General features: G+C 64.1%; 47 protein-coding genes and 1 riboswitch. Of the genes, 30 read left to right on the top strand and 17 right to left on the bottom strand.

Going from position 1 to position 57,671, the window contains the following annotated elements; genetic code table 11:
* Positions 1-34 precede the first annotated feature (34 nt).
* Positions 35-565, bottom strand: coding sequence for a putative ABC transporter permease (locus tag NE609_RS04585; RefSeq protein WP_256151887.1), 531 nt, complete (start codon positions 563-565; stop codon positions 35-37).
* 248 nt (positions 566-813) lie between these two features.
* A riboswitch (cyclic di-GMP riboswitch) is annotated at positions 814-896 on the top strand.
* A 111-nt stretch (positions 897-1,007) separates the two neighbouring features.
* On the opposite strand from NE609_RS04585, the gene NE609_RS04580 reads away from it, so the two are divergent.
* The 3 genes from NE609_RS04580 to NE609_RS04570 all read left to right on the top strand — a co-directional run bounded on the left by NE609_RS04580 (position 1,008) and on the right by NE609_RS04570 (position 8,138).
* Entirely contained in the window at positions 1,008-3,917 is a 2,910-nt protein-coding gene (locus NE609_RS04580) for a hypothetical protein (RefSeq protein WP_256151886.1), read from the top strand.
* Between the two features lie 184 nt (positions 3,918-4,101).
* Positions 4,102-4,689, top strand: coding sequence for a DapH/DapD/GlmU-related protein (locus NE609_RS04575; protein ID WP_256151885.1), 588 nt, complete (start codon positions 4,102-4,104; stop codon positions 4,687-4,689).
* A 119-nt stretch (positions 4,690-4,808) separates the two neighbouring features.
* Positions 4,809-8,138, top strand: coding sequence for an ATP-binding protein (locus NE609_RS04570; RefSeq protein WP_256151884.1), 3,330 nt, complete (start codon positions 4,809-4,811; stop codon positions 8,136-8,138).
* A gap of 69 nt (positions 8,139-8,207) precedes the next feature.
* On the opposite strand, the gene NE609_RS04565 is transcribed toward NE609_RS04570, so the two are convergent.
* The gene (locus NE609_RS04565) at positions 8,208-9,089 is read right to left on the bottom strand and encodes a hypothetical protein (protein WP_256151883.1); all 882 of its coding nucleotides are present in this window, start codon (positions 9,087-9,089) and stop codon (positions 8,208-8,210) included.
* Between the two features lie 137 nt (positions 9,090-9,226).
* Positions 9,227-13,459 carry a hypothetical protein gene (locus NE609_RS04560; protein WP_256151882.1) on the bottom strand — a complete coding sequence of 1,411 codons (4,233 nt, stop codon included), beginning with the start codon at positions 13,457-13,459 and terminating at the stop codon, positions 9,227-9,229.
* A gap of 230 nt (positions 13,460-13,689) precedes the next feature.
* On the opposite strand from NE609_RS04560, the gene NE609_RS04555 reads away from it, so the two are divergent.
* The 5 genes from NE609_RS04555 to NE609_RS04535 all read left to right on the top strand — a co-directional run bounded on the left by NE609_RS04555 (position 13,690) and on the right by NE609_RS04535 (position 20,245).
* Positions 13,690-15,423, top strand: a complete 1,734-nt coding sequence (locus NE609_RS04555) for a sensor histidine kinase (RefSeq protein ID WP_256151881.1) — start codon at positions 13,690-13,692, stop codon at positions 15,421-15,423.
* Positions 15,424-15,626: 203 nt separating this feature from the next.
* The gene (locus tag NE609_RS04550; protein ID WP_121586216.1) at positions 15,627-17,132 is read left to right on the top strand and encodes a sugar ABC transporter ATP-binding protein; all 1,506 of its coding nucleotides are present in this window, start codon (positions 15,627-15,629) and stop codon (positions 17,130-17,132) included.
* A complete protein-coding gene (locus tag NE609_RS04545; protein ID WP_101550340.1) occupies positions 17,129-18,088 on the top strand; it encodes an ABC transporter permease in 960 nt (319 codons plus the stop codon). The genes NE609_RS04550 and NE609_RS04545 overlap by 4 nt, the downstream gene beginning before the upstream one ends.
* Entirely contained in the window at positions 18,088-19,089 is a 1,002-nt protein-coding gene (locus NE609_RS04540) for an ABC transporter permease (RefSeq protein WP_256151880.1), read from the top strand. Before NE609_RS04545 ends, NE609_RS04540 begins: the two co-directional genes overlap by 1 nt.
* Positions 19,090-19,195: 106 nt before the next feature.
* Positions 19,196-20,245, top strand: a complete 1,050-nt coding sequence (locus NE609_RS04535; RefSeq protein WP_158595566.1) for a substrate-binding domain-containing protein — start codon at positions 19,196-19,198, stop codon at positions 20,243-20,245.
* A 109-nt stretch (positions 20,246-20,354) separates the two neighbouring features.
* Here the strand turns inward: NE609_RS04535 and NE609_RS04530 are convergent, their stop codons facing one another.
* Positions 20,355-21,389 (bottom strand): substrate-binding domain-containing protein, encoded by a 1,035-nt coding sequence (locus tag NE609_RS04530; protein ID WP_256151879.1) that lies wholly within the window; start codon positions 21,387-21,389, stop codon positions 20,355-20,357.
* 177 nt (positions 21,390-21,566) lie between these two features.
* Here NE609_RS04530 and NE609_RS04525 point away from each other — a divergent pair, with 177 nt between their 5' ends.
* Together NE609_RS04525 and NE609_RS04520 are read left to right on the top strand one after the other, a co-directional pair.
* On the top strand, positions 21,567-23,081 hold the full coding sequence (locus NE609_RS04525; RefSeq protein ID WP_256151878.1) for a response regulator: 1,515 nt from the start codon (positions 21,567-21,569) through the stop codon (positions 23,079-23,081).
* A 20-nt stretch (positions 23,082-23,101) separates the two neighbouring features.
* Positions 23,102-24,085 (top strand): AraC family transcriptional regulator, encoded by a 984-nt coding sequence (locus NE609_RS04520; protein ID WP_121586221.1) that lies wholly within the window; start codon positions 23,102-23,104, stop codon positions 24,083-24,085.
* Between the two features lie 95 nt (positions 24,086-24,180).
* Here the strand turns inward: NE609_RS04520 and NE609_RS04515 are convergent, their stop codons facing one another.
* Positions 24,181-25,431 (bottom strand): L-rhamnose isomerase, encoded by a 1,251-nt coding sequence (locus NE609_RS04515; protein ID WP_256151916.1) that lies wholly within the window; start codon positions 25,429-25,431, stop codon positions 24,181-24,183.
* Positions 25,418-26,830 (bottom strand): rhamnulokinase, encoded by a 1,413-nt coding sequence (gene rhaB / locus NE609_RS04510; protein ID WP_256151877.1) that lies wholly within the window; start codon positions 26,828-26,830, stop codon positions 25,418-25,420. Before rhaB ends, NE609_RS04515 begins: the two co-directional genes overlap by 14 nt.
* Positions 26,831-26,999: 169 nt before the next feature.
* On the opposite strand from rhaB, the gene NE609_RS04505 reads away from it, so the two are divergent.
* From NE609_RS04505 to asrC, 16 genes are all read left to right on the top strand, one after another.
* Entirely contained in the window at positions 27,000-27,695 is a 696-nt protein-coding gene (locus tag NE609_RS04505) for an ATP-binding protein (protein ID WP_101550355.1), read from the top strand.
* A 275-nt stretch (positions 27,696-27,970) separates the two neighbouring features.
* On the top strand, positions 27,971-29,089 hold the full coding sequence (locus NE609_RS04500) for a PfkB family carbohydrate kinase (protein ID WP_101550357.1): 1,119 nt from the start codon (positions 27,971-27,973) through the stop codon (positions 29,087-29,089).
* Between the two features lie 135 nt (positions 29,090-29,224).
* Positions 29,225-30,265 (top strand): sugar ABC transporter substrate-binding protein, encoded by a 1,041-nt coding sequence (locus NE609_RS04495; RefSeq protein ID WP_256151876.1) that lies wholly within the window; start codon positions 29,225-29,227, stop codon positions 30,263-30,265.
* 81 nt (positions 30,266-30,346) lie between these two features.
* Positions 30,347-31,852, top strand: coding sequence for a sugar ABC transporter ATP-binding protein (locus tag NE609_RS04490; protein ID WP_256151875.1), 1,506 nt, complete (start codon positions 30,347-30,349; stop codon positions 31,850-31,852).
* Positions 31,849-32,823 carry an ABC transporter permease gene (locus tag NE609_RS04485; RefSeq protein WP_242970826.1) on the top strand — a complete coding sequence of 325 codons (975 nt, stop codon included), beginning with the start codon at positions 31,849-31,851 and terminating at the stop codon, positions 32,821-32,823. The genes NE609_RS04490 and NE609_RS04485 overlap by 4 nt, the downstream gene beginning before the upstream one ends.
* Before the next feature lie 15 nt (positions 32,824-32,838).
* Positions 32,839-33,762 carry a pseudouridine-5'-phosphate glycosidase gene (locus tag NE609_RS04480; RefSeq protein WP_370867137.1) on the top strand — a complete coding sequence of 308 codons (924 nt, stop codon included), beginning with the start codon at positions 32,839-32,841 and terminating at the stop codon, positions 33,760-33,762.
* A gap of 27 nt (positions 33,763-33,789) precedes the next feature.
* Positions 33,790-34,638, top strand: a complete 849-nt coding sequence (locus NE609_RS04475; RefSeq protein ID WP_256151873.1) for a nucleoside phosphorylase — start codon at positions 33,790-33,792, stop codon at positions 34,636-34,638.
* A 32-nt stretch (positions 34,639-34,670) separates the two neighbouring features.
* Positions 34,671-35,642 (top strand): carbohydrate kinase family protein, encoded by a 972-nt coding sequence (locus NE609_RS04470; protein ID WP_256151872.1) that lies wholly within the window; start codon positions 34,671-34,673, stop codon positions 35,640-35,642.
* Positions 35,643-35,912: 270 nt separating this feature from the next.
* Positions 35,913-37,667, top strand: a complete 1,755-nt coding sequence (locus NE609_RS04465; RefSeq protein WP_256151871.1) for an NAD(P)-dependent oxidoreductase — start codon at positions 35,913-35,915, stop codon at positions 37,665-37,667.
* Entirely contained in the window at positions 37,654-38,538 is an 885-nt protein-coding gene (gene hemC, locus NE609_RS04460) for a hydroxymethylbilane synthase (RefSeq protein ID WP_256151870.1), read from the top strand. Before NE609_RS04465 ends, hemC begins: the two co-directional genes overlap by 14 nt.
* Complete coding sequence (gene cobA, locus NE609_RS04455; protein WP_256151869.1) at positions 38,535-40,055, top strand: uroporphyrinogen-III C-methyltransferase; 1,521 nt, start codon at positions 38,535-38,537, stop codon at positions 40,053-40,055. Before hemC ends, cobA begins: the two co-directional genes overlap by 4 nt.
* On the top strand, positions 40,042-41,025 hold the full coding sequence (gene hemB, locus NE609_RS04450; protein WP_121586234.1) for a porphobilinogen synthase: 984 nt from the start codon (positions 40,042-40,044) through the stop codon (positions 41,023-41,025). The genes cobA and hemB overlap by 14 nt, the downstream gene beginning before the upstream one ends.
* The gene (gene hemL / locus NE609_RS04445) at positions 41,025-42,299 is read left to right on the top strand and encodes a glutamate-1-semialdehyde 2,1-aminomutase (RefSeq protein ID WP_256151868.1); all 1,275 of its coding nucleotides are present in this window, start codon (positions 41,025-41,027) and stop codon (positions 42,297-42,299) included. The genes hemB and hemL overlap by 1 nt, the downstream gene beginning before the upstream one ends.
* A 178-nt stretch (positions 42,300-42,477) precedes the next feature.
* Positions 42,478-43,512 (top strand): anaerobic sulfite reductase subunit AsrA, encoded by a 1,035-nt coding sequence (asrA, locus tag NE609_RS04440; RefSeq protein ID WP_256151867.1) that lies wholly within the window; start codon positions 42,478-42,480, stop codon positions 43,510-43,512.
* Between the two features lie 16 nt (positions 43,513-43,528).
* A complete protein-coding gene (asrB, locus tag NE609_RS04435) occupies positions 43,529-44,320 on the top strand; it encodes an anaerobic sulfite reductase subunit AsrB (RefSeq protein ID WP_101550383.1) in 792 nt (263 codons plus the stop codon).
* A 15-nt stretch (positions 44,321-44,335) separates the two neighbouring features.
* Positions 44,336-45,370 carry a sulfite reductase subunit C gene (gene asrC / locus NE609_RS04430; RefSeq protein ID WP_121586238.1) on the top strand — a complete coding sequence of 345 codons (1,035 nt, stop codon included), beginning with the start codon at positions 44,336-44,338 and terminating at the stop codon, positions 45,368-45,370.
* Between the two features lie 60 nt (positions 45,371-45,430).
* Here asrC and NE609_RS04425 read toward each other — a convergent pair whose 3' ends face one another.
* On the bottom strand, positions 45,431-46,333 hold the full coding sequence (locus NE609_RS04425) for a LysR substrate-binding domain-containing protein (protein ID WP_256151866.1): 903 nt from the start codon (positions 46,331-46,333) through the stop codon (positions 45,431-45,433).
* A gap of 159 nt (positions 46,334-46,492) precedes the next feature.
* On the opposite strand from NE609_RS04425, the gene NE609_RS04420 reads away from it, so the two are divergent.
* The gene (locus NE609_RS04420) at positions 46,493-47,476 is read left to right on the top strand and encodes a Gfo/Idh/MocA family protein (RefSeq protein WP_256151865.1); all 984 of its coding nucleotides are present in this window, start codon (positions 46,493-46,495) and stop codon (positions 47,474-47,476) included.
* 50 nt (positions 47,477-47,526) lie between these two features.
* On the opposite strand, the gene NE609_RS04415 is transcribed toward NE609_RS04420, so the two are convergent.
* The 8 genes from NE609_RS04415 to NE609_RS04380 all read right to left on the bottom strand — a co-directional run bounded on the left by NE609_RS04415 (position 47,527) and on the right by NE609_RS04380 (position 52,333).
* Positions 47,527-47,700, bottom strand: a complete 174-nt coding sequence (locus NE609_RS04415) for a hypothetical protein (protein ID WP_158595568.1) — start codon at positions 47,698-47,700, stop codon at positions 47,527-47,529.
* Between the two features lie 19 nt (positions 47,701-47,719).
* Positions 47,720-47,911 (bottom strand): hypothetical protein, encoded by a 192-nt coding sequence (locus NE609_RS04410; RefSeq protein WP_121586242.1) that lies wholly within the window; start codon positions 47,909-47,911, stop codon positions 47,720-47,722.
* 61 nt (positions 47,912-47,972) lie between these two features.
* Positions 47,973-48,140, bottom strand: a complete 168-nt coding sequence (locus NE609_RS04405; protein WP_256151864.1) for a hypothetical protein — start codon at positions 48,138-48,140, stop codon at positions 47,973-47,975.
* A gap of 116 nt (positions 48,141-48,256) precedes the next feature.
* Positions 48,257-49,006 (bottom strand): copper homeostasis protein CutC, encoded by a 750-nt coding sequence (locus NE609_RS04400; protein ID WP_256151863.1) that lies wholly within the window; start codon positions 49,004-49,006, stop codon positions 48,257-48,259.
* A gap of 29 nt (positions 49,007-49,035) precedes the next feature.
* Positions 49,036-49,512, bottom strand: a complete 477-nt coding sequence (locus NE609_RS04395) for a PTS glucose transporter subunit IIA (RefSeq protein WP_101550395.1) — start codon at positions 49,510-49,512, stop codon at positions 49,036-49,038.
* 107 nt (positions 49,513-49,619) lie between these two features.
* On the bottom strand, positions 49,620-51,107 hold the full coding sequence (nagE, locus tag NE609_RS04390) for an N-acetylglucosamine-specific PTS transporter subunit IIBC (protein ID WP_121586245.1): 1,488 nt from the start codon (positions 51,105-51,107) through the stop codon (positions 49,620-49,622).
* Between the two features lie 69 nt (positions 51,108-51,176).
* Positions 51,177-52,004, bottom strand: coding sequence for a PRD domain-containing protein (locus tag NE609_RS04385; protein WP_121586246.1), 828 nt, complete (start codon positions 52,002-52,004; stop codon positions 51,177-51,179).
* Positions 52,005-52,075: 71 nt separating this feature from the next.
* Positions 52,076-52,333 carry an HPr family phosphocarrier protein gene (locus tag NE609_RS04380; protein ID WP_121586247.1) on the bottom strand — a complete coding sequence of 86 codons (258 nt, stop codon included), beginning with the start codon at positions 52,331-52,333 and terminating at the stop codon, positions 52,076-52,078.
* 349 nt (positions 52,334-52,682) lie between these two features.
* On the opposite strand from NE609_RS04380, the gene nagB reads away from it, so the two are divergent.
* The 3 genes from nagB to ptsP are packed head-to-tail and all read left to right on the top strand — an operon-like array spanning position 52,683 to position 56,245.
* A complete protein-coding gene (gene nagB, locus NE609_RS04375; RefSeq protein ID WP_121586248.1) occupies positions 52,683-53,414 on the top strand; it encodes a glucosamine-6-phosphate deaminase in 732 nt (243 codons plus the stop codon).
* A 31-nt stretch (positions 53,415-53,445) separates the two neighbouring features.
* Positions 53,446-54,549: an N-acetylglucosamine-6-phosphate deacetylase gene (nagA, locus tag NE609_RS04370; RefSeq protein ID WP_256151862.1), complete on the top strand. Its 1,104-nt coding sequence runs from the start codon at positions 53,446-53,448 to the stop codon at positions 54,547-54,549.
* Between the two features lie 31 nt (positions 54,550-54,580).
* The gene (gene ptsP, locus NE609_RS04365) at positions 54,581-56,245 is read left to right on the top strand and encodes a phosphoenolpyruvate--protein phosphotransferase (RefSeq protein ID WP_256151861.1); all 1,665 of its coding nucleotides are present in this window, start codon (positions 54,581-54,583) and stop codon (positions 56,243-56,245) included.
* Between the two features lie 120 nt (positions 56,246-56,365).
* Here ptsP and NE609_RS04360 read toward each other — a convergent pair whose 3' ends face one another.
* The gene (locus NE609_RS04360; protein WP_121586251.1) at positions 56,366-56,923 is read right to left on the bottom strand and encodes a hypothetical protein; all 558 of its coding nucleotides are present in this window, start codon (positions 56,921-56,923) and stop codon (positions 56,366-56,368) included.
* A 151-nt stretch (positions 56,924-57,074) separates the two neighbouring features.
* Positions 57,075-57,671 (bottom strand): hypothetical protein (locus NE609_RS04355; RefSeq protein WP_256151860.1); only part of this gene is annotated, 597 nt, incomplete at its 5' end.

The following is a 57,671-nucleotide window of genomic DNA, read 5'->3' as shown; positions in this document are numbered from 1 at the left end:
GCCGCGTCCCTCACTGCGCCTTCCGGAATCCGCCTCAAAAGAAGGTCACGGCGGCGTCCAAAAGCATCAGCCCCGCGAGGGAACCGCTCAGGAGGGCGAGGGCCCTGTCGGGCAGCCTGCGCGCCGCTCGCTCCAGCAACGGTTGGAGAAGGTAGAGGAAAACGAGGCCGCCGAGCCCAAACCGGACGCTCGGATTGAGCGCGATCCGCCCCTGAAAATTCAGCGGGTACGCGCGGTAGTCCCACATCCAGCCGCCCGTCGTGAATTCCATGACGTAGCTGCCGATGAGCTCGATCACCGTCGCGATGGCCCCGGCCGCCGCGAAGACGAGCAGGGGCGTGACCGGCAGCTTCCCGATGCGGATGTCGCGGTCCCGCAGCCTTCGCAGGGAGAGGACCAGCACCAGGGCGCCCACCCCGTAGATCGGGCAGTAGGGCCCGAAGAGGACGCCCCGGTTGGAGAAGCCCCACCGGTATACGACGACCTCGAGAAATACCTCGTACAGCCATCCGAGGACGGAATATGACAGGAAGCAGAGAAAATACCGTTCGGCTTTGACCAGCATCCCGGCCCTCCTTTTTTGCGTGCTCCCGCCCCTCCCGGCGGGCGGGGCGGAAGCACGGAAAGATAGTCCCATTATGACAGATTCCGGGCGGGAAGGGAAGCCGCGGAGGAAATTTTCCCAATTGGGGCCCGGCGGACGATTTGGGAGATCTTTCATAAAAAACCGCGTTGACATTCCGCAAAATAAGGTATATATTTATAAGTAACACAGAATTTATCATTTCGAAGCATCAAAAAAATTTGTGACAATTCCATATTGGGCAAACCTGCCTAAAGGCAGGGACGCAAAGCTATAGGGTCTAATGCGTAAGCGATGACAGCCAGTTGCAGCACATCTGCTCCCGGAGCCCGGGGGCGTTGCTTATGTATGACTACGCATTTCATCATTGAAAAATGAGGTGCGTATTTTTTTTTGCAGTATTTTATTAGAGAGGGTAGTTTGTATGAAAACCAAGATGAAAGGGATTCTGGCGCTTCTTACGGCAGTCGTTCTGCTGTGGGGAGGCAGCCTCCCCCTGTTCGCCGCGGACGGGCAGCCCGGGGAAGAGCCGCGTGAAACCGTGGAGGCGGACCCGGTCCCCGACCCGGAGCCCCCTTCCACGGAAGTCCCGGAGACGGGCGGCGCGGAAGAACCCGGCGAACCGGAAACGGATGAAGAGGACCCGCCCGCCGAACTCCCGGGAGATGCGGATTCCGGGGACGGCGGGGAAGAGACGCCGGGAGACGGCGGGCCCGCCGACTCGGTGACGGACCCGGAAGTCCCGGACGAAAGCGGGCGGACGGACCCGCCGGAGGAAACTCCCGGGGACGAGCTCCCCGAAGAGGAACAGCCGGGGGATGAGGACGGACTGGAGCCCGTGGAGGAGGAAGCCGCGGTCGCCGCGCTTTCCGAGGAGGCCGGTCCCGTCCCGGAAATTGACGGGAACCGCGTCTACGCCAACGGGGCCGCCATCACCATCCGCAAGGAGGACGGCGTGTGCTACATCTTCTACGGGACGGACGGGAAGCTGGAGCTTCCCTCTCCCGGAGGCAAAACCGTCTTCGGGGGCGGCAAGAACCGCGACGTCGACGGGGACACCAGCGTCATGCTGGACGGCGTTCCGGTGAGCGCCGTCTATGGCGGCGGTTATTCGGACGGCAGCCATTCCGCCGACGTGAGCGGCGACGCAAATATCGATACCTCCGGGAACATCATCGTGAAGACATGCGGCGGCGGCTACGCGGAGGCCAAAAACGGTGACGCCAGCGCCCGTGTCCTGGGGACGGCGCGCACCGAGAACCGGGCCCGCGGCCCCCTACCGGAGGAGGGCTTCACGAAAGACGGCCATAGCGTCTATGGAGGCGGCTACGCCTATTCCAACAGCAGGAACCGTGCGGACGCCTCGGTCGGCGCCGTCTCCCTGAAGGTCCTGGAGGGGGGCGCGACCCACTTCGTTCGCGGAGGCGGCTACGCGACCGCGACGTCGGGCGGGGCGGCGGTGGCCGACGTGAACGGCCCCATCAGCATGCACCTCACCGGCCTTGACGTGCGGGAGGTCTACAGCGGCGGTTACGCCGACGGAGCATTCGCCTCCGCGACGGCGGAAAGCATCGACTGCACGGTCGGGACCTCCGAGATGATGAACTACGAATGCGGGCAGGCCAGAGAGGGGGACGCCTCCGTATCGGGGACGGCCCGGACGCTGATCGAGGACTGCCCCAATCTTTATGCCTATGTGTTTGGCGGCGGCGACGCCAGCGGCGGGGGCAATGCCTCGATCGGCCGGGTGGAGCTGACCGTTTCGGGCTCGACAGCGCCGGTCGCGGACCAATGGGGAAGTCCCGTCGAAGGGTCGTTTTACGGCGGCGGAACGGCCTCGGGGACGGATTCCGACGCGTCGGTGGGAAGTGTGACCATGCTTCTGGAGGACTCCCTGATTTCAGGCGGCATCTTTGGCGGGGGCAATGCGGGCACCGGCGCGAACGCGGCCGTCGGTTCCGTCGATCTGACCCTGGACCGCGTGAAGGGGGATCATCATCCCGCGGTTTTCCCGGAGGATGAATTTTTCTGCACTGTGATCGGCGGGACCGGCAGCACGGGCGGCAACGCCTCGGTGACGGACCGCTGCGACATCACCGTTTCGGACAGCGAGGTCGAAATGATCCTCGGCGGAAACCTGCAGGGAAGCATGCCTGTCCCGTCGGGGACCGGAAGCGCGTCGCTGACCCTGTACGAAGGAAACAGCCAGATCGTCGGCGTGGCGCATTTCGATACGGTCCGCTTGACCGACCGGCTCGACCTGAAGGGCTTTTTCACAAAGACGGGAACCGACGACGACGCGGTCTCCCTCGAACTTCTCGGAAGCGGCTGGAACAATGGGGACGTCGCCGTCTCCTATGAGGCGGGCGACGAAGAAACGGTTCCCGCGGGGTGGTTTGCCGGCAGCGGATTCGACCTCGGCTTTTCCCGGGAGGGAAACCTGGCCGCCTGGACGATCGGGAACCTCGCCTCGGGGGATGTGATCATCGACTCGGAGATCGCCGACGGCGCGCCGAAGACGGAGCTGCCGCAGGAGCAGGCTTCCCACATCGCCTCGAGCGTCCTGACCGATAGGGAGCAGGAGCAGGTCCAGAACGGCACGACGGTGAAGATCTATCCCAAGGTGGAAAAGACCGCGCTGGACGCCGACGTGGAGGCTGAGCTCACGGGCAGCCTCCAGGGGGAGACGATCGGCGCGAGCCTCGACATCCAGCTCTTCAAAAAGGTCGGCAACGCGGCGCCGCAAGCCGTCCCGGAAACCACCGCGCCGATCCCGCTCGTTATCGAGCTTCCGGAGGACCTGCTCCCGCAGGCGGGCTATGAGCGTGCGTTCACGGTCATCCGCGCGCATGAGCAGCCGGACGGAAGCCTTTCCTACACGCGGCTTCCGGATACGGACAACGACCCGAAAACCGTAACCGTCCTGACCGACCGCTTTTCCCTCTATGTGCTGGCCTACACTGAATCGGAGGAGTCCCGCCCGTCCGGCGGCTCCGGGCATCATTCGTCCGGCTCCGGCTCGGCGGAATCCATCTGGCCGTCCGTCGAGCGGCTGATCCGGTCCGCGCCCGAGGGGCAGACGGTGCGGGTCAACGCGCGGTCGGAACAGACCGTGCCGGCGGGGATCATCCGTCTGCTGAAGGAGCACGGGGTGATCCTGGAGCTCCGCTATCCCGGCGGCGTCCTGGTTTTGGACGGCGCGTCGATGGGGGAGGTCGCGGGGAACAAGGTGTTCTATTCCTTTGACGAGCTGAAGGACGCGGCGGGAACCGCCGCCGCGTCCGCGGAACAGCCTGCCGGGCGGGAAAAGGCAATCCCGAATACCGGAAGATGACAGCGGCGTTTTCATAGAAGGCGCCCGCCATGGGTCTCCCATGGCGGGCGCTTTTTCTTTTTCACAAATAAAAAACACCGGCCAGACCGATGGACTTAAACTGAAGTTGCTTTTTGAAATGAATTGAAATGGGCGGATGTGATAAGCTGGAGAAAACGGGGAGGGGGCCCCTCCCGGAAGGAATGTGGAAGAGACGGATATTCTGGAGAGGGACCGCGCGGGACTTCCTGTCTCGCTGGAGGACCCCGATTACGGGGTCATCAATGAGATCATCCGGGAGGCCGACCGGCTCTCCGCGGAGCTGAATATGGGCTATCACACCCCGGAGCAGGTGCGCGCATGGTTCTCACGGCTCACCGGGACGCCGATCGACGAGACGCTGCGCCTCTGTCCGCCCTTTTACGCGGGGTTCGGGAGGAACATCCGGGTGGGCCGCCGCGTCTTCATCAACGCCGGCTGCACCTTCATGGACCGCGGCGGCATCGAAATCGGGGACGACGCGTTCATCGGGCCGAACGTCAGCCTCATCACGACCAACCACGCGGCCGGCCCGGCGATGCGCAGGTGCACGATTTCGCGGCCCATCCGCCTGCGCGGGAACGTCTGGATCGGTGCGGGCGCGATCGTGCTGCCCGGCGTCACCTTGGGGGAAAACGCGGTCGCCGGCGCGGGCGCGGTGGTGACGAGAGACGTGCCGCCCAACGCCGTGGTGGGCGGGAATCCGGCCCGGCTGATCAAGTTTCTAGGGAAGGCCGGGGAGGCCGACCGGTAGACCGTTCCCCGCGGAGCGCGGACGCGGTTCCCGCCCGGTTCCCTTGACGGGCGGGAAACAATCAAGTATCATGGGAAAGGATATCCGCTTTTCAGCCGCGGAGGAAAGGTCGGGAGGCATTGGAAAATCAGAGAGACGCGCATGTCCGGCGCCATGAGGAGGCCAAGGCCCTCGCCAGCCGCTTGATGCACATGCATTACTGCGACGGCGACGCCGGGGGCGTGGCCTCCTTTTTTGCGCCGCAGTTCACCTGGCTGGGCGCGGGGGAGGAGCAGTACCTCGCCGACCGCGGCGCGGCGGCGGAGATGTTCCGCCGGTTTGGCGGCGCCATCCCCCGCTGCGACATCCGGGACGAGGAATACGACGTGATCGAGCCGGCGCCGGGGGTCTATGTGGTGACGGGGCGGATGTGGATCGCCACCGCGCCCGGCGTGGAGATGTACCTGAAGGTGCACCAGCGGGTGACCTTTGTCTTCCAGGAGACGCCGGACGGCCTGCGCTGCGCGCACATCCACTGCTCCAACCCCTACCAGGAGATGGTGGAGGAGGAGCTCTTCCCCGAAAAGATCGGCCGCCAGTCCTACGACTTCGTACAGGAGCGGCTTGCCGCGCTGGAGGCGCAGACGGTCCAGCAGAACCGCCAGCTGGAAGTGGTCATGAGCTCGATCGCCGGCGGGATGAAGATCAGCCGGGACGACGAGACCTATTCCTTCGCCTTTGTCAGCCGGGAGGCGGCCGCGCTCTTCGGATACACGGTGGAGGAATTCATGGAGGCCAGCGGCGGAAGCGCCGTGGGCGCCGTCTATCCGCCCGACCTCGCGCACGCGCTCGCCGACTGCGCCGAGGCGTTCCGGGACGGCGGGCTCTCCTATTCCACCCGTTACCGGGTGCGCTGCAAGGACGGCAGCCTCAAATGGATCATCGACAGCGGGAAGAAGGCCCGGGACGCGGAAGGCAACTGGATGGTCAACAGCCTCTACCTCGACGTGACCCAGGCCGAGGAGGACTCCCAGCGCCTCCGGGAGCAGACCGCGCTGCTCACCAGCATCTACGACACCGTCCCCTGTGGGATCATCCGCTTCGTCCGCCGCAAAGGCGGGGCGTGCGATCTGATCTCCCTCAACCGGGCGGCGCTCTCCCTGCTGGGATACGAAAGCATGGAGGAGGGCCTGCGCGACTGGCACGGGGGCGTGCTCGGCACGGTGCTGGAGGAGGACCGCGTCATGCTGCGGAAGACCTACCTGCTGCTGCACGAGGTGGGGGACCGCCAGGACCGGGAATACCGCGCGCGCTGGCGCGACGGCTCGGTCCACTGGCTGGAGGGCACCAACATGATCGTCGGCCGCACGGAGGAGGGGGACGCGGTCATCCAGCGCACCGTGGTCGACATTACGCCGCGCAGGGCCCTCCAGCAGCAGCTCGAACAGGAGCAGGAGATGTACCGCGTGGCCATGGAGTCCAGCTCCGACACGCTGTTCGAGTACCTTGTGGATTCCGACACCTTCATCAGCTACGAGCCGCAGCACGGGCAGGGGATCATCCGCCGGGAGATCCGCGACTATTCGCGGAGGCTGCGGGACGAAACGTTCATCCACCCGGAGGACGTGCCGGCCGCGCTCGACAACATCTGCAACGGGCGGGGCGAAATGTTTGAGATGCGGGTCGTCACGCCCGGGGCCGCCCCCGGCGATTACCGCTGGCACCGGGTGAGCAGCCGTCCCATCCTGCGGGAGGGGCGGCTCAGCCGGGTCGTGGGCACGATCCGGGACATCCACAGCATGAAGGAGACGCTTTCGGAAAACAGCGAACGCCTGCACATGAGCCAGTCGGCCCTGCAGGCGATCAGCGGCATGTACGTGAGCATCTTTTACGTCAACCTGACCGCGGACGAGTACTACGCCGTTCGTCTGCCGCAGGCGAGCGACGCGATGGCCTTCCCGCGCACCGGCAGCTTCACCGGGGACCTGTGCGAACGGCTGCTCCCCCATGTGGCGGAGGGCGACCGCCCCCGCGTGGCGCGGCTGTGCGACCGGGAGAGGCTGCTCGGGGCATTTTCGAGTATCAGCGGCCACACGGAGGCGGAGTTCCACCGCACCGCGTCGGACGGCACCGCGTCGCCCTGGCTGCGGCTGGAGATCCACCCGGTTTCGATGGAGGGGGCGGAGACCAGGACCGCCATCGTCACCCTGCGCAACATCAGCGGGGAGAAGCGGCGGGAGCTGGAACGTCAGGCGGAGGACCAGGCGGCCAAGCGGGCGCTGGAGGAGGCGTATGAGGGCGCCCGGCGGGCGAATCACGCCAAGTCGGAGTTTCTCTCCCGGATGAGCCACGACATCCGCACGCCGATGAACGCCATCCTTGGCATGACCTCCATTGCGGAAAAGCAGCTGGGCGACCCGGACAAGCTCGCCGACTGCCTCGGGAAGATCCGCATATCGGGAAATCACCTGCTGGGACTCATCAACGAGGTTCTGGACATGTCCAAAATCGAGTCGGGCAGCGTCAGCCTCAGCGAGAACACCTTCCTGGTCAGCGACACGCTGAACACCGTCATGCAGATCATCCGCTCCGACGCGGAAAGCAAGGAGCAGCAGATCGTCCTGCGCTCCGACCTGCGCCATGACGCGGTCCACGGGGATTTCATGCGGGTCCAGCAGATCTTGCTGAACCTGCTGTCCAACGCGGTGAAATATACCGGGACGGGCGGCCATATCTCCCTGACGGCGGAGGAACGGGTGTCGGGCCGCAGCGGGGTCGGCTGCTTTGAATTCACCGTGGAGGACGACGGCATCGGTATGCCGCCCGAGTTCCTCGATAAGCTCTTCACCCCGTTCGAGCGGGCGAAGGACGCCCGCGTGAGCGGGGTCCAGGGGACGGGGCTGGGCCTTGCCATCACCCACAATCTGGTGCAGATGATGAACGGAACCATCCGGGTGGAGAGCCAGCCGGACAAGGGCAGCCGGTTCGTCGTGACCATCTTCCTCAAGCTGGCGGGGGAGGACGCGCGGGAGGCGGGATCCTGCGCCGGCTCTCCGGTGCGGCAGGGGGAGGCGTTCCCTCCCGGCACGCGGCTTCTTCTGGTGGAGGACAACGACCTCAACCGGGAGATCGCCCGGGAGCTTCTGGGCATGGCCGGGCTGGAGACCGCCTGTGCCGAAAACGGCAGGCAGGCGGTGGACCTCTTCGCCTCCCATCCGCCGGGCGCCTACGCCCTCATCCTGATGGACATCCAGATGCCCGTCATGGACGGCTACGAGGCCACGAAGGCGATCCGGAAGCTGGCCGGCGAGGGGAGGCCGGACGCCGCGGACATCCCCATCATCGCGCTCACGGCCAACGCCTTTGCCGACGACGTCTACCGCGCCCGGCAGGCGGGCATGAACGAGCATGTGACCAAGCCGCTGGAGATCGACCGGCTGCTCGAGACCCTGCACCGCTGGATTGGCTGAACAGGCCGTCCGGAGGATAAAAAAAGGGCCGCGTGAACTTTTGTTCACGCGGCCCTTTTGGGTTTGGGGTCAGAGCGTCTCCCGGTCGGAGAGGAGCAGCAGGCGCAGAAAGCTGCCGGTCAGATAGAGCGCAAAATCGACCTCCGCGGCGTTCGCTGAGTCGTCATGCTTGACGTGCTCGTTGTTGAATTTGGCGTAGTAGGCGAGCAGGGTCGTGAAGAGATTTCGCAGCTCGGCCGACAGCCCCCGGTCGGCCAGCTCGCTCCCGATCAGGGAGAACTGGTTTTCCAGCGACTTTTCGTTCTGGTAGCGCTGCTTGCAGAAGAGTTCGAGCGAGAGCCGCAGGCAGTCGATCGCCTTGCGGGTGCGGTCCCCGTGCAGCAGGAGCCTGAGGGCCTCCCGGTACTGCTCCCGCGCCTTCGGGTAGGCGTCCAGCCAGCCGAGCACGTCGAAGACGAGCGCCCGGTCGAGGAACGGCTCGGTCGCGGGATAGAAGGCGTAGCGGCCGCCTTCCAGCCGGCAGAGCGCCGCGCCGATTCCCGAGAGCTTGAGCGCCTCCGCAATTTTGAGGGCGAGGCGTTTTTTCTGCTTGTCGCCGCGTCCCGGGCTGTCCAGCAGGCGTTCGAGAATTTGCAGCCAGAGATAGAGGTCGGATTCCTCCCGCAGCTCAAACTCCGCTAGGAGGGTATACAGGTTGGAATTCTGGAAGCCGAGGTGGAACGCCTCCTCCCGGTAGCCCTGCCCGAGCATGTCGCAGATATCCATGTAATCCGCCAGGTAGTCTTCGGAGTTCCCGTAATACTCGATCAGCGCGGTGATGCAGCGCATCTGGAACTTCTCATGGCCATCCGTCCCGCCTGCGTCCGGAAAACGCAGCAGGAAGGATTCCCTGCGCTTCATCCGTTCGGAGTGCTCGCCGTCCGCCAAAACCTGCCGTACCTTTCCGCCCATGAAATGCACCCGCCTTTTTGGAAGTTCCTGGTACACAAATCATACCATGCGGGGCCCGCGAATGCAAGCTCCGGCGCGCCGGGATGCGAAGGGGCCCCGCGGGAATTCCGCGGGGCCCCCGGGCTTCAAAACGCCGGTTATTCGCTGAAGTGCCGGTAGAGGAAGTAACCGCCCGTCCCGGCCCCGGCCGCGATGAGCGCGATCACCAGTACGACCGCCCAGGGGGCGAAGCCCTTGCCCGCGGGCTTTTCCTCCGGTTCGTCGACCTCGGGGACCGCCTCGGGGACCGGCTTGGCGGTGACCTGACGGTTGCCCTCTTCCTCCTCGTCGTCCGGTTTGCTCTCCTCCGGCTCCGGCTCGGAGACGGCGCCGCCCGTCGAGCCGCCGGTGCTGCCGCCGCCGTAGTTGACGGGGAGGGTCACCGGCGTGTAATCCTGCGTGCCGCCGCCGGTGACCGGGTTGACCTTGTACTGCTCCTCGTAGGCGTCGTCGTCCCAGTCGTACTCCATCTCGTAGCCGGTGTCGAGGTCGAGCTCGGTGTCGGAGATGATGTAGGTGCCGAGCTGGCGGGTCCGGATGGTCCAGCCCTCGATGGCGTAGGCGTCGTCCGAGTAGGTGAACCGGTCGGTCACGTCCTCCAGGTCGCCGTATTTGTCCACCTGGTAGATGTAGACGTCGCGCGGGTCGGGATGGTAGTCGCTGTCCTCGTCCCACGGGATGCCCAGCGTCAGCCAGGCGCGGGAGGTGCTCGGGATTTCCGGGTTGCCGATGAAGTTGTAGAACCAGAGGTCCGCGTCCACCGGGTCGCCGTAATCGGTGTAGATATCGATGTCCGCCTTGGTGGAGAGGCGCGCGTAGAACGCCTTGGCGTTGTCGTCCGCGTGGTATTCCAGCGCGGCGCGGTCGTCGCCCCACACAAAGGTGTTGTACTCGTTGGATTCGGGGTCGATGTAGATGCGGTCGCCCACGTCCGCGTCCTCGTCCGAACCGCTCTTCTTGGTGTTCTCGATCCACATCGTCAGATCGAGGGTCGCGGTGTCGCCCGCCTGCCAGGGGCCGCCCTTCGAGGCGTCGAGCGTCTTGCGCGCCTTGAAGGTGATGGTTGCGCGGGCCTTTTTCTCCTCGGTGGCGGTCGAATCCTTGAGCACCACCTTGAGGTAGCTGCCGCGGACGCCGTCCTCCTTGAGCCGCTTTTCATCCACCTGGGTGATCGAGCTGATGAGGCTCTTGCCGTCCCCATCCTTGTCGATCGAGAGGCGGAAGAGATCGTCGTCCGCGAGCTGGCTGGCCAGCGCGACGGGGGCGGGGGAGAGGCGGCTGTCGAGCGTCGTGGGCAGGTCGTAGCCGTTTTCCCCGAGCTTGATGTAGAAGGTCTGGCCGGGCGTGACGCCGTCCAGCACCAGCCTGCCCTCGCTGGCGATTGCGCGGATGTGGAAAGCGTCGCCGTCCTTGTCCTCGAGCACCGCGCCCTCCTCGTCCTGCACGGCGATGGGCGCGTGGACCCTTCCGGCGCCGCTGGGCGTGGGCGGGACGGCCGAAACCGTACCGGACAGCGCGAGGTCCCCGTTCACGGAGATCGCCAGCGAGTCGCCCGAACGGAGCGGGGAACCGATGCCGTTGCCGTTATTCTTGACCTGGAGCTGGCTGCCCAGGCTCATGTCCCGTACAGAGAGCGTGACCGTGGGATCTTTGTCCAGCTCGGCGTAGACATAGCCGGCGCCCTTTTCCGAAAGGGCCGTGAAGGTGCTTCCCGTACCGTCGGAGTTCGGGTAGAAGGCGCCGCGCGCCGTGACGGTCGCGTTCTGGATGTCAGCGAGCGTCACCTTCCGGTACTGCGCGAAGACGGGGGTGATCGCGGTGATCGGGTGGTCCATCTTTACGTCCACACTGCTATTGCTGAACTGGTTGTAAGTGGTAACGCCCGTCGTCGCGTCGCCCGCGACCGCGAGGCTTTTGAGGAAGTAGCCGGCCGGCGGGTCCGCCTTGATCGTGACGGTGCTTCCGAGCGCGACCGTACTGCCGTTTGTGACCGCGCCGCCGCCCTCCTTGGCTGTGACGGTGATCGTCCCCTTACCCGAAGCGGGCGCGGTCCAGGTGACCGCCGGGTTGCCCGGGTCGTCCTGGTAGGCGACGGAAAGCGCGGTGATATCGGCTTTCACATGCTCGACCGTGACCTTGTTTTCCCCGGCTTTGGGTGTGTAGTCCTGCGGGGCCGTCTTGCCGTTTCCGGTGACGGTGACCTTTTCAAGCAGGCGTCCCGCTGGCGGCGTCACCTCGATGGTGATGGTACTGCCGTAGGGCACGTCGCCGCCGGTGGAAATGGCGTCGCCCGACTTCACAACGACCGTGCCCGCCGGGGGTTCGGTCCAGCTAATCCTGGGCCGGACCCCGTTCACGGTGGGGGTGATGGCGGTGACCGCCGCCCGGACGAAGGGAATTTTGAAGCTGCCGTCCGCGCCGGAGACGTAGTCCGCCGGAGCCGACCCGCCCTCCTGCGCGACGGTGACCTTCTCGACGGATTTTCCGTCGGGGGCGGAGACGCCGACGATCAGACTGGCGTTGTAGGGAACGGTGAGATCGCCGCTTTTATCAGCGGTCCCGTTTTCCGGTTTAACCTCGACGGTGACGCCGGTTTCCGGGGCGGGGTTCCATTTGACCTGCACGTCGGTCGAGACAAGCACGGCCTCCACCTTGAGGACGCCGCTGAGGATGTCCTCCGCCGTGACCGCGTAACCGAACGCGTTGTCGCCGCTCTTGGCGGCCGCCTTCCCATTGACGGTGACCGACTGGACCGCCTTCCCGGCGTCCGCGGGCATGACGGTGAAGGTGAGGGCGTCGCCCTCCGTCACAGCGTCGGTGTTCTGGAGGGGCGTGCCGCCCCTGCCGACCGCGACCGAAGCGCCCGTGGCGGCGGAGGAATCCACCGTCACCGGCGCGGAGGCGATGAAGGCGGGCTCGATGATGATGCCTTTCAAGTCGTCGGTCTGGACGGTGTAGCTGGCGGTATTGCCGCTGACCGCCGCCGCGCCGCCGTTGACCGTGACGGATTTGAGCTGGTATTTTTCACCGGGCGCGGCGGTGATTGTGAGGGTGTCGCCCTCCTTGAGCGTGAGCGCGCCCGAAAGGACCCCGGAGGCGTCGACTGCGATGCCGTTGACGGCCGTGACCGCACCGCCTGCGGTGGGCTGCTTGACCGTTACGGAGGTTTTGCTGTTATCCGGTGGAATCTTGTTGGAATTCCCGCCCTGCTTCGAGCCTTCGTCGAAATCGGAATCAGTCTTTTCAGCAAAGACGGCCTCGGCGGATACCGCCCCGTTCACCGTGAGGGTATAGGGGGTTTCAGCAATCTGCACGCCGCCGATCAGGAAGTGGCTGAAGGTGTGCGTTTCATCCGCCTGTGCGGTCAGAGTGACCCGCGTACCGGCCGCGACGGGGCCGGAGAGGGGGGTGCCCTCCGGATCGGTCGCGGCGGCGCTGCCGCCCGCGCCCGCCGTGACGGACACGGAATAGGTCTCGGGGGCCTTTTCCGGGAAGGTGGCTGAGACGGTCACGTCGCCGTGCACCTCCATCCCATGGGTGGCGCTCCCGACGTCTGTGCCGTTTATCAGGAGCGCGCCGAAGGTGTGGCTGCCATCGGGCTCGGCGGCGATCGTGATCTTCGCGCCGTCCGCGACGAGTCCGGCGTCGTCGATGCCGCTCACCTGGATGCGGCCGCCGACGGGGGGGGCGACCGTCACCGAATGGGTGACCGGGTTGGCGGTGAAGAGGGCGGAAACGACGGTGTCCTTCGTGACCGTGAAGGTGCAGGGGTTGGCGGTCACCTGCGCGCCGTCCACCAGGAAGTGGGAGAATTCGTAGTTATCATTCGCCGCGGCGGCGAGGGTGACGCTGCCGTTGGCCGCGGCCGTGCCGTTCGCGCCGAGCCCGGACGCGGAGATCGTGCCGCCCGGCGCCTGCCGGACGTCCACGGTGTAGGTCAGAATGTCAAAGCTCGCGTGGATCTGCAAGCCGTTGACGGCCTTGACCGTACCCATTCCGTTCGTGATGACGGGGGCGGGCGTGCCCACGGGCAGGCCGGTCACCGTCAGGGCGCCCAGCGTATGGGAAGCGTCGGGCACGGCGGAAAAAGCCACGTCTACGCCCTCCGGCAGGGTGACCGTGTGGGGCAGGGGCAGGCCGTCGGGTCCCGTCGTGACGGCCTCCGCCGCGGTGTGGGGGGTGCCGTTGATCGTCAGGGTGCCGCCCTCCGCCACGCTGTAGGTGATCGTGACCTTGGGCGTCTCGTCCTCACCTTCGGCGGCGAGCGCCGCGAGGGAGAGATAGCTGCACGAAATCGCAAGCGCGAGCAGCATGGATAGGAGCCGTTTCATAAGCGTTCCTCCCGGTCAGGTTTTGGGGTTGTTGTCAATCCTTGCCTTCTGATTTAATAGTAGCGGATTTGCGGCCGTTTTGTCGCGTCCGATTGTGAACATTTTGTGAATTTTGGGCGATTTCACCAAATTCGGGTCGCGGATGGAAATTTGGGGGTGCGGATTGCGGAATTTTAAATTTCTGCTACAATAAGGAAAACGGAAAAATTGGAACTGCGGGTGGCGAGCGGATGAAACATCGGAAAACAGGATTTCTGCGCAGGCTGGTGCTGACCTATTCGGCCTTCCTGCTGGTATTCATGCTGGTGCTGGTGGGCGCGGCCTACCAGTATGTGGTCAGCGTGAGCGAAAAGACCGCCGCGATCAACCAGACGCAGCTGCTCGACAAGATGGTTTCGCAGGTGGACGCCTACCTCTCGGAGATGGACCAGATGGCCCAGCAGGTCAAATCGGATCCCCGCATCATCAACATCTTCAACCGCCTCCAGCAGGACGCCAGCCGGGAGAACTACTTCGACGTGAACATCATGGACAGCATCGACATCGCCAGCGTGCTGACCTCCCACAACGGCCCGAGCATGCCGATCTGGCGGATCAGCGTCTACAACCAGCATGGGGATTTCATCAGCGCGGGCGCGAGCGTCAACCCCGAGAGCCGGGTCTCCGAGACGCTCTATGAGACCGACGTGGGCGCGCAGATGCGCGAGCTGATCGACGGCCGGGCCGGGTATCTGCTGCTCCCGCCCCAGGAGGACCGCTGGTCGGGCACCTATAAGGCCCGGTACACCTCCCTGCTGCGGCCGATCACCAACTTCTACTCCAAGGAGGTCTACGGCATCGTTGAAATCCAGCAGGGGGTCGACCAGCTCGAGAGCTATCTCGCGCTCGACGTGCTGACCGACACGGTCGTCTTCCTCTTCGACGGGGAGGGCAACCAGATCCTCCCGGCCGGCCGGGCGTACAGCGAGCTGGACGAGCGGGACTACTACGTGACCGCCAAGCTGTCCGACCAGTACGGCTGGCGGGTCGCGCTCGCGCAGGACCGGCGCTCGATGATGCAGCCCTACCGCTCGATGACCGTCTACCTCTTTATCGGCAGCCTCGTGACGATCATACTGCTCATTCTGGCTGTCTACCTCATCTCCAAGCGGATTTCCGCGCCGCTCATCCGGTTGAGCGACGAGGTGCGCAAGATCTCGATCGATTCCATCCAGGCCGACCTCGTCCCCGACGAGAGCATCGACGAGGTGCGGGAGCTCAACGCCGCCTTCCAGTCGATGCTCAAAAAAATGAACGATTCGGTCGCCTGCGAGCAGAAGGCCTACCTGCTCGCGCTCCAGTCGCAGATGAACCCGCATTTCCTCTATAACTCCCTCTCGACGATCAGCAGCATGGCGATCGAGGCGGGGGAGGACCGCATCGCCGACACCTGCGAGCGGATCTCCCAGATGCTGCGCTACAGCAGCTCCTACAGCAGCGGCGGCGCGACGCTCGGCAGCGAGATCGAAAACGTCCGCAACTACCTCGAGCTGATGAAGCTGCGCTATGAGGAGTATTTCGACTACGACCTCTCACTCGACGAGCGGCTCGAGGGGATGGCGATCCCCCGGCTGATCATCCAGCCCATCGTGGAGAACTGTTTCGAGCACGCCTTCAAGCAGGTGGAGCCCCCCTGGCGGGTGAGCATCACCTCGCGCATCGAGGGGGATCGCTGGTGTATCTCAGTGGCGGACAACGGCTCGGGCTTTGCCGACGGGGAGATCGACGAGCTCGAGCGCAAGGTCGCCCAGTACAGCGAGGATCTGCCCGCAAACTACAGCGAGCTCAAAATCGGCGGGCTCGGGCTGGTGAACACGATCATCCGCCTCAAGCTGTCGGCGGGGGAGAGCGTCGGATACCGCATCGCGCGCAATTTCCCGCAGGGCACGACCGTGACGCTCAGCGGCAGGTGGAGCGCGAAGTGACGGCGCGGGCTGTCTTTCCATAACGGACAAAAGGCCCGGTTTCCGGTAAACGGAAACCGGGCCTTTTTGTGTTGTTTTGTGTATCCAAACAGTTCTGAATTGTTCATTTACTAATAAACTGGTGAACATTACAATAAAAACAGAAACAGGTGGAGCAGATTGCAGGAATAGCCGCCAGACAGAAAAGCGAGGTGCGAAAACAATTGGCTATCATCGAGATACGCAATATCAGCAAGTCGTTTCCCGGCGTCAAGGCGCTGTCGGACGTGAGCCTCTCGATCGAAGAGGGAGAGGTCCACGCGATCGTCGGTGAAAACGGCGCGGGGAAATCCACGCTGATGAAGATTCTCGGCGGGATGTACCAGGCGGACAGCGGAGAAATTTTCATCCGCGGCGAGAAACAGGAGATCCATTCGATCCAGGACGCGATGAAGGCGGGGGTCAGCGTCATCTACCAGGAGCTGAACCTGATGCCGGAGCTCACCGTCGCGGAGAACATCTTCGCGTCCGGCCTGCCGGTGCACGGCGTGGTGCTGGACATCCGGACGATGAACGCGCGGGCGCAGGAGCTGATCGACAGCATGAACCTGTCCCTCAAGCCGACCGACATGGTCGGGATGCTCAGCGTCTCTCAGCAGCAGATGGTCGAGATCGCCAAGGCGATCTCCCACGAATCGGACATCATCATCATGGACGAACCGACCGGCGCGCTCAACAACCAGGAGGTCGACGTCCTCTACGCCCTCATCCGGCGGCTCAAGGAGAACGGGAAAACGATCCTCTACATCTCCCACCGCCTCAAGGAGATTTTCGATCTGACCGACCGGGTCTCGATCCTGCGGGACGGCCAGTATGTCGCCACCAAAAGAACCGAAGAGCTCACCCACAACGACCTGGTCAAGCTGATGGTCGGCCGCGAGGTGGACCAGTACTACAAATCCTCCGGGCACGAGCTCGGGGAGACGGTGCTTGAGGTCAAAAACCTCACCCGCGCCGGGATGTTCGAGGACGTGAGCTTCAGCGTGCGCAGCGGCGAGCTGCTCGGCGTGGCGGGACTCATGGGCTGCGGACGGGAGGAGATCGTCAAGGCGATCTACGGCCTCATCCGTCCGGACGGCGGCACGGTGACCCTCGGCGGGCGGCAGCTCCAGATGAAGGGGCCGCTGCAGGCGATCCGGGACGGCATCGGGTTCGTCACCGAGGACCGCAAGAGCGCGGGCATCTTCGCGCTGATGACGGTGCGGGAAAACCTCACGATGAACATCCTGCGGTCGATCTCCCGCTTCGGGCTCATCAGCGACGCGAAGGAGCAGGAGCTGCTTGAAAACTACAAGAAGCGCATGAACATGAAGTTTTCCTCCCCGGCGCAGCGGATCGTCAACCTCTCGGGCGGCAACCAGCAGAAGTTCCTCTTGGCGCGCGCGCTGGCGAGCGACTGCAAGGTGCTAATCATGCTCGAGCCGACGCGCGGCATCGACGTCGGCGCGAAGGCGGAGATCTACGAGCTGCTCGAGGAGCTCGCGAAGTCGGGACTGGCGATCATCGTGGTCTCCTCCGAGCTTCCGGAGATCATCAGCATCTGCCACCGCACGCTGGTCGTCTTCCAGGGCCGGATCACCGGCAACCTCTCAAAGACGGAGATGGACGAGGTCACGATCATGGAGTGCGCGACCGGAACCTCGGAAAGATTGGACGGTGACAGCATATGAACGACAGGACGAAAAGATTTTGGGCGTGGTGGGACCGTTTCGGCATCCTCGCAATCCTGCTGGCCGTGGGGCTGGTCTTCCTCGCCCTCAACCCGAGGATCGTATCGGTATCCAACCTGACCACCGTGCTCTCCCGCTCGGCCACGACGGGCATCGCGGCGGCGGGCATGACCTTCGCCATCTGCGCGGGCGGCTTCGACCTCTCGGTCGGCTCGATCCTCTCGCTGGTCACCTGCGTGGTGGCCATGAACATCGCCAACATCGGCATGTGGCCGAGCATCCTGCTGGCGCTGCTCGTCGGCGTGCTCTGCGGGGTGGTCAACGGGCTCATCATCACAAAATTACATATCCAGACCTTCGTGGCCACGCTGGCCACCCAGCTCGCCTTCAAGGGCGCGGCGCTCGTCTACAGCAACGGCAAGCGGGTGCTCATGTCGAAAAACAAGGAGATCAAGATCTTCTCCACCTCCAGCATCTTCGGCATCCCCGTGCAGGTGATCCTGGTGGTCGCGGTCTTTGTGATCGCCTACCTCGTCTACCGCCACACCCGCTTCGGCGTCAAGACCCGCGCGATCGGCTCCAATGAGGCGGCCGCCCGCGCGAGCGGCATCAACGTCGACCGCACCCTTATCGCGGTCTTCGTCGTCACCGGATTGACCGCGGCCTGCGCGGGCGTGCTCCAGTCGTCGCGGCTCGCCACCGGCAGCGCGATCATCGGGGACGGGTTCGAGCTCGACGCCATCACCTCGGTCATCCTCGGCGGCACGGCGCTCTCGGGCGGCAAGGGGAACATCTGGGGCTCCTTCATCGGGGCGCTGCTCCTCTCGCTCATCCGCAGCGGGCTGAACATTCTGGGCGTCGACGAGGCGTTCCAGAAGCTCGCGATCGCGGTCGTGTTGCTCTTCGCGCTGTCGATCAGCGGAATCAAAATCATTACCCAGGAGGCGGCGAAGTGATGAAAAAGAAATTACAGATCAATTTCGGCGAACTGGGTATCCTCTACGCGCTGCTCATCTTCTGGCTGATCCTCATCGTCTTCAGCCCCAACTTCCGGAACATCTCGGCCTTCCAGAACATCGTTCGCGAGGCCTCCTTCACCGGGATCTGCGGCGTGGGCATGACCTTCGTCATCATCAGCGGCGACCTCGACCTGTCGGTCGCCTCGCAGGTGGCGCTCTGCTCCTGCGTGCTGACCCTGCTGCTCCCGAAGATGGGGGTCTTTCCGTCGGTCATCCTCATCCTGCTGCTCGGCGCGGTGCTCGGGACCTTCAACGGCGTGCTCATCGCGAAGATGAAGATCCCCGCGTTCATCGCGACGCTCGCCATGATGTTCGGCTACCGCGCGCTCGCGCAGATCGTCAACGCCACGCCGGTCGTCGTCGAGAACAGGCTCTTCAAGCTGATGTCGACCAGCTACCTGGCGGGCATCCCGGTGCCCTTCATCGTCATGATCATCTGCGGCGTGATCGGGACCGTCATCCTGCGCAAGACCGCGCTCGGCCGCCACACGCTGGCGATCGGCAACTCCCACGAGGCGGCGCGCATCGCGGGCATCAGCATCCCCCGGACGCAGATCCTCATCTACCTGATGGTCGGCCTCTTCACGGCGGCCGCCTCGATCATGATCACCTCCTATCTCGGCTCCTCCAACTACGGCATGAAGGACGGGTTCGAGTTCACCGTCATCTCGGCGGTCGTGCTGGGCGGCACGGCGCTCGTCGGCGGCAAGGGGAGCATCTTCACCACCGCGGTCGCCGCCATCTTCCTGGCGACCATCAAAAGCGGAATGGACGCCTTCCAGATCCAGAGCTACATGCAGCGCATCATCGAGGGCGTCATCCTGATATTCGCATTTTCCATCAACGGCATCCGCGCCTATGTCAACGACTTTCTGGTCAAGTCCCGCTCCCGCAGGGAACTGGACGAACGGCGGCGCGGAAGCGCGGCGGGCGCCTGAAGCCGCGCAGTTCACCAAGAAGGAGGGATGCGTGCCCGGCGTGACCTGTTCATCCGCAGAAATCAACCGAGAAAACAAAATGAAAAGATTGGGAGATGGATTATTCATGTTAAAGAAGACCCGAATCCTCGCTCTGGTACTCTGTTTTGCGATGGCGATTTCCCTCGCGGCCTGCTCGTCCGACAGCGGCACGGCTCCGGCTCCGAGCACGGCGGCCCCCGCGGCTCCCGCGGCACCCGCCGACGAAGCGCCCGCCGAGACCCCGGCTGAAACCGCCGGCCTCAAATTCGGCTGGTCGGTCTACGACAACCAGCAGGAATTCTTCCAGAGCATGACCGCCGGCGTCGAGGAGAAGGCCGCGGAGATGGGCATCCAGGTCATCCTCCACGACCAGCAGAACGACGAGACCGAGATGGTCAGCGGCGCGACCCGCCTGATCAACGACGAAGGCGTCGACGCGCTCGTGATCTCCCCCTGCAAGCCCGAGGCGCTTAGCTCGATCGTCGAACTCGCCAAGCAGAAGAGCATCCCCGTCATCATCTGCGACATCGGCGACGGCGGCACCGATAAGGACGCCATCATCGTTTCCGATATGTACGGCGGCGGCCGGATGGCCGGCAAATACGCCCTCCAGCTGCTTGAAGCGGCGGGCACCGCCAGCAAGAACTACGCCGTCATCCGCTGCGAGGCTTCTGCGGTCTACGCCGCGCGCCGCCCCGAGGGCTTCAAGGACGTCATGAACGACGCGGGCTACACGATGGTCCAGGAGCTCACCGCCGACAGCGACCAGACCAAGGGCTATGAGGCGATGCAGGACATCCTCGCCGCCAACCCGGACATCGCCGCGGTCTTCGCCGCCAACGATCCGATGGCGCTGGGCGCGATGGAAGCGCTCCAGGAAGCGGGCCGTTCCGACGTGCTCCTCTTCGGCTTCAACGGTGACGCGGGCGCGCTGGAAGCGATCGCTGCCGGCACCATGCAGGGCACCGTCGCGCAGGACCCGAAGGGCATCGGCGCTCTGGGCGTCGAGCTGGCGAACACCCTGTGCACCGGCGGTTCCCTCTCCTATGACGACGCGACCAACAAGGAGATCTTCGCAGCCGTCCAGATGATCGGCAAGGACGGCGAGGTCCTCACCGACCTCACCGCCGACTGATTCTTCGCAGAACACAAAAAGGGATGGGGGCTTCACGCCCCCATCCCTGAACCTGTTTAAGCCCCCGGCCCCAGTGCCGCGATGCCCCTGCCGCCGTTCTTTCGGGCGGCTAGTAGACGGACTTCCATTCGCCGATGTTGTCCGGATCGAACTTGACCGGGTCCCCCAGCAGCAGCTCGGTGCCGCCGTCCTCCGCGTCGACCACCACCCGCAGCCCGAGCCGCCCGGCGGTGAGGTTGTCGCCCTCCCGGCCGGTGATCCGGCCGGTCGCGAGCCCGTCGGCGGCGTAGGCGCTGAGATAGCCGAGGTCGATGGGGTTCCACAGGTACATCCACGGGCAGCTTCCCGATTCGATGTAGGGGGCGATCTCGGAGGGCAGCCCCAGCCCGGTGAAGAGCACGGGGGACTCCTCCTCCTGGAGCGTCTGGCCCACGGCGAGCATCCCCACGACGCTCGGAGAGATGATCACCTTGAGATCGGGGTTTTCCTCGAGCAGCCGCAGCGTCTCCTCACGGGATTTTTCGGGCTCGTCGTCCCCGTAGGCCACGGGCAGCAGCTCAAACTTCGCGTAGACCGACGGATTCTGCTCGATCTCCCGCTGCATCCATTCGATCCACAGGTTCTGGTTGGTGGCCTGCCGCGTGGCCGACAGGACCGCCGCCTTGCCCTCGCCGTCCGCCATCTTGCAGGCGGCCTGGATGAGCACCCGGCCGATCTTTTCGGGGTCGGCCTGCTGGATGTGGAGCATGCGGCTCTCCCTGTTGACGGCCGAGTCGAGCGAGAGAACCGCGATCCCCTCGTCCATCGCGCGCTGGAGGGCGTCCTGCAGCTCGTCCGAGTCGTTGGCCGCGATGACGATCGCGTCCACCTTCCGGTCGATCAGCGCGTCGATGATGTCGATCTGGGCCTGCGCGGTATAGGAGTCGGGGCCCATGCAGAGCGCCTCGGCGCCGAGCTCCCGGCAGGCGGCGGAAAACCCGTCCGCCATGTTCTGCATATAGGGGTTGGATTTTTCCTTGGAGATGATGGCGTAGACGGGCGGCTCGGGGACGGGCAGGGGCGCTTCGGGCGCGGGCTGCGGCGGGGCGCCGCAGCCGCCGAGGAGCAGCGCCAGAAAAAGGGCGCCGAGAGCGCGGAGTTTCATTGGTAAATCCCCCTTAAGATGTCGATGGATAACAGGCTGTCTTTCATTTTCTGGTTATTATTATAGCTTTTGCGCAAGGCAGATGCAACAAGCGGGCGGAAGGTTGCTTTCCCGCGGCGGGAGCCATATAATGGGAAGCAGAGGACGTGCCCGGACAGCAGGGACGGAGGACTGGATATGATAAAGGTACTGATCGTCGAAGACGAGCCGCCGATCGCACGCGCGGTCAAACAGCTGATCTGCCGCTATTCGGACGCGTTTCAGGTGGTCGGGACCGAGATTAACGGCAGGGCGGCGCTCGAGCGCCTCGGGCGCGGGGAGGTGGACGTGGTGTTCACCGACATCCGCATGCCCGTCATGGACGGCCTCGAGCTGCTGGAAAACATCCAGAGGGACTATCCGGAGGTCGTCACCGTGCTGCTCAGCGGCTACCAGGAGTTCGAGTACGCGCAGAAGGCGGTGCGCTTCCAGGCGTTCGACTACCTGCTCAAGCCGGTCTCGTTTGAAAAGATGTCCGCCCTGCTGGGCAAGCTGGAGATCCTCTGCCGCAACAGGGCTTACCTCAAAAAGCGCGACCAGCTCTCCGGCCTGATCGAGGGCAACGGCGAGGCGTCCGCCGCGCAGGCCGACTGCGTGACGCTGCTCGTGAACGCGGGCGCGATGCCGCTGACCTCCGACGACCTCGAGGCGCCGGGGCGGAAGTTCTGGCGGGAGGTGCGGCTTGAGGAGCTGCTCCGCTCGATCGTGCCCGAACGGGACAGCGTGCTGCCCTTCTCCGGGAAGTCCAAGACCGAGCGGATCGTCGTGATTGAGACGCGCAGCCCCGATTCGGCGCGCGCGGCGATCGAAACGCTCTACCGCCGGCTGACGGAAATGACGCCGCTGCCGATCACCGTCGCGGCGCGTGTGGAACCGGTGCCGATCTCCGAGGTGGCGCAGACGATCAGCGACCTGCGCACCCTGCTCTACCGGGAGATCCGGCTGTGCGCCTCCCAGCTTCTGTGGGACGCGCCGGGCGGCGCCAGGCGTCCGGGGAAGGCGATCCCCCTTTCGAGCTTCCCGGTCAACCGGGTGGTGGAGGCGATCTGCGCGGGCAGCGCGGAGCAGCTTTCCGCCGCGGTTGCAGAAATGCTCGCCGTGTCCGAGCGGGAGGGGCAGACGCAGTTCGACTTCATGCGCCTGCTCGAGACGATCATCGGGGACAGCCGCATCGGGGACAACTCGGAGAGCTATCTTGACGTCAAGACGCGCCTCAGCGAGGCGGTGCTCGGGAGCATGGACTTTGCGTCCCTCGGCGGACGGGTGTCGGAGATCCTCCTCGGGATGCGCCAGAGCGGCGGCGAGGCCAAGAAGAGCCAGGAGGCGGTCGTCGCGGAGATGGAGCAGTACCTGATCGACAACTACGAAAAGCCGATCTCAAACGAGATGCTTGCGAATAAATTCGGCTTCGTGCCCAACTACATCAGTAAAATATTCCGCAGGCACCGGGGCGTGACCCCGTCGGAGTTTTTAACGAAGTACCGGGTGGAGATGGCCATCCGGCTGATGAAGGCTCACCCGGACATGCTGATCAAGGAGATCGCGCAGGCGGTGGGCTATGCGAACCAGTACTATTTCTCCCGCATCTTTAAAAAGGAGACGGGCATGTGGCCGACCGAATATCCCGGCCGGGACGCGGGGGAGGACGGCTGACGCTGAAAGGAGGGGGTTGGATGGACGCGGAGCTGCTGCGGCTGCTGCGCGAGGTCACGCCGGAGGAACAGAAGATCCTCGACGGCACGGGCATCGACCGGAAGCTCTACACCGGTAGCGACAGCTTCACGGTCGAGAGCGGCCGGATGCTGGCGAACGGGGAGCTGATCCGGGTACGCACCCACACCCGCTTCACCGGGTTCCCGCGCCACAAGCACAACTACATCGAGATCATGTACATGTGCGAGGGCAGCACGACCCACATCATCGACGGACAGAAGGAGGTCGTGCTCCGGAAGGGGGACCTGCTCTTCCTCAACCAGCACGCCTACCATGAGATCCTCCCGACCGGGGAGGGGGACATCGGGGTCAACTTCATCGTGCTGCCCGAGTTCTTCGACACCGCCTTCCGGATGATCAGCGGGGAAAACGTGCTCACGCGGTTTCTGCTGGGGGTGCTGCGGCAGTCCTCCTGCAGCGGCAAGTACCTGCATTTCAAGGTGGCGGGGGTGCTGCCGGTGCAGAACCTCGTGGAAAACATGGTCTACGCGCTCGTCTACCACCAGGGCAATGAGCGGGAGATCAACCAGACGACGATGGGGCTGCTCTTCCTGCAGCTTTTAAACTTCGCCGACCGCATCGAGGAGAGCGAGGAGAACCAGTATGAAAACATGATCGCCGCGATGGTGATGAAGTACATCGAGGAGCACTACCGCGGCGGCACTCTCGCGGGGCTGGCGGATATGCTCAACCAGTCGCCGTCGGGGCTCAGCCGGTTCATCAAGCAGACGTTCGGCGCGACCTTCAAGGACATGCAGCAGCGCAAGCGGTTCCAGGTGGCGCTCGAACTGCTCTGCGACACCACCCTGCCGGTCAGCGACATCGTCTACGCGGTGGGGTATGAGAACAGCAGCTATTTCTACCGGCTTTTCCGGGAGAAATATCAAATCAGCCCGCGGGAATACCGCGCCGGGCACAGCCGGGGCGAACGCCTGCGGGTCTGAGGGAATGGAATTGGGAATGGGAGAAACGGCGAACGGGGAATCCATGCGGATTCCCCGTTCGCTTTATTTGGAGGAAGAAAGATGGTGGGAAACCGTCAGTTGCGGCCCTGGAGGACGTCCTTTTCATAGCGGGAGATTTCGGAGAACCAGCCCTCGTCGGCGGCCACGCCGCAGCGTTCGCAGAACTCCGCCCACACGTCCGCGTAGGGGTAGAATTTGAGCTCCTCGCCGAGCATCATCAGCCGGGTGTAATCGGAGGCGTCCTGCAAGCCGCGCATCATCCCGTGAGGGGTCAGCAGGGCGCAGAGCAGGGCCTTCTGCATGTTGCGCATCCCGACCACCCAGGCGGAGATGCGGTTGATGCTCGCGTCGAAGTAGTCGAGCCCGATCATCACCCGATCGAGCGCGTCGCAGCGGACGATCTCCTTGGCGATCTCCCGCAGCTCGTCGTCGAAGAGGACGACGTGGTCGCTGTCCCAGCGGACGGGGCGGGTCACGTGCAGCGCGACCTTATCGAAAAAGAGGAGCATCGAGGGGAGCTTATCCGAGACCATCTCGGTGGGGTGGAAGTGGCCGTTGTCCAGCAGGCAGAGCACGCCGTTCTTGGCCGCGTAATTCATATAGAACTCGTGGGAACCGACCGTGCAGCTCTCCACGCCGATGCCGAACACCTTGCTTTCGACCGAGTCGGCAATGTACCGGGGGTCGAGCTTTTCGGAGTAGATCTCGTCGAGCGCTTCCTTGAGGCGGCGGCGGGGGCCCAGCCGGTCGGCGGGGACGTCCTTGAAGCCGTCGGGGATCCAGATGTTCACGAGGCAGGTGGTTCCGAGCTCGCGGCCGAAGTATTCGCCGATGCGGCGGCAGGCCTTGCAGTGGTCGATCCAGAAGCGGCGCACCGCCCCGTCGGGGCTCGAGAGGGTCAGGTTGTCGACGACCATATCGTCGGAGAAGAGGGTGGGGTTGAAGTCGAGGCCCAGCCCGCGCTGACGGGCGAACTCCACCCAGCCAGCGAAGTGCTCGGGCAGAAGCTCGCTCTTGGGGACGTGCTTTCCGCCGGTCAGCGCGTAGCTCGCGTGCAGGTTGATGCGGTGGGTGCCGGGGATGAGGCGCAGCGCCTCGTCGATGTCGGCCATCAGCTCCTCGGGGGTGCGCGCCCGGCCCGGATAGTTGCCGGTGGCTTGGATGCCGCCCGTGAGCTCGGCGTCCTCAAAGCCGCGCACGTCGTCTCCCTGCCAGCAGTGCATCGAGAGCGAGACGTTTTGCAGCCTGCGGATCGCCTCCTCGGTGTCGACGCCGAGCTTTGCGTAGCGTTCCTTGGCTTCCTGATAACGGTTACTCATTGTAATTCCTCACTTCCTTGATGTCGAATGAATTTGCGACGGCGCGGCGCGCCTCGGAGAGGGAGGGGAACACGCCGTCCCGGAGCATCTGCGCGAGCAGGTTGCCGACGACGGTCGCCTCGGTCGGACCAGTGTGCACCCGTTTGCCGGTGTACTGGCGGGTCAGGCGGTTGAGGTAGTCGTCCTTGGTGCCGCCCCCGACGATGTGCAGGTCCTCATAGGCGCGCCCGGTGAGCGTCTCGATCTCCCGCACCGCCTCGCCGTAGCTTTTGGCCAAGCTGTGGTAGATGCAGTTCATCAATTCGCCCGGGTCGTTCGGGACGGGCTGGCCGCTTTTGCGGCAGACCTCGCGCACCGCGCCGATCATCGAGTCGGGCGCGAGGAATTCGGGGGCGTTCACGTCCACCCGGGTGGTGAAGCGGTCGGCGGCGATCGCCATGTCGCACAGGTCGTCGAAGGTGTATTTGCCGCCGAGCTCCCGTTTGACCGACTGGATCATCCAGAGGCCCATGATGTTCTTGAGGTAGCGGTAGCGGTAATCGTAGCCGCCTTCGTTGGTAAAGTTTTTGCCGCGGCTCTTTTCCGAGCAGTCGGGCGTCGTTCGCTCGATCCCGATCAGCGACCAGGTGCCCGAGCTCAGGTAGATCGCGTCGCCGTCCGGGCAGGGGACCGACATGACCGCGGAGGCGGTGTCGTGGGTGGCGGGCAGGACGACCTCGCAGTCGAAGCCCACCTGCGCCCGGAGCTCCGGCCGCAGCCTCCCGGCGGGCGTTCCCGGCGCCGACACCGGCTCGAACAGCCGCCTGGGGATGCCGATCAGGTCGAGCAGCTCCCAGTCCCAGTCGCGCGAAGCGATGTTCACGAGCTGGGAGGTGGTTGCGTTGGTGTACTCGTTTTTCATCGCGCCCGAGAGCAGGTAGTGGAAATAGTCGGGCACCATCAGCAGCCGCGCGGCCTGCTCGAGCTGCTCCGGATGCTCCTTTTTGAGCGCGGCGAGCTGGTAGATCGTGTTGAAGGGCTGCTTCTGGATGCCGGTGCGCGCGTAGAGCTCCTCCGGGGGGATCAGCTTCGCGACCTCCGCGTCCATTCCGGCGGTGCGCCCGTCGCGGTAGGCGACCGCGTCGCCGATGCGACCGCCGTCCTTGTCGAGGAGCACGTAGTCGACGCCCCAGGTGTCGACGCCGACGCTCTGCGGCGGCATCCCGAGTTCCCCGCACCGTTTGAGGCCCGCCACGATTTCGGAAAAGAGCCGGTCGATCTCCCAGCAGAGATGGCCGCCGGTTTTGACGAGCCGGTTCTGGAACCGGTGGACCTCCCGCAGGCGGAGCTTTCCGTCCTCGAGCCAGCCCAGAATCAGCCGGCCGCTCGAAGCGCCGATATCCACGGCAGCGTAATAGCTTGTCATAGGCGCCCTCCTTTGATGTGGATTCTCAATTTCATTATACCGGCCGCCTGCGGACGGGATAAGGTCGTGGTTTTCGAAAAAATGCGTCCTTTTTTCAATCTGTTGGAAAAACAACAGACTTCCTCCGAAAAATCCGTTATCCTGAGGACAGAAAGGGAGGATGATGGAAGTGAAACGCAGAATCATCACGATTGACGAAGAGAAATGCAACGGCTGCGGGCTGTGCGCGGACGCCTGTCATGAGGGCGCGATCGGCATGGCGGACGGGAAGGCGAAGCTCCTGCGGGAGGACTACTGCGACGGTCTCGGGGACTGCCTGCCCGCCTGTCCGACGGGTGCGATCTCCTTTGAGGAGCGGGAAGCACCTGCCTACGACCATGCGGCGGTGCTCGCCGCGAAGGCGGAGAAGCCGCTGCCCTGCGGCTGCCCGGGCAGTCAGGTCAAAACGATCGAGCGGCCCCGGCGGGAGACGCCCGTGCCCGAAGCAAAAACGGCAAGCGAGCTGCGCCAGTGGCCGGTGCAGCTGAAGCTGGTTCCGGTGAACGCGCCCTGTTTTGACGGCGCGCACCTGCTCGTCGCGGCCGATTGCACCGCCTTTGCCCACGGGGATTTTCACCGGCGGTTTCTGAAAAACCGCGTGGCGCTCGTCGGCTGTCCCAAGCTCGACGAGGGGGACTACGCCGTCAAGCTGACGGAAATCCTCCGCGAAAACGACGTCAAAAGCGTCCATGTGGTGCGTATGGAGGTGCCCTGCTGCGGCGGGATCGAAAATGCCGTCCGGCGCGCCCTGCAGGCCAGCGGGAAATGGATCCCCTGGCAGGTGACGGTCATTTCCACCTCGGGCGAGGTTGTGGACGAGACCTGATTCTGTAAAGCAAAACGGCTCCCGCATATTACGGGAGCCGTTTTTTTGCACAATGCTTAGGCTGGTAAACGGCGGAAAGCATGCTGGCAATTGGAAAACCAGGATTAAAATATACAATTCATGGTAAAAGTTCCTAAAAATTTAGTAAATTTCACGAAATATAATGTCGAAATTTGTTGAAAAGAATGTTGACTTGTTTTACGGTGCTGGTTATAATGAAAATATAAGGAAATGGTTATGCGAATAATCAAACGCTTAGATCGGAGGCGGGACAGATGGTAACCGACAGGGAACGGGAACTGCTCTCCTGGATCGAGGAAAACCCGATGATGTCCCAGCAGGAGCTTGCCGACCGCGCGGGGATCACCCGGTCGTCCGTTTCGGTCCATATCTCCAACCTGATGAAGAAAGGCATGATTCAGGGAAAGGGTTATGTTGTACAAAAACGCCCCTACGTGGCAGTTGTCGGCGGTATCAACATGGATATCGCGGGGTATGCCAGCGGGGAGGTGGTGCCGCACGATTCCAACCCGGGCAGGGTGGAGCACACGGCAGGCGGCGTGGGGCGGAACGAGGCGCACAGCATGCGTCTTCTGGGGCTGGACGTTAAGCTGGTGACCGCCTTCGGTGACGATCTTTACGCGGAAAAACTTCGGCAGAACTGCCGCGACCTTGGCATCGACGTCAAGGACGCGATCACGGTCGTCAATGCCGCGACTTCGACCTATCTTTCGGTGGTGGACCACAGGGGGGATCCGGTGGTGGGCATCTCAAGTATGGATATCTACGACTACCTCACTCCGGCATTGCTCGCACAGCGTATGGGGGTTATCAACCGGGCGCACACCTGTGTGGTGGACACAAACCTCACCGAGGACGCCCTTCGCTTTCTGGCGGACAACTGCCGCGTACCGCTCTTCGCGGAGACGATCTCGGTCGCCAAGGCGCACAAGCTACGCGGAATTCTTGACCGGATCGATACGCTCAAAGCGGACCGGCTGGAAGTCCAGCTGCTGCTCGGGCGGGAGCCCGATGAAAAGGCTGATGTGGCAGAGACAGCCAGCCAGCTGCTGAACCGGGGGGTCAGACATGTTTACATCACTCTCTCGTCGGGAGCGTACTGTGCGGACGAGACCGGTTCCTGGCGGCTTCCCGGCTATCCGGCGGAGGTCGTCAACAAGACGGGCGCGCGGGACAGTTTTATGGCCGCGCTCGTGTGGGCGCGGATGCGCGGGATGGACCTTCGGGAATCCGCCTGCGCGGGGCTGGCGGCAGCCAGCATCTGCACAGCGGGGGAACCGGTCGTCAATGAGGAGCTCAGCGAACAATATATGCTGGAGGTGATGCAGGGAACACGGAAGATCACCGCGTCGAAAACCAGGTACTTTCTCTGAGCCGGCAGTGGGGCCGGCCATACGTGGACGGGCGATGAGGCCCGACATCTATGTGTGTGAAACGCCCGGCCGGGAGGGCCCTCCGGGCGCGTCAATTCCCCGGGTGGGGAAGTGAAATAAAAAGGAGAGATTGGAATGAACGGAAAGAAAATGCTCGCGCTGCTGCTGGCAGTCGTCATGGCGGTCATGCCGCTTTCAGGCTGCTCGATGAAGGGAGCGGCGGAACAGCCCGCGGCGCCGTCGGCTCCGGCGGACGCCGTTTCAGCGGATGGGACGGGTGACACAGCACCGGGAGAAGAAAAACAGCTGAAGATTGGTTTTTCCATTATCACGCTGACGTTCCCCTACTACGTGAAGATGCTCGATGGATTTGAGGCTGCCTGCAAGGAAAAGGGTTGGGACTATGTCTATACCGACGCGGGTATGGACGTGGAAAAGACGGTCAACGACTGCCTCGACCTCACCCTCAAGGATATTGACGCGCTTGTGATTGCAAGCTGGTACGGCGATTCGCTGCAGGATGTCTTTGAACAGTGCAAGGCGGCAAACATTCCCGTATTCCTGATTGACACCGGTTCTCTGCCGCCCGATGGGGACTATGTGACCAACATCGGGACCGTCGATTTCGACGCGGGCTACAATGGCGGATACTGGGCCGCCGGGCAGATGAAAGAGGCGGGGAAAGAAGCCGTCAGAATGATTTCCTTCACCACGACGACCTCCAACGGCCGCAACCGCGCCGACGGATTTGTCAAGGGCCTCGAGGAGGGCGGACTCACAGTGGAGGTGGTGAATGAGTATCTCGGCGATTCCCGAGAGAGCTACATGACCTCCTGTGAGGATGCGCTCGTGACCTATCCGGAACTCGACCTGGTCTTTGCGGCGAACGCGCAGGGGGGCTTGGGAGCGTATGATGCCTGCGTCGCGGCCAACCGACCCGAGGTCAAAATTGTCGGTTTCGACTGCGAGGATGAAGAGGTCGAGCTGATCGACAAGGGTACCCAGTACATAGCGAGCGTCATGCAGCTTCCCGCCGGCATGGCCCAGCAGACCATCCAGAATATCGAGGACTATCTCTATAACGGGGCGACCTTTGAAAAATCCACCCCCTACGAGTCGGGCGTTTACTGCGCACAGGGCGCGCTGACCACGGAGGATATCCTCGGAAGCAAATAAGAGCGAAACTCCCTTCGCCTGCGGCCCCCCGGGACGGACAACCGTTCCGGGCCCGCGGGTTCTGTGGAAAGGAACATTGCCATGCAGGAAAATTACGACGAGAATGTGCTCGTATTAAAAGGGGTCTGCAAGGAATTCCCGGGCGTCAAGGCGCTGGCTGACGTCGACCTGACCATCCGTCGCGGAGAGGTCCACGCCCTGGTCGGGGAGAACGGCGCGGGCAAATCGACGCTGATGAAGATCCTTTCGGGCGCCTATAAAAAAGATGGAGGAACCATCCTTTTTAATGGGCGGGAGGTGGAAATCGGTACCCCGAAGGCGGCTGAAAAGATTGGGATTTCGATCATCCACCAGGAGCTCAACCTGATGGGCAGCCTGACGGTCGCGGAAAATATCTTCCTCGGCCGCCAGCCGAGATCCCGAGGCATCGTCCAGTGGAAAAAGATGTTTGACGATGCACAGGCGCTTTTCCAGCGGCTCGGAATAGACGAGGATGTCCGGAGACCTGTGTGCGAACTGAGCATCGCCCGCCAGCAGATGGTGGAGATCGCCAAGGCGGTGAGCGTCGACGCGAAGGTCGTCATCATGGACGAGCCGACCTCCTCGCTCACCTCACGGGAGACGGAAATCCTGTTTTCGATCATCGGGACGCTGAAGGAGCAGGGGGTCGCGGTGATCTTCATCACCCACCGGCTGGAGGAAATCTTCCGGGTGGCCGACCGGCTGACCGTCCTGCGCGACGGCTGCTACATCGGCACGCGTGAGGTGAAGGAGACCACCAAGGACGAACTGATCGCGATGATGATCGGACGGGAACTCACCCAGCAGTTCCCCGCGCGGAATGCGGAGATCGGGGAGGTCTGTCTCAAGGTGGAACACCTCTCGGACGGAAGACGGGTCAGGGACGTCTCCTTCGAGGTGCGCCACGGGGAAGTCGTCGGCTTCGCCGGGCTGGTCGGCTCGGGACGCACCGAGACGATGCGCCTCATCTTCGGGGCGGACAAACGCAGATCGGGCAGGATCCTCATCAACGGCCGCGAGGCGGCTGTGGCCACCACACGGGACGGCATCCGGTCCCGGATCGGCTTTGTCACCGAGGACCGCAAGGGGGAGGGGCTGCTGCTTTCGCTGCCGGTGCGGTTCAACATCACGCTGGTTGCCATCCGCAAAATCCAGCGGATGCGGATGCTCAACATGAAGAAGGAGCAGCAGGTCTCGGAGGACTATGTGAAGAGCCTGCACATCGCCACCCCGTCGATCAACCAACGGGTCGTCTACCTCAGCGGCGGCAACCAGCAGAAGGTGGTTGTGGCCAAGTGGCTCTTTTCCGATTCGGAGATCGTCATTCTGGACGAGCCGACCCGCGGGATCGACGTAGGGGCCAAACGGGAAATTTATGAGATCATCAATCGGCTGGCGTCGGAAGGCAAGGCCGTCATCGTGGTCTCCTCCGAGATGGAGGAGGTCATGGGGATCAGCGACCGCATCATCGTGATGCGGGAGGGCGAGGTCGCCGGGATGGTGGAACGGAAGGACTTTTCCCAGCAGCGGATTACAGAATATGCGGTAGGAGGGACGGCGTCATGAGCGGCGGAGCCCAAAAGAGAAACCTGACCGCGGGGAAGATGGTGAGTTACGCCTGGAACAAGCTCGGCGTATGGCTGGTTTTTATCATTCTCTTCATCCTTCTCGCGTTTGCCAACGAAAAATTCCTGCTTCCCGCGAACCTGATCAACGTGGTGCGGCAGATCTGTGTAAACGCCGTTGTGGCGCTCGGCGCGACCTATGTCGTGCTCTGCGGCGAGATCGACCTGAGCCAGAGCTCGCTGGCGGTGCTCGCGGGATGCGGCTGCGCGATGCTGATCATGAGGGCCGGGATGAACATCTACCTCGCGATGGTCATTTCCCTTGCGGCCGGTACGGTCGTCGGCGCGCTGATGGGGCTCATCGTCACCAAGCTGCGCGTGCAGTCGTTCATCGCGACTCTCGGCATGCAGTATGCGCTGGCGGGCGTCGTGCTTCTGCTCACCAACAGCCAGCCGATCACCGGGCTGCCCGATTCCTTCGCGGTCTTCGGGCGCGGCTATGTCGGCCCGATCCCCGTCCCGTCGATCATTTTGGTGATCGTCTTCCTGATCGGCGCGTTTGTTTTAAAATACACCGCCTTTGGTCGCAATGTGCTGGCCGTCGGCGAAAATCCGACCGCGGCGAACCTGTCGGGCATCAGCGTACACAGGACCAAGATCGCCGTCTTTGCGATCGCGGGTCTCATGAGCGCGATGGGCGGCCTGCTGCTGACCGCGCGGCTCTCGTCGGGACAGCCGTCGTCCGGCTCGGACCTGTCCCTGCAGGCGCTGGCAGCCGTCTTTGTCGGCGGCGCGAGCAAGGGCAGCGTCATGAACACGCTGGCGGGCGCGCTCATCATGGGCCTGATCAACAACGGCCTCAACCTCATGGAGGTCAACGCCTACTGGCAGAAGGTCGCGCTCGGGTTCATCATCGTCGGCGCGGTCGCGCTGGACATGTTCCGTTCGTCCCACTCCGGGTCGAAACAATAAAGGAGGATGCGCACATTGCTTTCTAAGGAGTTTTTGGAGTGCTCGCCCGAGGTTGAAGCCGCCCTGACGGCGGGAAAGCCTGTCGTTGCGCTCGAGTCGACGATCATCTCCCACGGCATGCCCTACCCGAAGAATGTTGAGACCGCGCTCGCGGTCGAACGGGTCGTGCGGGAGCAGGGGGCCGTGCCCGCGACGATTGCGGTGATCGGCGGGAAGCTCAAAGCGGGACTCAGCGAGGAGGAGATCACCCGCCTCGGCAAAAAGGGGACGGAGGTCATCAAGGCGAGCCGCCGCGACCTGCCCATCCTGCACGCACTTGGCAGGGACGGCGCCACCACGGTGGCCGCGACGATGATCGTCGCGCACCTGGCCGGTATTTCCGTCTTCTGCACGGGCGGCGTCGGCGGGGTGCACCGCGGCGGGGAGAACACGATGGACATTTCCGCGGATCTCGAGGAACTGGCGCAGACGCCGGTGCTCGTCGTCTGCGCCGGGGCCAAGTCGATCCTCGACATCGGCCGCACCCTCGAATACCTCGAGACCAAGGGGGTTCCGGTTGTCGGCTACCAGACTTCGGAGATGCCCGCCTTCTACACGCGGAAAAGCGGCTTTGGGGTCGATTACCGATTGGATACGCCGCGCGAGATCGCGGCCTCCTTTTACGCCAAGCGGAAGATGGAGATCCCCGGCGGCATGCTCGTGGCAAATCCCATTCCGGAGCAGTACGCGATGGACGCGGACTACATCAACGGCAAGATTGACGAGGCGGTCGCGGATGCGGAGCGCCGGGGGGTCAAGGGCAAGGAGATCACCCCCTTCCTGCTCGATTCACTCCAGAAGATCACAGGCGGCGAAAGCCTGGAAGCGAATATCCGTCTGGTCTTCAACAACGCAGTCGCCGCGTCGAAGATCGCGGTGGAACTGGCAAAGCTGAAATAACCGATGGAATAGAAAGGAAGGACTCTTATGAGCAAGATCAATCGAAACGAGCCGCCCCTCTTTGAGGTGGATGGGAAAGCGGTCCTGACGGGGCTCAGGCGCGGAGACAAACTGGGCAGATATGCGATCCTGGCGGTCCGCGATCCGCTGGGCTTTTCCAAGGATGCGGCGGACGTCATCGCCGACTCGATGACCAACGTCAGGGAGATCACCCGCAATTCGATGTTCACCGTCCTCAGCGGCTGCTATCAGGACGCGCAGATCATCGTCTGTTCCACCGGCAGCGGCGGCGCGGACACCGAGATCGCAATGGTGGACCTCATGCAGTACGGCGGCGTGGACACCTTCCTGCGCATCGGCACCTCGGGCACCCAGCGCCCCGACCTCAACGTCGGCGACATTGTCATCACCTCCGGCGCGGTCCGCGACGAGGGCCTCACCAAGGAATATATCGACGCCTGCTACCCCGCCATCGCCAGCTATGAGCTGATGCTGCCGATGATCGAATCGGCGCAGGCCCGTTCCCTCCGCTATCATGTCGGCATCACCCGCTCCAACGACGCGATCTACTGTGGACAGGGCCGCCCGGTCATGGGGTACCTGCCCAACGAAGGCGTTGTCGAGCATTGGGTGAACGCAGGTGTGCTCAACGTCGAACGCGAGACGGCCGCCATCCTGACCCTTGCCCAGCTCTTCCATGCGCGCGGCGGTTCGATCTGCACGGTCTGCAACAGCTCGATCACCCAGAAGGTCGGCGTATCGCAGGGAATCGACGACGCGATCGCCGTCGGTCTGGAGGGGCTTGCGCTCCTCGCCAGGCGCGACGCGGAGAAGGAAAAGGCCGGGCAGAAATGGTGGAGCCCTCACTGCGGCTGATGCGCCGGCAAAATGGGAAAGGGGGCCGGAGGATGGGGCTGAAGACGCCGTCCGGCGGCATGAATAAAACGGCCGGGCCGGAGGTGCTTGCGATCGGCGACGTGCTGATGGATTACCAGTACTGGGTTGACCGGTTCCCGCAGAGGGGCGGGGACGTCAAAATCCTGATGTCGAGCTGCAGCCCGGGCGGATCCGCGGCGAACACCGCGTTTTCCCTTGCACTGTTGGGGATCCGGTGCGGTTTCTGCGGACGGATCGGGAAGGACGCGGCGGGCCGTCGTGTCGAGGAACGGATGCGGAACGCCGGTCTGGACCTGAGCTGCATGCAGTACGGCGACGACACCGGCTATACCGTGACGATCATAGACGACCGTAGCGAACGGACGATGCTATCCTTTCGCGGCGCGGCGGGCGAACCGCTGGAATTGACCGCCGCGCTCCGGCAGACGCTGCAAACCGTCCGGGTGCTGCTGCTCTCCGGATACCTGCTGGCCGACGCGGCGCAGGCGCGCTTTGCGGTCGAGGCCGCCGGGATGACGCGGCGGGCGGGCGGGCTGGTCGCGCTCGACGCCTCCCCCAATATCGAAAATGTCCCGCCCGATATCCTGCGGGAGGCGCTCGCTGTAACCGATATCCTGCTGCCGAACCGGCGGGAGATGCAGGCGATCACCGGCGTTTGGGAAACGGGCGCCGGTCTGGATGCGCTGCTGCGCAGGGTGCCGATCGCCGCGCTCAAGCTGGGCGCGGAGGGGTCGGCGCTCGGAATCCGCGGCGGATACGCCGAAACCGGACGCTGGCATATCCCTGCCGCCGAGGTGACCCCGCTGGATACAACGGGCGCGGGAGACGCCTTCAACGCGGGATTTCTCGCGTCCTACCTGCGCGGTGAAAAACCGGAGGACTGGCTTCGAGCGGGAAACGCGCTCGCCGCGCGGGCAATCTCGCAAAAGGGCGCCGTGCCGTTCGACGGAATGGAAGAAAAGGTGTGTGCCGGAGTCGGCTGATTACACACCGGATATCCAGAGGGAATCCCGCAGGTGGGATTCCCTCTGGTTCTTTTCCGGGCCGTCCGGCATTCTATTCATAAAACGAATGGAAAGCGCTATATATTATAATTGTATGGAAAAGCGGTACAGCTTGACTTTTGAGCCGGATTCCGATAAAATTTAAGGCATTACAAATGGTTGTTTGCCGCACAGTCCCACGCCATTCGGAAGCGACGCGCTGCCGGATGGCGTTTTGTATGGGGCGCGGCGGAGGATGGAGGAGTCGGTTTGGAAATACGGATGGCCGGGATCGACAGCTCCCGCGCCCCGGTCGGGGTACGGGAGCGGTTCGCGATGACCGCTTCGGCCGCGTCCGAGGCGGCGGCGCGCGCCTGCCGGGAGTTTGGCGCAAAGGGGTGCGTCCTTCTCTCCACCTGCAACCGCACCGAGCTGTGGTTGAGCGGGCGCGCTTCGCTCGAACCCTATGAGCTGCTCTGCGCGCTCAGGGGCGCGGAGCCCGGCGCGCACCGGGACTGCTTTGTCCGCCGCGAGGGCCTTGAGGCAGCGGAACATCTCTTCCAGCTCGCGTGCGGGATGAAATCCCAGGTCTTCGGAGAGGACCAGATTTTGACCCAGGTCGGGACCGCCCTCTCCCTCGCCCGGGAGGCGGGCGCGGCCGACGCGGTGCTGGAAACCCTCTTCCGGTCGGCCGTCACCTCGGCCAAGAAGGTCAAAACGGCCGTCCGCCTGACGGAGGCGGACCAGTCGGTGGCGGTGCGGATGGAGGCGTTTTTGAAGGGCGTCATGGGACCGCTCGCGGGTACGCCCTGCCTGGTGATCGGAAACGGAGAGATGGGGCGGCTCGCGGCGCGGCGGCTTGTGGAGGCCGGGTGCCGCGTCTCGATGACGGTGCGCCGCTACCGCCACGGGGAGGTTTCTCTGCCGGACGGCGTGGAGGCGGTTTCCTATGAGGAGCGGCTCTCCCTCCTGCCGCGGGTGCGCCTGGTGGTCAGCGCGACCGCCAGCCCACACTATACGCTGCGCGCGGCGGAGGTCGGGCCCGCTCTCGCGGGGCCGACGGTATTCTGCGATCTCGCGGTGCCCCGGGACATCGACCCGGCGATCGCATCCCTGCCGGGGGCGCGGGTTTACGACACCGACGGGATCTGCGGCGGGGCGGACGCCCGCCGCGATGAAGCCGCTCTGACGCGGGCGCGGGAGATCCTCGCGGACGGCCTTGCGGAGTTCGCGCGGTGGTATGGCTTTCGCGCGGTGGTGCCCGCGGCAAGGGAGACCGGCGAGCTTGCCGCGCGGGACTTTATGGGCCGGGTGGAAAAGACTGTGCGCGGCCTCGGACTCTCCGGGGAGGCGGAGGAGGATCTCCTCGACAGGCTGCGGGCTTCGGCGGAAAAGACGGTCGACAGGCTGCTCTTCGGCCTGCGGGAGACGCTGCCGTCCGAGCTGTGGCAGCCCTGTATGGACGCGCTGCATCTGGCCGCCGGAGGGCGCGCCGAACCCGCGGGGCCGGGCGATTTTGTCCCTCGGCCCGCGGCCGGAGGGACGGAAAACGCTCCGCGTTTTCCGCTGTTCGTCGATCTGACGAACAGCAAAATCGCCCTCGTGGGCGGCGGCCGCGTCGCGGCGCGCCGCGCGAAGGCGCTCGCCCCCTTCGGCTGTTCCCTCACGGTGATCGCGCCGGACATCTCCCCGGAGATCGAGGCGCTCGGCGCGCGGATCGTCCGCCGCGCCTTCCGGGCGGGCGACTGCGCGGGCTTCGACCTTGTGCTCGCGGCGACCGACGACCGGGAAACCAATCACGCGGTCGGGGAGGAAGCCCGGCGGCTGGGCATCCCGGCGAACGTCTGCGACGCGCCGGGGGAGTGCGACTTCTTTTTCCCGGCGGTCGTACGACGGGACGCGCTCGTCGTCGGGGTGACCGCCAGCGGGACGAACCACGCGCTGGCAAAGGCCGCGGCGGACAGTCTCCGCGCGCGGATGGAGGAATGGATTCCAAAGGAGGTGACGGCGGATGCGGCGACGTAAGATCCGCTTTGGCAGCAGGGAGAGCAGACTCGCGGTCATCCAGAGCGAACTGGTGATGGATGCGATCCGCCGGGCGCATCCCGACTGGGAGCTGGAGCTCGTGACGATGAAAACGACGGGCGACTTGATTCTCGACCGCCCGCTCGACCGGGTGGGCGGCAAAGGCCTTTTCGTAAAGGAGCTTGACCGCGCGCTCCTGGAGGGCCGCATCGATTTCGCGGTACATAGCCTCAAGGACCTGCCGATGGAGCAGCCGGAAGGGCTGCCCATCCTGGCCTATTCCCGCCGTGCCGACCCGCGCGACGTGCTGGTTCTGCCGGAGGGCGCGGACCGCCTGGACCCGGAAAAGCCGCTCGGCTCGTCGAGTCCGCGCCGTGCGCTCCAATTGGGAGGCCTCTTTCCCGGGATGCGGGTGGAAAGCGTGCGCGGCAACATCCAGACCTGCCTCTCCAAGCTGGACGGCGGGCAGTTTTCCGCGCTGGTGCTGGCCTATTCGGGCATCCTGCGCCTCGGGCTGGAAAACCGCGTCAGCCGGGTCTTTTCCACCGATGAAATGCTCCCGGCGGCGGGCCAGGGGATTTTGGCGGTGCAGGGGAGGGCGGGGGAGGACGCCTCCTTCCTCAGCTGCGCCGACGACGAAAATTCGCGGGCTGCGGGGCTCGCGGAACGCGCCTTTGTGCGCGCGCTCGACGGGGGCTGTTCCTCCCCCATCGCCGCCTACGCGGAGCTTCACGGGCAGGAGCTTCGGCTGACCGGTCTCTACTGCCGGGAGGCGGACGGGAGCCATACGGTCGAACGCATGACCGGCAGCCGGACGGACGCGGAAAAGCTCGGCGTCCTGTTGGCCGAACGGATGAGGAGGCGGGTATGAGCGGAAAGGTCTATCTGGTCGGCGCGGGCCCGTCCGACGCGGGACTGCTGACCCTCAAGGGTTATGAACTGCTGCAAACCGCCGACGTGGTGGTGTACGACGCGCTCGTGGGCGGGGAGGTGCTCGGGCTGATTCCGCCCGAAACCCGCCGTGTCGACGTGGGCAAGCACGCGGGGAACCATCCGGTGCCGCAGGAGGAGATTAACCGCATCCTGCTGCGGGAGGCGCTCGAGGGGCATACCGTCGTGCGGCTCAAGGGCGGGGACCCCTTCCTCTTCGGGCGGGGCGGCGAGGAGCTCGAGCTGCTCGCGGAGCGGGGCGTCCCCTTCGAGGTGGTGCCGGGCGTGACCTCGGCCGTCGCGGTGCCCGCCTACGCGGGCATCCCCGTGACCCACCGGGACTGCTGCTCGTCGGTGCACATCATCACCGGCCACACGAAAAAATCGCCGGGCGCGCGCACCGACTATCGGGCGCTCGTCCGCTTGGGCGGCACGCTGGTCTTTTTGATGGGGGTCGCCGCGCTGGAGGAGCTCTGCGCGGGACTGCTCGGCGGCGGTATCGATCCGGCCACGCCCGCCGCGGTTTTGGAGCGGGGGACCACGGCCCGCCAGCGGCGGATTTCCGGAACGGTCGAAACCCTGCCCCAAAAGGCACGGGAAGCGGAGGTCGGGACCCCGGCGGTCATCGTCGTGGGGGAGGTCTGCGCATTGGCGGAGCGGTTCTCCTGGGCGGAGAAGCGCCCGCTCGGCGGCAGGCGGGTGATCGTCACCCGCCCGCGAAAGCTGGCCTCCCGCATGACCGCGAAGCTGCGCGCGCTGGGCGCCGAGGTCTTGGAGCTGCCGTCGATCGTGACGGAGCCGGTCGCGCCGAATCCGGCGCTTGACGAGGCGCTCGCGCGGATCGGCGAATACGGCTGGCTCGTCTTCACGAGCCCGACGGGGGTGCGCGTCTTCCTGGAGCACCTGCGCGAAACCCGCTTCGACCTGCGGCGGCTGGGCGGGGTGCGGCTGGCCGCGATCGGCCCGTCGACCGCCGGGGCGCTCGAGGAGCACGGGCTGCTGCCCGCGCTCCTGCCCGATCGCGCCTACGCCGCCGCGCTCGGCGCGGCGCTGGCGGAACGCGCCGCCGGGGAGCGGGTGCTCATCTGCCGCGCGAGGCAGGGCTCGCCCGAACTGACGCGCGCGCTCGACGCGGCGGGGATCTCCTATGACGATCTCCCGCTCTACGAGACGCGTTACGCCCATCCGGACGCGAAGCGCGCGGCGGAGCTGCTCGACGCGGGGGAGATCGACTATGTGGCGTTCACGAGCGCGTCGACCGTTCGGGGGTTCGCAGAGACGCTCGGGAAACGGGATTACCGGAAGGTACGCGCGGTGTGCATCGGGGAATCGACCGCCGCGGCCGCGCGGGAATACGGGATGTGGGTGGAGACCGCCTCGGAGCCGTCGATCGACGCGATGGCAGACCGGATGGCGGAACTGAGTGAGAAGGAGCGTAAGGGATATGGAACTTATTGAGAGGCCGAGAAGGCTGCGGAAAACCCCGGCCGTCCGCGGGCTGGTGCGGGAGACGCGGGTGTCGAAATCCGCGCTGGTCTATCCAATCTTCGTCAAGGAGGGGCGGGGGATCGCCGAGCCGATCCCCTCGCTCGACGGGCAGTTCCGCTACAGCCCCGACATGCTGCATGTGGAGCTTGAAAAGGTGCGGGAGGCGGGAGTGCCCGCCGTGCTGCTCTTCGGGCTGCCCGCGCATAAGGACGAATGCGGCTCGGGCGCGTGGGACGACGAGGGCGCGGTGCAGCAGGCGCTGCGGCTGGCCAAACGGGACTTTCCCGAACTCTATCTCATCACCGACGTGTGCATGTGCGAATACACCTCCCACGGGCACTGCGGCATTTTGAACGGCCGGGAGGTCGACAACGACAGGACCCTTGAGGTGCTTGCCAAGACCGCCCTCTCCCACGCGCGCGCGGGCGCGGACATGGTCGCGCCCTCCGACATGATGGACGGCCGGATTCTCGCGCTGCGCCGGGCGCTCGACGGCGCGGGCTTTTCCGACACGCCGATCATGTCCTACGCGGTCAAATACGCCTCCGCCTTCTACGGGCCCTTCCGCGACGCGGCGGGTTCGGCGCCCGCCTTCGGCGACCGGCGGGGCTACCAGATGGATTACCACAACGTCCGGGAAGCGGTCCGGGAGGCGGCCCTCGACGTGGAGCAGGGGGCGGACGTCCTGATGGTGAAGCCCGCGCTCTCCTATCTCGACGTGGTGCGCGAGGTCAAGTCGCGGTTCGACCTGCCGCTGGCCGCCTACAGCGTCAGCGGGGAATACGCGATGATCCGGGCGGCGGGGAAGGCGGGCCTCATCGATGAGGCGGCGGTCGCCTGCGAGGCGGCGGTGTCCGTCTTCCGCGCGGGCGCGGACATCCTCATCACCTACTACGCCAAGGAGCTCGCGGGCTGGATCGACGAGGGGAGGATCGGCTGATGGGACGTTCGGAGGAGCTGTTCGAGCGGGCGAAAAGGGTCATCCCCGGCGGGGTCAACAGCCCGGTGCGGGCGTTCGGCTCGGTGGGGATGACGCCGCGCTTCATCTCCCGCGCCGACCGGCAGAAAATATACGACGCGGACGGGCGTGCATACACCGATTACGTCGGCTCGTGGGGGCCGATGATCCTCGGGCACAACCATCCCGTGGTGCGCGAGGCGGTCGAGCGCGCGGTGAAGGACGGCCTCAGCTTCGGCGCGGCGACCGAGCGCGAGGTGGAGATGGCGGAGCTCGTCTGCGGGGCGGCCCCGTCGGTCGAGCTGGTGCGGATGGTCAATTCGGGCACCGAGGCGGTCATGAGCGCGGTGCGCGCGGCGCGCGGCTTCACCGGCCGGGACAAGCTCGTCAAATTCGCGGGCTGCTACCACGGCCACAGCGACGCGATGCTCGTCAAGGCGGGCTCGGGCGTGATGACGGCGGGGGTGCCGGACAGCGCGGGGGTGCCCGCGGCCTGCGCCGGCGACACGCTGACCGCCGCCTATAACGACCTTGAGAGCGTGGAGCTGCTTTTCGCGGAGAACCCGGGGAAGATCGCGGCGGTCATCGTCGAGCCTGTCGCCGCCAATATGGGCGTGGTGGAGCCCGCCGGGGGCTTTTTGAAGGGGCTGCGGCGGCTCTGCGACGAAAACGGCGCGGCGCTCATCTTCGACGAGGTGATCACCGGCTTCCGCCTGGCGTTCGGCGGCGCGCAGGAGCGGTACGGCGTCGAGGCCGACCTCGTCACCTACGGCAAGATCATCGGCGCGGGGATGCCGGTGGGCGCCTACGGCGGGCGGCGGGAGATCATGGAGCGGGTCGCGCCGGTGGGGAGCGTCTACCAGGCGGGCACCCTCAGCGGCAATCCCGTCGCGATGGCGGCGGGGCTTGCCCAGCTCCGTTATCTGCGGGAGCACCCGGAGGTCTACGCGCATATCGAAAGCCTCGGCCGGAGGCTGCGCGCCGGGCTGCGGGAGGCCGCGCCCGGCTGCGCGGTGACGGGCGCGGGGTCGCTCTGCTGCCTCTTTTTTACCCCCGGCCCGGTCGTCGATTACACGACGGCGAAGGCGGCCGACACCGCGCGGTTCGCGCGCTGCTTCCGGTTTTTGCTCGAACGGGGGATCTACACCGCGCCCAGCCAGTTCGAGGCGCTCTTCCTCTCGGACGCGCACACCGAGGGGGATGTGGACGCCCTTGCGGCCTGCATCGCGGATTTTTTCCGCACGGAAAAAAACTGAACGGGACCGGAAAGGGCCGCCGCGGGAAACCGCGTCGGCCCTTTCCATTGCAAAACCCTGGCCATCCGATTCATTTTTTCAATTGGCAAGCATATTGTTAACTATGTTATACTATTCACAAAGGGAGCCGTGCCGTCCGGGGACGCTCCATCCAACGAGGAAAGGCGGAAGAAAACAGATGGGATATCGCTTGAGCTATCCGGAGGCAGACGAGCTCTTCCGGAAACTGTCGGCGGAGTATGAGATCTACGCGCCGAAGCTGTTTGAGAAACAGGGCCGTTATTCCGATACGGACATTGTCCGGTACGACCGGGTAAAACGGGCCGAGGAGATCGTCTGGGACCGCAAATCGGACTTTTCGGCCAAGGAGGTCGTCAGCCCGATCACCCAGACCATTTTTTACTTTACCGAGGACGAATACCGCGAGAGCCGCACGGGCGCCAAAAAGCTCCTCATCTTCCTGCGCCCCTGCGACATCAACGCGTTTGAGCACCAGGACAAAATCTACCTGGAGAACGGCGGCATCGCCGACGTGTTCTACCAGCGGGTGCGCGACCGGGTGCGCTTTGTGCTGATGGAGTGCACCGAGGGGTGGGACACCTGCTTCTGCGTCTCGATGGGTGCCAACCGCACGAACGACTATTCTGCCGCCGTCCGGCACGACGAAAACGGCCTGCTCTTCACGGTCCCCGACCCCGAGCTGGCCCCCCATTTCGCCGGGAACCGGGAGGAGCCGTTCGAGGTCCGGTTCATCGAGCAGAACGATTTCACCGTGGAAATCCCCGAGATCCCCAATAAGGACGTGCTCAACAAGCTCAAAAAGCACCCGATGTGGCAGGAGTTCAACGACCGCTGCATCAGCTGCGGAAGCTGCACCGTCGCGTGCAGCACCTGCACCTGCTTCACCACGGTGGACAAAATCTACGACGAAAACGCCCACGCGGGCGAACGCCGCCGCGTGGCGGCCTCCTGCCAGGTGGCGGGCTTCGACTGCATGGCGGGCGGGCATGAGTTCCGCACGACCCCGGCCGACCGGATGCGCTACCGCGTCCTACATAAGGTGCACGACTACAAGGCCCGTTTCGGCGATTTTCACATGTGCGTGGGCTGCGGGCGGTGCAGCGCGAGATGCCCGAAGTTCATCTCGTTCCCCGCCACCATCAACAAGATGGCCGCCGCGATCAAAGAGATCGTCGCCGCCGAACGCCAGTGAAAGAAGGAGGATACCGATGAACAATCCCGTCATGCCGAAACCCCATCAGATTCTGGATATCATCCGGGAGACCAATCTGGAATACACCTTCCGGATTGAGACGGATATGCGTCCCCAGCACGGGCAGTTCTTTCAGCTCTCCCTCCCGCGCGTCGGCGAGTGCCCCATATCGGTGAGCAATTTCGGGGAGGGGTGGATGGAGTTCACCATCCGCTCGGTCGGCAAGGTGACCGACCAGCTGTTCTCCCTCCAGCCGGGCGACGAGCTTTTCGTGCGCGGCCCCTACGGAAAGGGCTGGCCGATCGACGAGCTGCGCGGCAAGCACCTCGTCGTCGTCGCGGGCGGCACGGGCGTTTCGCCGGTGCGCAGCCTGCTCAACAAATGCGCCGCCGAGCCGGACTTCGTGAAGAGCGTCGACCTCATCTGCGGCTACAAAAATGAGGACTGCATCCTCTTCCGCCCCGACCTCAGACGCTGGGCGGAGAAATTCCGCGCGATCTACACCCTCGACAGCCAGGTGTGCGAGGGGTGGGAGACGGGGCTCGTCACCACCCACATCTCGAAGGTGCCGTTCGACTCCTTCGGGGACGATTACGCGGTGATCATCGTCGGCCCGCCCGTCATGATGCACTTCTGCGGTCTGGAATGCAAAAAGCTCGGCATCCCGGACGAAAAGATCTGGGTCTCCTTCGAGCGCAAAATGTCCTGCGCCGTGGGCAAATGCGGGCACTGCCGCATCGACGAGACCTATGTCTGCCTGGAAGGCCCCGTATTCAACTATACGGTCGCCAAAGACCTGTTGGATTGAGGAGGGAACAAGCGGATGAACCAGGATATCAACATTAAAAAACTCCAGAAGAACTGCTGGCGGCAGTCGAAGGTGCCGGGCGAATTCATGCTCCAGATGCGGGTCCCCGGCTCGATGATCAGCGCAAAGCACCTCGAGCGGGTCCAGTATATCTGCCAGACGTGGGGCAACGGCAATTTCCACGTCGGCATGCGCCACACCCTCAACGTGCCGGGCGTCAAATACGAGGACATCCCGGCGGTCAACGACTACATCTCCGAGTACCTCGAAGAGGTCGAGTGCGACATGTGCGACGTCGACATGGAGACCGACGCGGGCTATCCGACGATCGGCTCCCGCAACATCATGGCCTGCATCGGCAACACCCACTGCATCCTCGCCAACTACAACACCCAGGACCTCGCCCGCAAGCTGGAACCGCTCGTCTTCCCGAGCCACTACCACATCAAGATGTCCCTCTCGGGCTGCCCGAACGACTGCGGCAAGGGCCACTTCAACGATTTCGGCATCGTCGGCATCTCCAAGATGGTCTACCACTATGAGCGGTGCATCGGCTGCGGCATGTGCATCGACGCGTGCAAAAAGCACGCGACCGGCGTGCTCTCCTTCACCGAGGACAAAAAGATCGCCAAGGACACCTGCTGCTGCGTCGGCTGCGGCGAGTGCGCGACCGTCTGCCCCGCGGGCGCGTGGACCCGCAGACCCACCAAATTCTTCCGCGTGCTGGTGGGCGGGCGCACGGGCAAGCAGTCCCCCCGTATGGGCAAGACCTTCCTCAACTGGGTCACCGAGGACGTCCTCCTCGCGGTCATCGGCAACTGGCAGAAGTTTTCCGCCTGGGTGCTGGACCACCAGCCCGTCTATATGCACGGCGGCCACCTGATCGACATGGCCGGCTACGACAAGTTCAAGGAGATGATGCTCGAGGGCGTCACGCTGAACCCCGAGGCGACGGTGGCGCAGCGCATCCTGTGGACAGAGACCGAGTACCGCGCCCAGATCAACGTGATCCCGCTTTCCGAGCACCCCAAGGCGGGCCCGCGAAAATAATGGGCCGCCTGCCGGAAAAAGCCTCCCGCGCATACGCGCGGGAGGCTTTTTTGGCGCCGGTCAGCCCCCCGAAAAGGTGGCGCAGACCTCGCCGAGAAGGTCGAGGAAGGCCCCGGCGGGGTCGGGGAGGGGTCGGTCATTCGGAAGGATGTAGGAAAAATCGCGGGTGTAGGAGCTGCGGACGGGCAGCTCGACCAGTTCGCCACTGCGCAGCTCGTCGAGCATGACGAGCCGGGAGAGGAAGCAGACGCCGAGCCCCTGCTTGACGACCTCCTTGATGGCAAAATTGGAGTTGTATTCGATGCGGTTCTCCACGCGGATGTGGTTGGAGGAGATGAAGCTGTCGAGGTACTGCTCGGTGCCGGAGCCCTGCTCGCGGGTGATCCACAGTACCTTGCCCAGCCTGCCGGGGCTGGCGTCCCCAAGCTCCACCGCGAGGGCGGGGGAGGCGGCAAGCACGAGGTGGTCGGTATAGAAGTCGGTGCGCTGGAAGCTGTGGGGGATGTCCCGCCCCTCGATGAGCCCCACGTCGATCCGCCCGTCCTCGAGCGCGTCGCAGACCTCGCGGGTGTTGCCGACCAGCACCCCCGCGCGCACGTCGGGATACCGCCCGCAGAAAGCCGCCAGGACCCTGGGAAGCATATGGTCGCCGATCGTCATGCTCGCGCCGATCTCGAGGCGTTGGACGGCGGCGCTGTGCCGGATCTGGTCGAGCTCCCCGAAGGTGTCCTCCAGGGTGCCGAGCACCTTTTTGGCGCAGCGGTAAACCGCCTCGCCCGCCTCGGTCAGCTCGATCTGCCGGGAGACGGCCGAACGGGTGAGCAGGCTTGTCCCGCCGAAAAAGATCTCCACCTTCTTGACCTGCTGGCTGACGGTGGGCTGGGAGAAATTCAGCTTCTGCGCCGTGCGCGTGAAGTTCTTGCTCTCCGCCACCTCCACAAAGGTCCGCAGTTCCTCGAACAACCTCAGTCACTCCCCTCTGTACATTGATCCTATCATAGCACCTTTCGGCCCCGGCATCAAATCCCAATGCAAAATTGCGCGGAGGGGATTGGAATTCCCGGGGAAATGAGGTACAGTGTAAGGGAAGCGAACGAAAAAGACGGACAGGGGGAACTCGTCATGCGATTTGCTGTAATCGGCACCAATTTCATCACCGACCGGCTCCTGACGGCAGCGGGGGAGGTCCCGGGGTTTCGGCTGGAGGCGGTCTGCTCCCGCACGCGGGATCGCGGGAGGGAATACGCCGCCAAGTGGGGCGCGCCCGGGGTCTTCACAGACCTCGACGAGCTGGCCGCCTGCCAGGAGGTGGACGCGGTCTACATCGCGAGCCCCAACGCTCTGCACCGCGCGCAGGCGGTGAGGATGCTCCGCGCGGGAAAGCACGTGCTCTGCGAAAAGCCCGCCGCCTCCAACGCCCGCGAGCTCCGGGAGATGTATGCCGCCGCGGATAAAAGCGGCACGCTGCTTCTGGAGGCGATGCGCCCGGCGTTTCTGCCCTCCCTCGACCGGCTGCGCGAGGCGCTCCCGAGGATCGGCAAGGTGCGGCGCGCGGTGCTCAGCTTCTGCAAATACTCCTCGCGCTACGACCGGTTCCGCGCGGGCGTCATCGAAAACGCCTTCAACCCCGCCCTCTCCAACGGCGCGCTGATGGACATCGGCGTCTACTGCGTGCACCTGCTGCTGCTCCTCTTCGGGGAGCCGGAACGAATCCAGGCGGCCTGCGTCAAGCTCGAAAACGGGGTGGACGGCGCGGGCACCATCCTCGCGTCCTACGGGGGGATGACCGCCGAGCTGCTCTACTCGAAGATCAGCGGCATGGACGACCGCAGCGAGCTCCAGGGGGAGGACGGCAGCATCTTCCTGGGGGACATCAGCCGCCTGGGGGATCTCCGCCTGTCCCTGCGGGGCGGCGGCGGGGAGACGCCCCTGCCGGTGGAAACGGCGGAGCACGACATGCGCCACGAGCTGGAAGCGTTCCTCAGGATGGCCGAGACGGGCCGGGGAGAGGAGCCCCACCGCCGCCGGTCGATCGCCGCGATGGAGCTGCTGGACGAGGCGCGGCGGCAGTGCGGCATCCGTTTCCCCGCCGACGAAACGCGGTAATAGCGATAAAACGGGAACAGGGCGCCCGCCATTCGGCGGGGGCCCCTATTTTATGCGGGCGGGTCCTCGCCGCCGCAGAGCAAGCGCTGGCATTCGAGCAGCTCGACGGTCCGGAAGAGCTCGTCGGGCGTGCCGGCCGGCAGGTTCGCTTCAAGGATTTCCCGCCGCAGACCGGGCGGGAGCGCGTCGAGCAGGGCGCGCGGCGCGGGATTGGTATCCGTCACGGCCATCGCCTCCAAACGGTTATTTGGACAGCCCCTCGAGGATGTTCCCCGCGTAGCGTTCCAGCTCGGCCTGCGTCTGGATGCGTTCCCCGCCGCGGTGGACCAGGTCCTGCACATAGCTCGGCAGAGCGCTGTAATACTGCTTGGCGCGCGCGTCCCGCTGGAGCAGGGCGTCGAGTCCGGTGGGGAAGCTCCCGTTCACTTTTGACATGTTCATCACCTCGCCCTATAGTATGGGGCGGGGCGGAGCCCTTCATGCAGGGGACGGAAATTCAGAGCAGGCAGGGGTTGCCGATGATGCAGAGCAAAAAGAAGATGATGAGCGCGATCAGAAAGACCGCGAGGCAGCCGTCGCATCCGGGCGCGCCGGAACGGCAGCGGGGGCAGTTTTCCGGGCGGCAGCCGCAGCTTTCCCGGTCGGGGCAGTCGGAACAGTTCATCAAGGATCCCTCCCATACCGATTTATATGCGGGGGAGGGCGGACAGATGAATGGCCCCCGCCGAACGGAGGGAACGGCGGGGGCCGGAGAATGGAATTGGGAGTAAATCGGAATGACTACCGCCCGAGCACCTGCATGACTCCCCGCACGGTCGTTTCATTGACGGCGAGGTAGCAGTCGTTGGAGGGCGGAAGGGAGGACCCGAAATTCAGCGTCGGGTTCAGCAGGGTCGAAGGGTCGGAAACCTGCGCGGTGCCGCCCAGATGGACGCGGGAAACGCCCGTTTCCTCGACGAGGCGCAGGATGTTGCCCGCGCGCACGCCGCCCCCTGCGAGGACCTGGATCCGGTCTCCGTACATCTGCTGCATCGCGCGGATGGCGGGCGCGCCGGTCAGCGCGTCGGCGCAGCCGCCGCTCGTCAGCACGCGGGTCACCCCGAGGGAGACGAGCTTCGACGCGGCGTCGAGCATGTTTTCGGTGACGTCGATGGCCCGGTGGAAGACCGTCTCGCAGCCGCCGGTACATTCTAGGAAGCGCGCGCACCGCTCGTAATCGAGACGGCCGTCGGCGGTCAGGAAGCCGAAGACGACGCCGTCCGCCCCCATCCGGGAGAAGCGGCGCGCGTCCTCGCACATGACGGAGAAGTCCTCGTCGGAATAGCAAAATCCCGCGCCGCGCGGACGGACCATGACGCTGACGGGCAGGGAAACCTGCTCCTTGACCAGGGCGACGAGGCCGGCGGATGGGGTAAGCCCGCCCAGCAGATGGGCGGACACCAGCTCGATCCGGTCGGCGCCCACGCGTTCGGCCAGTTTGCAGTCCTCGAGCGAGCCGCAGCAAAGCTCAATGGACACGCGGTTTTTCATGGGAACGCCTCCTGGGGAAGAAGAGGGTCTCACTTCTTATAGGTGATCGCCGCCGTCCTGCCCCCCTCGGCGGGGCCGGGGCAGGCGGTCATCGACTTGATCGCGTCAAGGTTGGTGATGATGCAGGGGGACATCGGGGAAAGGCCCTGCTCCCTGATGAAGCCGATGTCCATCTCCATGATCTTGTCGCCCTTTTTGACCTTCTGGCCGACCTCGACAAAGCTCTGGAAGCCCTTGCCCTCGAGCTTGACGGTGTCGATGCCCAGGTGGACGAGGATCTCCAGGCCGTCGTCCGACTCGATGCCCATCGCATGGAAGGTGTGGGCGATCTGGAAGATCGTCCCGTCGACGGGGGAGTAGACCGTTCCTTCGGTCGGGTCGACGGCGATGCCGTCCCCGAGCACCTTTTCCGCAAAGACGGGGTCGGGGACCTCGGTCACGGGGATCACCTTCCCGGTCAGCGGGGCCGCGATTTCAAGTTGTTTGCCTTTCAGAAAGTTCAGCATACCCTATTCTCCTTATACTGTTGCCCGCTGCCGGGGCTTTTGATAGTGCAAGATATCCCTCTCCGCCGCGGCGGAGAGGGATATCCGAAAGACGGATACGGTTTTGATCAGAGGAACTTCTTCATCGCGTCGACGAGCAGCTCCGCCTTCATGCCGACGATGACCTGAGTGACCTGGGTCCCAGCCTTCATCACGCCCGAGGCGCCGAGAGCCTTGAGGTCCTTCTCGTCGATCTCCTTGTTGCTGACAAGGACGAGGCGCAGGCGGGTGATGCAGCTCTCGATCTCCTTGATGTTTTCCTTGCCGCCGAGGACCGCGATATATTTCTGGGCGAGCTCGTCGAAGCCGATGTCGTCGGCCAGCTTACCGAAGTCCGCGGTTTCCTCGTCATCCTCGCGGCCGGGGGTTTTGAGGTCAAACTTCTTGATGACGAAGACGAACAGGAAGAAGTAGATGACCGCCATGATCAGGCCGATGACGATCGACAGGGCGGGTTTGGTGGAAATGCCCCAGTTGAGGACCATGTCGAAGAGGCCGGCCGAGAAACCGAAGCCCATCTTGATGCCGAGCATGACGCTGACCGCCATGGAAACGCCGGTCAGGACGCCGTGGATTACGAAGAGGCCGGGAGCGAGGAACATGAACATGAACTCGATCGGCTCGGTGATGCCGCAGAGGAACGCCGGGATCGCGACGGAGATCATCGCGCCGCCGATGGCGGCCTTGTTCTCCTTCTTCGCGCAGAAGTACATGGCAAGCGCGGCGGCCGGCAGCGCAAACATCATGATCGGGAAGAAGCCGGCCATGTAGTTTCCGGCAGTCGGGTCGCCCGCGAAGAAGCGGGTCAGGTCGCCGTGAACCACGGTGCCGTCAGGCTTGGCGAACTCGCCGAAGTTGAACCAGAAGTAGGAGTTGAGCACGTGGTGCAGGCCGACGGAGAGCAGCACGCGGTTGAAGAAGCCATAGATTGCCGCGCCGGCCGCGCCGATGCTGGAGAGGAATCCGGCGAAGGTGTCAAGCATCTTCTGGATGAACGGCCAGACAAAGCCGAAGCCGATACCGGCAAGCAGCGTGTAAAGGCCGGTCATGATGGGGACGAAGCGGCGGCCGCCGAAGAAGGCGAGCCAGTCGGGCAGCTTGGCGCTCTTATACTTGTTGTAGGCGACGCCCGCTATGACGCCCGCGATGATACCGCCGAAGTGCGCCATGTTGACCGAAGCGACGCCGGCGTAGAGGCTCTGCGCCCAGGCGAAGCCGCCGACCGAACCGAACAGGCCGGTGGCGCCCTCCGCGACGGGAGTGACCAGCCAGCTGAACAGCGCGCCCGCGGTGCCGTTCATGACGTAGAAGCCGATGGCGCCCGCGAGGCCCGCGGCGCCGTTGTTGTCCTTCGCAAAGCCGATCGCGACGCCGATCGCGAAGAGCAGCGGCAGGTTGTCGAACAGCGCGGAACCGGCCGCCGAGATGAAGGGCAGGTTGAGCAGATCGCCCTGTCCGAGGCGGAGCAGCAGAGCCGCGACCGGAAGGGAGGCGATGGGCAGCATCAACGCTTTGCCCAGCTTCTGGAGCTTTTGCAGGAACGTGGTTTTTTCCATGTGTCTACCTCCTAAAACAGAATCTATTATGTACGGGGCGAATTCCCCGTATACAGACAAAGCCGGAATCTACATCTGGACCAGCAGGCAGATGTGGACCGCCAGAAACGCCTTGTGGTCTTCGGAAAGCTCCGCGCCGATCTCCCGTTTCATCAGGTCGGAGACCGCCTGCGCGGCGCGGTAGTATTCTCCCATGCTCAACCGGACATACTGTTTGACGGGCATCTCAAGCGGGGCGCCGCGCAGCGCGGAGCTGATCAGACGGTTGAGGCTGGTCAGGAAGTTTTTGCAGGCGGAGGAGTTGGTGTCGAAGGTTCGCCCGAAGCACCGTCCGACCACGAGCACCGCCTGTTTATAGAACCGGGCGTTTTTCATGGCGGTATTGATGTGCTTGTTGCGGCGGGCGGAGTAGAGATGTAGGGCGATGAAGCCCTTTTCCGGTTCGCCGATATCGACGTCGACCTCCCTGCGGATGAGCTTGGCGGCGATCTCCGCGACCTCGAACTCCCGCGAGCACATGATGGCGATCTCGCCGATGAAGGGGTTGTCGATCGGCAGCCCCATCTTGAGGCGTTCGATCGCAAACGCGATGTGGTCGTAGAGGGCGTCGTAGAGCTTGTCGTTGGTGATGTCGAGCTTTTCGCGCGCGATCTCCACGATCTCCTGGGTCACCTTCTCGACCTTTTCGATGTCGTAGTTGAGCCGTTTGATCTCGCTGGGGTTGACGCTCTCGTCCAGGATGGAAAAGACCTTGTTGTCCGGATCGTCGCCATTGATCAGGTCGCCCTTGCGCGCACCGAACCCGACGCCCTTGCCGATCAGCACGATCTGCTTGCCGCCCGGCTCCTCGGCCAGGACGACGTTGTTGTTATAGACCTTCAGCACTTTGTAGTGCATGCCGCGCGCCCTCCTTCAAGCCGTCCCCCGTGAAAGCCGACCGCGCGCGCCGCCCTGCGGCGGCGCGGCACTTACAGGTTTTCGGTGAGGAACTTTTTGATGGCCTCGGCGGCTTCGGCCTCCCGCTCGCCGTCGACGGCGACGGTGATCTCGTCGTTCTGCTTGACGCCCAGCCCCATCAGCGCGAAGAGGCGCTTGCCGTCGGCCGACTTGCCGTTCACCGAGATGGTGGTCGCGGCGGGGAAGGACGCGATGCACTTGACGAGCAGCCCGGCGGGGCGCGCGTGGATGCCGAGGGCGTCGTTTATTTTGTAGGTAAAGGTCTGCATGAAATGATCCTCCTTTTGAGCGGATGCGGATGTACCGGCGAAAATCGGGGAAAAATAAAAGGCACAAACTTTCCAAACAATTCAACCAATCGTCCGAAAGCTTATGCCTGATCGCATCAGTAACATCACTTTGCATCTTCTGTTTGGTTTCAGTTTAACAGCTGAGATATATTTTGTCAATATTATGGACACATTTTGTTAACAATAACAGAAAATGGATAAAAAATTGTGGATTTATCCCTAAAAAATTCTTTTTTTAAACAAGAGCCCTTGTAAAGACGAATGGAGCCACTATAATGAAACTAAGCGACCCGCGGACAGGGCCGCAGCAAAAAAGGGGGAACCGACCATGAGAATATACGTTGCGAAGGACTACCACGACATGAGCCGCAAGGCCGCCAACATCGTCTCCGCGCAGGTGATCATGAAGCCCAACTGTGTGCTCGGGCTGGCCACCGGCTCGACGCCCGAGGGCATCTACGCCCAGCTGATCGACTGGTACAACAAGGGCGATATCGACTTCTCTTCCGTCAAGTCGGTCAACCTCGACGAGTACAAGGGCCTTCCGCGGGAGAGCGACCAGAGCTATTACTACTACATGAACGAGCATTTCTTCAAGGGAATCAACATCAGGCCGGAAAACACCCACATCCCCAACGGCATGGAGCCGGACAGCGAAAAGGAGTGCGCGCGATACAACCGGGTCATCGAGAGCGTGGGCGGCATCGATCTTCAGATCCTGGGCATCGGCGCGAACGGCCACATCGGCTTCAACGAGCCGGGCGAGGCGTTCGAGAAGGAGACCCACTGCGTCGCGCTCACCGAGAGCACCATCGAGGCGAACTCCCGCTTCTTCGAGAACCGGGACGACGTGCCCCGCTACGCCTATTCGATGGGTATCAAGTCGATCATGCAGGCGAAAAAGATCCTGCTCGTCGCCAGCGGGGCGGGCAAGGCGGACGCGATGTACGCGGCGCTCTGCGGGCCGATTACGCCGGCGGTGCCCGCGTCGATCCTCCAGCTCCACAACGACGTGACCGTCGTGGCGGACGGCGCGGCGCTCTCCAAAATCCAACTGTAAAAGCCCCGCGGCGCGGGGACGGAGGTTCCAGATGATTATCAAAAACGCACAGGTCTATACCGAAGGGTTCGCCTTTGAAAAGCGGGACGTCGCGGTGGAAGGGGAGCTGTTCGCCGAAACGGCAGGCGGCGGTACGGTCGACGCGTCGGGGCTGCTCATGCTTCCCGGGCTGATCGATATCCATTTTCACGGCTGCGACGGCTACGATTTCTGCGACGGCACCGACGAGGCGCTCGACGCAATCACCGCCTACGAGGGCAAAAACGGCGTGACCGCCATCTCGCCCGCGTCGATGACGCTGGCGGAGGAGACGCTCATCGCGATCTACCAAAACGCCGCGCGCTACTCCTACCGGGGCGGCGCGATGTTCCTCGGCGTCAACATGGAGGGGCCCTTCTTCAATCCCGCCAAGAAGGGCGCGCAGAACGGCGCCTTCCTGCGCGAGCCGGACATCGGCATGTTCCGGCGGCTGTGGGAGGCGGCGGACGGCAAGGTCAAAACCGCCTGCGTCGCGCCCGAGCTGCCCGGCGCGATGGAGTTCATCGACGAGGCGAAGCGGTACTGCGCCGTCGCGGTGGCCCACACCACCTCGGACTACGATACGGCGATGGAGGCGTTCCGGCGGGGCGCGTCCCGCGCCATCCACCTCTACAACGCGATGCCGCCCTTCTCCCACCGCGCGCCCGGCGTGGTCGGCGCGGTGGCGGACAGCGGCGCGATGGCGGAGCTCATCTGCGACGGGGTGCACATCCACCCGGCGGTTGTGCGCGCGACCGTCAAGCTGCTCGGGGACGACAAGGTCGTGCTCATCAGCGACAGCATGATGGCCACCGGCCTTTCGGACGGGGCCTATTCGCTCGGCGGCCAGCATGTCGACGTCAAGGGCAACCTCGCGACCCTATCGGACGGCACGATCGCGGGCTCCGCGACCAACCTCTTCGACTGCATGCGCTGCGCGGTCAAATTCGGCGTGCCGCTCGAGAGCGCCGTCCGCATGGCCACGATCAATCCCGCCAAAGCGATCGGCGAGGACGGCCGCATGGGCTCGATCGCGTCCGGAAAGCTCGCCAACTTCGTGCTGGCCGACCGGGAGCTGAATATCCGTGCGGTCTATGTGAAGGGAAAACAGCTCTGACCCGGCGGGGAAATCTTCGGGAGGTGCAGGAATGATAGTATTAAACGGCAAGAGCGTGTTCGGCGGAATCGCGTTCGGCAGGCTGGCGTTCTATGAGCGCCGCCAGCAGAACATCCACCGCCGTAGCGTCGACGACCCGCAGGCGGAGATCGCCCGGTTCGAGGACGCGAAGACAAAGGCCGTCGAACAGCTCGAGGCGCTCTACCAGAAGGCGCTCGTCGAGGTGGGGGAGACCAACGCGATGATCTTCCAGATCCACCAGATGATGCTCGAGGACCTCGACTACTGCGATTCGGTCACCAACATCATCACCTCCCAGGGGGTGAACGCGGAGTACGCCGTCGGCGTGACGGCGGATAACTTCGCGCAGATGTTTTCCGCGATGGACGACCCCTATATGCAGGGGCGCGCGGCGGACGTCAAGGACGTGTCCGAGCGGCTGGTGAACGTGCTCTGCGGCGTGCAGAGCGCGGGGGTCGACTCGGCCGGGCCGGTGGTCATCGCGGCGGACGACCTCGCGCCGAGCGAGACGGTCCAGCTCGACAAAAACAAGATTCTCGCGTTCGTGACCAAGCGCGGCTCGGCCAACTCCCACACCGCGATCCTGGCGCGCACGATGAACATCCCCGCCGTGATCGGCGTGGGGGATGCGCTGGAGGAGGCCTATAACGGCCGCGAGGTCATCGTGGACGGCTTCTGCGGGCAGATTTACGTCGACCCCGATGCGGAGACGACGGCGGCCCTGCGCGAAAAGTGGGAGAAGGAGAACGACAAGCGCCGCCTGCTCCAGGAACTGCGGGGCAAGGAAAACGTCACGGTCGACGGTCATAAGGTGCTCATCTACGCCAACATCGGCAGCCCCTCCGACATGGGCGCGGTGCTCGCCAACGACGCGGGGGGCATCGGGCTCTTCCGCAGCGAGTTCCTCTACCTTGAGAGCAGCGGCTACCCGAGCGAGGAGGAGCAGTTCGCCGCCTACCGCACCGTCGCGGAGACGGCCGCCGGCAAGCGGGTGGTCATCCGCACCCTCGATATCGGCGCCGACAAGCAGGTGGATTATTTTCAGCTGCCCAAGGAGGACAATCCCGCGATGGGCTACCGCGCCATCCGTATCTGCCTGACGCGGGAGGACGTCTTCAAGACCCAGCTGCGCGCCCTCTACCGCGCGTCGGCGTTCGGCAACATCGCGATCATGTTCCCGATGATCACCTCCGTGTGGGAGGTCCGCGAGATCAAGCGGATCGCCGCCGAGGTGCGGGAGGAGCTGAAGGCGGCGGGCATCCCCTATTCCGAAGAGGTCGAGCTGGGCATCATGATCGAGACGCCCGCGGCGGCGATGATCAGCGACCGGCTCGCGCCGGAGGTGGACTTCTTCAGCATCGGCACCAACGATCTGACCCAGTACACCCTGGCGATCGACCGTCAGAACCAGAAGCTTGAACGGTTCTACGACGCGCACCATCCGGCGATCCTGCGGTTCATCAAGCTGGTCGCGGACAACGCCCACAAGGCGGGCATCTGGATGGGCATCTGCGGCGAGCTTGCCGCGGACCCCGAGCTGACCGAGACCTTCCTCGCCATCGGGGTCGACGAGCTGTCCGTTTCGCCGCCCTACGTGCTCGAGCTGCGCCGCCGCGTCCGGGAGACGAACGTGGCGGAGGTCCGTGAAAAACTGCTTGCGGCGTTTATGGAGTAAAGACAAATTACTTGACAGTAAAACAAAGCGGCCCGCAAAGCCTCAATGGCTGTGCGGGCCGCTTTTGCAGTTGCTACAAGGATCATGTTAAGTAAAGCTGCTTTACGGGAGAAAAACAGGCTAGTCGTGCCGGCCCCAGAGCGCGGCGAGCTGCTTCTGCCCGGCGGTGGTCATCCGCTTGGAGATGTTCCCGCGGATGAAATCCTGGTTGTCGATGTAGAGGCCAAACTCTGTACGGTCGTCCTCATCCGCGAGGGTGGACAGGTCATGGCAGCCGTTAAAGAAAAGCAGGTTCACGCGGTAGATTTCATTGAGCACGCCGAAATAGAACTTGTTCTGGCGGCTGTTGGCTTTGGTGGCTTCCAGAACCTGCCGCAGGGCGTTCTGCATCGTCTCGTGCCGTTCCCGCACATAGGCGTCGCAGCCGCGCCGCAGGACCTCCTGCATCTCGGGGGACTGCTGTTCGAAGGGGAGCATCCGGACGGCGCCGTCCTCAAGCGTTTCCGTGGCGGGCTTGCAGCTCAGCCCGGAAAGGGTGTGGTTGGCGGCCTCGGCAAAGGCGATGCCGAACGGATCGCACATCCGCCGGATCTTCTGGTGGGCCTGATTGATGACAATGAAGGCAATGACGATCAAAACCATCATCATCCCATAGGCCAGCAGGTATGTTGAATCCATAAACAGTTCCTCGCTTCTGGCCGCAAAGCGGCCTGATAATCTGTATTTTTTCTAGTATACCGCAGAGGAAAGGGCTCGTCTATATGAAATGTGCACAAAAATGGAAAAAGCCGGGCGCGCGATCCTTGCGCGCCCGGCTTTCATAAGTCCGTTATTTCTTCTTGAGCAGCCCGACAAAGGCGCTGAGCAGGAGGGTGAGCGCGGCGAGATTCGCATGGCGTTCGCCGCCGCGGCCGGTATTGGGGCCCTGCTTGGTGGGGAGCGCGGACAGAGGCACTTCCTCATCCTCAATTGTCAGGAGGCCTTCGGGGACGGTTTCATCCCTGGGCTTGAGGATCGGGGTGGAGGGGGTATCGGGGCGGTCGCTGCCGCTGCTTCCGCCGCCGCCGGGATTGCTGCTTCCGCCGGTCTTCACATAGTGGAAGGTGACGGTATAGACGTTGCTCGGGTCGTACTGGAAGATGTTGCCGCTGATTTCCACGTCGTTTGCGGATACGGTAATCGCATTGTCCGACAGAAGCGCTGGGAACGCCGCGGAGCGGAGCGCCGCGTCCTTCTCGATCAGCTCGCTGCCGAGCTTGTGCTTGAGCTCGGAACGCGCGTCGCGGCAGGACTGGATATTCGATTCGAGCGATTCGATCTGCTCCTCAAGGGTCGGTTTTTCGTTGCCCTTGCTGTCGCTGTCCCGATCCCCGGAACCCTGCTGATCATCGGAACCCTGCTGATCATCGGAACCCTGCTGATCATC

It is taken from the genome of Anaerotruncus sp. DFI.9.16 (assembly GCF_024461615.1).
GTDB lineage: Bacteria > Bacillota > Clostridia > Oscillospirales > Ruminococcaceae > Anaerotruncus > Anaerotruncus massiliensis.
This window is presented reverse-complemented; position numbering and strand designations above follow the sequence as displayed.

Excerpts from the sequence above, each read along its gene's own strand:
- asrA (WP_256151867.1), top strand. The coding sequence starts at position 42,478 with ATGGGATATCGCTTGAGCTATCCGGAGGCAGACGAGCTCTTCCGGAAA.
- NE609_RS04475 (WP_256151873.1), top strand. The coding sequence starts at position 33,790 with ATGAGCAAGATCAATCGAAACGAGCCGCCCCTCTTTGAGGTGGATGGG.
- NE609_RS04420 (WP_256151865.1), top strand. The coding sequence starts at position 46,493 with ATGCGATTTGCTGTAATCGGCACCAATTTCATCACCGACCGGCTCCTG.
- NE609_RS04495 (WP_256151876.1), top strand. The coding sequence starts at position 29,225 with ATGAACGGAAAGAAAATGCTCGCGCTGCTGCTGGCAGTCGTCATGGCG.
- NE609_RS04395 (WP_101550395.1), bottom strand. The coding sequence starts at position 49,512 with ATGCTGAACTTTCTGAAAGGCAAACAACTTGAAATCGCGGCCCCGCTG.
- nagE (WP_121586245.1), bottom strand. The coding sequence starts at position 51,107 with ATGGAAAAAACCACGTTCCTGCAAAAGCTCCAGAAGCTGGGCAAAGCG.
- asrB (WP_101550383.1), top strand. The coding sequence starts at position 43,529 with ATGAACAATCCCGTCATGCCGAAACCCCATCAGATTCTGGATATCATC.
- NE609_RS04545 (WP_101550340.1), top strand. The coding sequence starts at position 17,129 with ATGAACGACAGGACGAAAAGATTTTGGGCGTGGTGGGACCGTTTCGGC.
- NE609_RS04555 (WP_256151881.1), top strand. The coding sequence starts at position 13,690 with ATGAAACATCGGAAAACAGGATTTCTGCGCAGGCTGGTGCTGACCTAT.
- hemL (WP_256151868.1), top strand. The coding sequence starts at position 41,025 with ATGGGACGTTCGGAGGAGCTGTTCGAGCGGGCGAAAAGGGTCATCCCC.
- asrC (WP_121586238.1), top strand. The coding sequence starts at position 44,336 with ATGAACCAGGATATCAACATTAAAAAACTCCAGAAGAACTGCTGGCGG.
- NE609_RS04565 (WP_256151883.1), bottom strand. The coding sequence starts at position 9,089 with ATGGGCGGAAAGGTACGGCAGGTTTTGGCGGACGGCGAGCACTCCGAA.
- NE609_RS04560 (WP_256151882.1), bottom strand. The coding sequence starts at position 13,459 with ATGAAACGGCTCCTATCCATGCTGCTCGCGCTTGCGATTTCGTGCAGC.
- NE609_RS04520 (WP_121586221.1), top strand. The coding sequence starts at position 23,102 with ATGGACGCGGAGCTGCTGCGGCTGCTGCGCGAGGTCACGCCGGAGGAA.
- NE609_RS04400 (WP_256151863.1), bottom strand. The coding sequence starts at position 49,006 with ATGAAAAACCGCGTGTCCATTGAGCTTTGCTGCGGCTCGCTCGAGGAC.
- hemC (WP_256151870.1), top strand. The coding sequence starts at position 37,654 with ATGCGGCGACGTAAGATCCGCTTTGGCAGCAGGGAGAGCAGACTCGCG.
- NE609_RS04410 (WP_121586242.1), bottom strand. The coding sequence starts at position 47,911 with ATGTCAAAAGTGAACGGGAGCTTCCCCACCGGACTCGACGCCCTGCTC.
- NE609_RS04490 (WP_256151875.1), top strand. The coding sequence starts at position 30,347 with ATGCAGGAAAATTACGACGAGAATGTGCTCGTATTAAAAGGGGTCTGC.
- NE609_RS04535 (WP_158595566.1), top strand. The coding sequence starts at position 19,196 with ATGTTAAAGAAGACCCGAATCCTCGCTCTGGTACTCTGTTTTGCGATG.
- nagB (WP_121586248.1), top strand. The coding sequence starts at position 52,683 with ATGAGAATATACGTTGCGAAGGACTACCACGACATGAGCCGCAAGGCC.
- ptsP (WP_256151861.1), top strand. The coding sequence starts at position 54,581 with ATGATAGTATTAAACGGCAAGAGCGTGTTCGGCGGAATCGCGTTCGGC.
- NE609_RS04360 (WP_121586251.1), bottom strand. The coding sequence starts at position 56,923 with ATGGATTCAACATACCTGCTGGCCTATGGGATGATGATGGTTTTGATC.
- NE609_RS04470 (WP_256151872.1), top strand. The coding sequence starts at position 34,671 with ATGGGGCTGAAGACGCCGTCCGGCGGCATGAATAAAACGGCCGGGCCG.
- NE609_RS04385 (WP_121586246.1), bottom strand. The coding sequence starts at position 52,004 with ATGCACTACAAAGTGCTGAAGGTCTATAACAACAACGTCGTCCTGGCC.
- NE609_RS04580 (WP_256151886.1), top strand. The coding sequence starts at position 1,008 with ATGAAAACCAAGATGAAAGGGATTCTGGCGCTTCTTACGGCAGTCGTT.
- NE609_RS04530 (WP_256151879.1), bottom strand. The coding sequence starts at position 21,389 with ATGAAACTCCGCGCTCTCGGCGCCCTTTTTCTGGCGCTGCTCCTCGGC.
- NE609_RS04525 (WP_256151878.1), top strand. The coding sequence starts at position 21,567 with ATGATAAAGGTACTGATCGTCGAAGACGAGCCGCCGATCGCACGCGCG.
- nagA (WP_256151862.1), top strand. The coding sequence starts at position 53,446 with ATGATTATCAAAAACGCACAGGTCTATACCGAAGGGTTCGCCTTTGAA.
- NE609_RS04500 (WP_101550357.1), top strand. The coding sequence starts at position 27,971 with ATGGTAACCGACAGGGAACGGGAACTGCTCTCCTGGATCGAGGAAAAC.
- NE609_RS04485 (WP_242970826.1), top strand. The coding sequence starts at position 31,849 with ATGAGCGGCGGAGCCCAAAAGAGAAACCTGACCGCGGGGAAGATGGTG.
- hemB (WP_121586234.1), top strand. The coding sequence starts at position 40,042 with ATGGAACTTATTGAGAGGCCGAGAAGGCTGCGGAAAACCCCGGCCGTC.
- rhaB (WP_256151877.1), bottom strand. The coding sequence starts at position 26,830 with ATGACAAGCTATTACGCTGCCGTGGATATCGGCGCTTCGAGCGGCCGG.
- NE609_RS04380 (WP_121586247.1), bottom strand. The coding sequence starts at position 52,333 with ATGCAGACCTTTACCTACAAAATAAACGACGCCCTCGGCATCCACGCG.
- NE609_RS04405 (WP_256151864.1), bottom strand. The coding sequence starts at position 48,140 with ATGAACTGTTCCGACTGCCCCGACCGGGAAAGCTGCGGCTGCCGCCCG.
- NE609_RS04585 (WP_256151887.1), bottom strand. The coding sequence starts at position 565 with ATGCTGGTCAAAGCCGAACGGTATTTTCTCTGCTTCCTGTCATATTCC.
- NE609_RS04540 (WP_256151880.1), top strand. The coding sequence starts at position 18,088 with ATGAAAAAGAAATTACAGATCAATTTCGGCGAACTGGGTATCCTCTAC.
- cobA (WP_256151869.1), top strand. The coding sequence starts at position 38,535 with ATGAGCGGAAAGGTCTATCTGGTCGGCGCGGGCCCGTCCGACGCGGGA.